Below are 47,912 nucleotides of genomic sequence, written 5' to 3' on the forward strand. Positions count from 1 at the left end.
GACAGCTGCATGAGCTGTGCCGCTACGCCATAGGTCTTGCTCGCCGCCTGCTCCGGCGTGAGCAGTTCACTAACAACGCCGGGACGGCTTTCATTGACGCAATCGAATTTGCGGTTGCAATAATGGCACTGAATATTGCATGCCGGGGCTACTGGAAGATGAATGCGCGCAAAATAGCGATGTGCCTCTTCGTTATAACAGGGATGTCGTCTGAGGGTTTCCAATGCTAAGGGGGTTTCCGAGAGATCAGCTAAAGAGTCCATTCATTCCCTCCTCTTCACGTTATATTCCCTTACACAAATCTCTGTTTTGTCTGGAATATAATTACATCTTAGAGACAGGGACAAATCCAGTCAATTCACTTCTCCATGAAATCTCTGACATTCACCCTCATTTCACATATGTGTCAAATTTCACGTCAGATAATATATCGCATCATTTACATGTGTACGGTTACATTTCATATTCTCAATGACACTGAAACGCAAAAAAAGAGAGTCCGTTAAGACGGCTCTCCTTCTAAAATAACAAATTCAAATTGGCTCGATCCTTACATGTTGGTAAAACGCCTGCCCTCCAAATACATTCACACCCACATGCCCCTCGCTAAACGTACCCTCTTCCAGGTCGATGACCTGCTCACCGTCTACATCAATGCGAATGCGCAGGCCCTCCGCCACGATTTTAATATGATGAAACATTTCCGGCAGAACGAATCTTGGAACCTTGGCAATCACCTGCTGATCCTCGAAACGGCCGTCTTTTTTATAGAACAGACGGATGGATTTCAGATTGGGGTCCAAATTCAGATAATAGCCACTCGATCCGTCAGCATTAGCGCGGAAAATCATGGATCCAGCACTTCCATTTCCATACAGCTTCATATCAGCCTCATACGTAAAATCTTCCGCCTGCTCAGCAGCCATATAATTCGCATCACTAATATAGCTTCCTCGTATCCCATCCGTTGTCACCATCCACCGCGATGCGGAAACATCCGGCTTCCAACCTGTAAGGTTGGTATGAAACACCCCACCGTGCACCTTAACCAAGGTACTGCCGCGGACCGTATCCTCCGAATCGGAGGCTGTAAAAACAGCTTCTCCCGGGGCAACCGCCTCCATTAGCGCACTCCCGCCCTCGGACGCAGTGATCCTTACAATCTCAGGATCGTTAGAGACCCAAATCAGCGAGTTTTCTTTTTCTCCAGACTCATCCTCCACACTCGCGTACAGACGCTTCGACTGCTCCCTCGCAAGCTCCACATAAGTGTGATCCATGATCATTCTGGCGGACGAAGCACCTGGTACTCTCCAGCTGTTCCGCAAGGCATAAACATGGAGGGAAACAACTTTGACCACACCACCCTGGGTGTAAAAGCTCATCCCTCTTCGCGCCGAATCGGGCAAAATAATTTCCGAAAAGACGACTTCTCCATCATTCCCAAACACCTCAACCGAGGATTCGTCCACAATTATGCGCATTTGGATTCGATTTCCGATAGGTGCAAGTGATGCTTTATGAAGCGTTGAAAACAGACTGGAGAAATCAGTAAGCCCTGAATCAGCACGATTTACAAACATTTGTTGTGCGTCTGTTGTATAGCCTACTGCCGTCCTTTGCTCACCGCCATCCCGCACGTAAAACCCGAATGTCGAAGCAGCCCCAACAGAAGGCAGTTCGAACTCCGCTTCAATCTCATAGGCACCTGCATTCAAACCTTCCAGTATATTCGGAGAAGATTCCGTGACACTTTGATTTTCTATCGAAAATAAACGGGAACGCATTAAAGCCAGCTCAGATATCGGATGCTGTATCAAACGCATGCCTTCACGGGTTGTTTTTAGCGATAACTCTCTCGGGATGCTAAACTGTCCCTTCCAGGGAGAAGTCGGAAAGCTGAACGGATAGTCCCAATTCGTCATCCATGCCAACATGATACGCCGCCCGTCGGGTACATTGGAGAAGGACATAGAGGCATAGAATTCCTTGCCCCAATCGGTTTTCAACACCTTCCCCGGTGAATGATCATTTTGAAATTTGCCATCAGGTGTCAGTTCACCGATAAAATATTCTGCATCCGAGCCTTGAGTGTTGGTGCTGGCTCCAGTGCTAATCATCAGCACCCATTTAGAAGTGTTACCCTCGTCTACCGGAAGCTGAAATAGATCCGGGCATTCCCATACTCCACCACGTATATAATCACCATAGCCAAAGTTATCCGTCCAGCGCCAATCTATTAGGTTGGTGGAGGTAAAAAAACGGATATGATCGCCTCCCGACACGACCATAATCCAGCGCTGATAGGCTTCATCCCACACTACTTTAGGATCACGGAAATCCCAATTGCCAGGATCGTTTTCACTTTGACCCGGGTTCTCTATTACAATTGGACGGTCTGTCGGATATCGCCATGTCCGTCCTCGGTCTATGCTGTAAGCAAAGCCGATTCTCTGGTTTCCCTTGGGCTGATCGGGATTAAAGGAAGTATAATAAGCAATCAGCCCTTTCCCGCCATAGTCGCCGAACAAGCCGGAAGTATTGGTTAGATCGGCTACAGCCGAGCCGGACCAGATATGACCAAGATCATTCCACTTCAATGCAAACGGAAGCCTTTTCCAATCCAGCAAATTCAGACTGACCGCATGTGCCCATTGACCACCATCCTGATGGAACAGGTGATACTCCCCCTCGAAATAAACCAATCCGTTCGGATCGCTGGCTGAACCTCTGGCAGGGGAATAATGATACTGCGGGCGATATTTTTCTGTGTAGTAAATCGAGACAGGGGTAAGGTAGAAATCCTGAAAATAAGCGATTCCCCCAGTCACTTTCAAGCCTGTAAATCCGTCGGTATTGCTGCTATCCATAATATCAATTGCCGCAGGCGTATAGCCATCTACAAACACCTGAATCCGCTCTCCATGAGCGATGATTTCCAAGTGGTGTTTGCCGCTGAACCCACCCGGATATGTCTGCGCCGACCTTGTCATCAACGTTCCGTCCGCCTTCTTCAGTTGTACGCGAACCAGATTGCCTTCGCCTTGCACAGAAGCAACATATCCATTCTCCCCATCCTGACTCCCTCTAAAAAATAGTCCTGCTTCCATTCCCGGTTCAGAAGGATTCAGCGTCACACTGCCTTCCAGCACCAGGTCAGCAGCTGCGGGGCCATATATTTGCAATGCACCCTCTGTACTTACACCCTCCGCCCTTAGCCCGCGCAGGTCGGGTTGCCATTTCCCACGGATCAGGAGCGGTTCGCTTACATTCGTATCCATATCACTGACTTGAATATTCTGAAATAATGCCGATCCATTCCAGACATTCAGCCCCAAATATCCTGATGTATAAGTCGTATCGACCACATCTATAATCGGATTATACCCCTCATCCCAGAACACTTTAAGATGGGAGCCCTCTACGCTCACCTTGAGATGATAAATATCTCCTTTTTTTAAATTGACTTGACGTTCCTCTTTCAGTTTTCCAATATCCCCGGCAGCATCCCGCAGCCGCAACAATCCGGCAGCCGGCACAATCTGGAGCATATAGGAAGACCACCCGTCCTCACTGGAACGGAATACTAGCGCAACAGCCGCCTGTGTGTCTGTGACCATCACATCCGCCTCAAAAGTAAAATTCTGAGACGTTGTTCCAGACATAGCCATCACATTTTCCTGCGGCTCCGCCCTCAGCAAAAGTCCCTGAATGTTATCTTCTATGTGCCCCTTCCCTTTAATCTTCCAGTCCGTCAGATTCGTTCGAGTGGTCGGGAACTCCCGCCTCACAGCCAACCCTCCAAAGCATAAAGCTCCAGCGAAAATAACGTCACCTGCTCTTCCGCTGTGAATATATCAAGACCCTTAGATTCTGCATCAGGAAATATTAAATCGGTAATCACCACCTGCCCGTGGTTAAAAAACACTTCAATGGACGAACGATCCACATACATATGAATGTACAATCGGTTTTCTGCCGTTTCCAGTGTGACAGCATGTCTCCCCGCAAAGTCCTCATGAAAATCTGAACAGCCTGACCGTGTCCGGTCTACATATACTTCCTGTGTTTTGGAAGCATAGCCGACGAGCGTCTCCTGTTCGTCTGATACCCGCACTTTGAAACCGAAGTCTCTATCGGTCGCAAATTCAGCCACAAGTTCATAGCAGTCCAACTGCAAGGCCGAAAATGCAGTCTGAATTTCAGCCAACGACGGCTCTTTCAGGGATAGCACAGGAGTCCTCAATCCTTCCAACTCCCGAACAGGACGCTGAATAATTGCAGCTTTGCCGTTTCTCGTTTCCAGCGCGAGTTCTCTCGGAATGGACATGGCCCCTCTCCAGCGTTCGGTCGGTGTTAGGTTGGCATATCTCCAGTTACTCATCCACCCAATAAACAGGCGCCGTCCGTCCTCCACCGGGATATTTGACCAGCACACACCTGCGTAGTTATCTCTGCCATGGTCGAGCCAGCGGACCTGTTCGCTATCCTTATCCGCCACAAATGTCGTCCCATCAAATTCACCTGTAAAATATTGTGTTCTAGACCCTTCTCGAATCTCTGGAGTATCGCCAATACTTACGAGCATGATCCACTTCACCCGTGTTGGCTCTCCATCAACATAAAGTGGAAATAAATCTGGGCATTCCCACACTGCGTCATGGCTACCTATACCATGCCCAAATTCACTAGCAAAGGCCCATTCCTTCAAATTAGGAGAATGATAGATTCGAACCGTCTGACCACAAGCCAGCACCATCACCCACTGCTCTGTAGGCTTATGCCAAAATACTTTGGGGTCCCGAAAATCAATGCAATGCTCATCCTCCAACACCGGGTTGCCTGTGTATTTAATCCAGCTCTTACCTGAATCGGTACTGTAGGCAAGACTCTGGGACTGCCGTATCTGATCCGTGTCTGGAAGCGAACCATGATGAGTGAAAATAGCAACCAAACCCGGTTTACCTCCAAAAAGTCCAGATGTATCCTGCTCATCCACCACGGCACTTCCCGAAAAAATCATCCCTTGCTCATCTGGCTCCAAAGCAATCGGTTGCTCCTCCCAGGTCACCAAATCAGTGCTGACAGCATGCCCCCAATGCATAGGTCCCCATGTTGTGCCAAATGGGTGATGCTGATAAAACAAATGATAACGTCCTTCAAAATAAACCATTCCGTTCGGATCATTCAGCCATCCGCTTTTCGGTGAAAAGTGATAGGATGGACGGTATTCATCTTGTCTAATCATGTTCATATACTCCAGCTCCCTCGAAAAAGAATTATTTACTTACGTTTCTGTCATAGCCAGCCTGTTTGATTTGCAACCATTCCTGTAGCCCCAGACTGTCCAGCTCCTGCAAATATTCCGGCCACTCCTCCTCGACCTTGCCATTCTGGTACCATTCCGTACGTTTTCGGAGAACATAGGCAAATAGATCAGTTTCAATGGTCGATAAGCGGTCCAGCTCGTCTATGGAGAAAAACACTTTGGGATAATTATGATCCGCCTGCATATGGGGAACCATCACCTTTTTGAGCAAACCCAGTCTCCATGTGGCATCTTCCGGCTGCGTAGTGTATTTTCCGTAGTATTCATCCAATACAGCTAACGGTCCACCAATGTTCGTCTTTTGTCTGATTTCCACCGGAGCTGATCCTTCCAGCGGTAGATGCTTCAGCATTCCCTTTGCGGTATCATACTCAAAAATATTTTTCTGCTTGGTATCCCCGTAAGTTCCCCAATTGTTCTGTATGGACTGGATCGGATCATAGAGTTGGTCAATCCATTTAGCGGTAGCTTCCAACTTCTTATTGGTACTGGTGATCACCATGCGCCCCCGATCGAAGCCAATGCCATTCGACCGTGTGACATTTACATGTCCATCTGGACCAGCCAGTGGCGGCATGAGGTCATATTTTTTATTCGTGCCTGTAATATTCGCTTTATCCCATGTAAAGTACAGGCCATAGCGGTGATCCTTCCCTTTGGCCAGATATGTGTTCCAATCCTGCTGGGAAGACTCTATGTCCACCAGCCCTTCCTTGTATAAATCATGAATATATTTGACTGCTTCCTTATATCCGTTATCTGCTGCTGTAAAAACAACTTTCCCATCATTTGTCACTACTGTATGATCCCAGTTCTCTCCAAGACCAAAGGAACCGTATAAAAAGGCCAAGTCCTCGCCGCCAGGTTTATCTATAAACGATAACGGAATTTCGTCCGCCTGCCCGTTACCGTTGGGATCTTTTGTTTTAAAAGCAATCAAGACCTGCTTCAGCTCTTCGGTCGTTTTTGGCATGGACAACCCCAGCTTCTTCAACCACTCCACATTAATCCACGGCAAATCATCCACGGACTGGATTGCTTCTTTTCCCGTCCCCAATTCTTCAATCCACGGAAAAGAATAAATATGTCCATCTGGCGCGGTCAACATGGCTTTATATTCCGGCGATTGCTCCAGCACTTTTTTAAAATTCGGCATATGCTGTTCAATCAAATCCTCTACCGGAATAATGACGCCGTCTTTGGCCAGCTTAAGCAGATCATAGTCCGAGTAGCCCGCGTCGAACACTGCATCCGGAAGATCCCCGCTAGCAATAGCCAAATTTCTTTTTTCAACAAACTGATCACTGGTAAAGTTCTTCCAACGTATATGGATGCCCGTTTTTTCTTCCAGCCGTTTGTTAATCAGCTTGTCGTTCGGGTCTGCCGGAGCGAGTGGTGAGCTTTGAGTTAAAAAGTTAAGCGTCACTTTTCCATCCACATCTGTTGATTCGTTCTCATTAGAGGAACTGCTGCTGCCGCAGCCGGAAAGAACCAAGATCGCCGCCAATGCGGCAAATGAGGCAGTTTTGAGCATCTTCATCTGGATGACCTCCATGGAATAAAGTAAAGAAGCATGTAGCGTATGATAAGTGCAGCCCTGTTATTTTAAGGAGCCGACCATAACACCCTTCTCAAAGTATTTTTGGAAAAAAGGATACATTACCAGCAACGGTAGGCTTGAAATGACAATAGATGAATATTTGATCATTTCCGAAAGTCGTTTTAGCTCTGCCATTGCTAATTGATCACTAATCATGCCTGGCATCGTCTGATTCTGGATCAGGATAGATCTCAGTACCAATTGAAGCGGATGCAGTTGTGGATTATCCAAATAGATCATGGCGTCGAAATACGAATTCCACTGACCGACAAAGGCATATAGCGCAATCACAAAAATAATCGGTTTGGACAGTGGCAGCACAATTCTGAAAAATATCGTCCAGTCTGAAGCCCCGTCCACGTTGGCAGCTTCTTTTAATTCATTTGGAACACCCTTAAAGAAGGTTCGCGCCAAAATCAGATCCCACACGTTGATCGCACCGGGAAGGAGAATGGCCCATACGGTATCCAGCATCCCTAAATTTTTGACCAGCAGGTAGGTTGGAATCAGCCCTCCACTGAAAAACATGGTGATGATAAACAATGTCATGAAGAAATTCCGTCCCACCAGGCTGTTCACCGATAAGGCGTAGCCGGCGCAAATCGAAACCGTCACGGAGATCAGGGCAAAGCATGAAGAATAGAACACCGAATTGGCAAATCCACGGAGCATCGCCGGGTTGGACAAAATTTTCCGATAGCCCTCCACACTCCAATCCGAAATACGAAAAGATAGCCCTTTGCTTAACAAAATGGTCGGGTCCATAAACGAGGCAATGACGATATATCCCAAGGGAACTACGATAATCAAAACAGCCAGAGTGAGCACAATGTAATTCACACTTAGGATGAAGCGATCCAGATTGGAATGTTTGACTTGCATAAAGAGGCTCCTTTCCTAATAAAGCCCATCTCCCTCATTGAGCTTCTTGACGATAAAGTTAACGGTCAGCAGCAACACTACGTTGATCACGGAATTGAATAGCCCGACAGCCGCAGAATAGGCGTAATTGCCAGACTGCAAGCCGACTTTATACACATAAGTAGGAATAATTTCAGAAGTAGGCAAATTCATGGATGTCTGCATGAGATACGCTTTCTCAAATCCAATCGACATAATCCCTCCTGCTGCGAGAATAAAAACAATCGCCATAATCGGTTTAATCGTCGGTAAATCAATATGCCAAATGCGCTGGAGCAAATTAGCCCCGTCCAGACTTGCTGCATTATGCAGCTCAGGGTCCACATTCGCGAGCGCCGCTACATAAATGATCGAAGACCACCCCGCCCCCTGCCAAATTCCAGACAGGATATAAATCCAGCGGAAATATTCAGGCTCTGTCATAAAGATCACAGGGTTGCCGGTCACCGACGCAATGATTTGATTCAGCGGCCCCGTCGGAGACAAGAAAATAAACAACATCCCCACAATAACAACGACAGAGATAAAATTAGGTGCGTACAATACAAGCTGGATATTCTTTTTCAATCCCGCTTTGCGGATTTGGTTCAGCATGACCGCCAATAGGATCGGTACAGGGAAACCCAGCAAAAGACCATAGAAGCTCAGCTTCAGCGTATTGAAGAAAATATCCGTAAAATTTGGTGAGTTCAAAAATTTAGCAAAGTATTTCAGCCCGACCCAGTCGCTTCCCCAGATCCCTTTGAGTGGGCTAAAATCCTTGAACGCAATAATCGCCCCATACATCGGGACATATTTGAAAAGAATCGTAAGAATTAGTGCAGGTGCCAGCAGTACATAAAGAAAGTAGTTCTTGTGAATATAGTTTAATTTGCTGCCAATGGACCTTTGCTCCCCCAGTTTGGCATTCCTTTGAGCTACCTTAGCCAAGTTTGCCATTTGCATTCCCCCCATCTGTAATCAACGTCTGTACACCAAATGTGAAAAGGCTTACATTTTTCATCTTCAATTTACCAAATCGAAATATCATCCGTCAACAACTTTTGTAAAATAATTTATTTACATTTGACCAAAAATAATTGTTGTTAATCTACATTTTTGTAACAATAAATGATAATGGCCATAGCTCATACTCCAACTTTAAAAGTTAATCGTTGACAATGACTCTTTTCTCTTCATCGATACATAATTACAAAAGTAAAAATAATTTGGTCATTTGTAATGTTAACATTGCTATTTTATGCGAACTATTATACATTTAGGATACATTTTAGGTCTGAACGGAGAGCCGTATGAGGAAATTGCACCTCTCAGGCAATCCATTTATTAGTGAAGGTGGAACCCGTCTATGAAGAAAGAAAAAGTCACCATTCAAGACATTGCTGACGCTTTGGGAATCTCCCGTAATACCGCGTCCAAAGCAATTAACGGTAGTGATAGCATCCCGGTTGATACTCGGAACAAGGTCATTAAAAAAGCGATAGAACTTAAATATAAGCAATTTGCCTATGTGGAAACGGAGAGCATCATCCCGAAAAATCAAGGTAACATTGCCCTGTTCACATGCAATCTGCCAAACAGCTCACATTTTGGCTCCTTACTCATCAGTGGTTTGGAGAAAAGAATAAGCGCAGAAGGGTATAATCTGTCGATTCATATTGTGCGTGAAAATGAAATCCATGCAGGAACACTTCCTAACAATTTCGAAGCCTCCAAGGCGGATGGAATTATTTGTATTGAAATGTTTGATCCACAATATAGTGAGCTTATTACGGATTTGGGACTGCCCACGATCTTTATTGATTGTTCTGTGGACATTTTTTACCCTGATTTGAAAGCGGATTTATTGTTGATGGAAAATGAACATAGCGTTTATTCTGTCACCAAAAGTCTGATTCATCAGGGACTTACGCGGATCGGGTTTGTCGGGGATTATAAGCATTGCAAAAGCTTCAACGAGCGGTGGATTGGATATAACAGAGCTTTAATCGAAGCAGGTCTAAATGTGGATTTATCTTGCTGTATCGTCGATCAGGACCGAAATTTTTTCTCCGAATCGGATTGGATGGATAAACAACTGGAAAGCATGAGTGTGTTACCGTCTGCGTTCGTGTGCGCCAATGATTTTATTGCCGTCAGTGTCATGAAAGCGCTCAAAAATAAAAACTTGAAAATTCCTGACGACATTGCCGTGTTTGGGTTTGATAACGCTCCTGAATCCCGGATTGTGGAACCTCATTTATCCACTGTGCATATCTACAACAACGAAATGGGCATTACGGCGGCTGAGATGCTACTGGCGCGGGTCAAAGATCCCTCCCGACCTTATCAGATCACACATATTAGAACAGAGCCGATATTTAGAGAATCCACTCCGACATTGCGATAGATGGTGAGAGTAATAGAAGTGTTCTGGCGATGCTCCGCGAACGGAACGTTGCTCCAATCGCTGTTGTATCCAGAGTTTATTTAACGGCTTACCGGCCGTCTGGCACTCGCTGCATGTTGCAGTTCCGCCTGGAAATCTAGTGCGCCGTCGCTCTCTTCAGGTGGCTGGTTGGCCAAGTAGTCGGTCACGCTGAAGATAGAAGAGACAGTCGTTTACATGACTGTCTCTTTATTATATAAACATACAAGCGATTTTACAGTGAGAAGTTCACTGAAGTCGAACATCCTTAATCAGATGAAGTGAGTTTTGCAAACGTTGCCGTCTGAACTTTCCAATTAGTAGGATCTTCGATAGCGGGGCAAAACGTCTAATTTTGCCGAAAATATTGAAAAATTGCTTACTGGAATAATAAAAGACTTCCACGGTTCGTTCCTACTTTCTCCGTCCATGTTCAGGTCCCGTATACATCACGCCTTGAACAGATCCCGTTAACCTTCTACAAGCTATCCGTCCTGAGGTACTCCGCCACTGCCCTTAGTGCCGCACCCACTGCAGCAACCAAAGATCACTTGCAGCTCCTATTTTAGCTCCCGCTGCAACTATTGTAACGCAAACATCAAAATCTGAATTAGGATGACTGGCATAATACTGTAAAGCTAAGGCTGATAAGATCACACTTTATCAAAGTACCAGTGATGCGATGAGCAGCTTTCTCCCAATAATAGGTAATCTCTACAACACAACGAACAATCAATATATTGAAGTACGACATAATTTAGTTCTTCTAATTGATCAGAGCTTAATACAGGTTGGAGAACATCGTTTTGGGTAGTAAAAACTCATTAATGCGCTTGCGACGTTCTGGTAATATGAAAGCATTGTTCCATTTTTTTATTCATCCAAATAAACTGTCTGGGAAATTGTTCGGATTTTCGGAGTAAAACGAGCCAAATGCGTCAAAGAGATCCAGACAGATTTTTGAGTAAATACGAACAATTAAATTCAGGATTAATATGGAAATAAATAATATATTTAATACTATATTACTATTTTTTGTCGAAACACTATCATAAGTGGAATCTTTTAGTATAATAAGGTGGTAGTTTTATACAAATATAGGGAGGAATAATCAGTGAAGAAAAAACATTTAATTGCATCAGCCTTATCTTTAGGTTTGCTAGGAGGAGCTATTGCCGTGCCCAGTGCGATCTTTGCGGATTCAGATGCTGTAACTGATTCTGCAAATACATCCACTACTGCAACCCAAGATGCTGGTACAGCAACTACTAACGACCATGTCATAACTCCTCAGAGCGTGGGAAATTCCTTTAACTTTACTGTAGGGGGAAGTGCAACCGCACCAGGCAGCTTCGAGGTTCCTAAGGGCTTTGGGTATGTTAAATTGCGCATTAGAAACTATGCAAATGCCCCAGTTGATTTTACTGTAGAACACAATGATTCTGGTAAGGCGTATGTTGACGGCCAGACAATCAGTAAAAACAGTGAAACTGTTTGGAGAAGTGCTGATGCTATGCGTTCCGGACGATATACAATTCAGTTCCGTGGTGGTTCAAACAAAGTTAATGTGGAAGTATGGGGCGTAGCCGGTTCACTACCTTCGGACGCAAAATAATAGCTGATCAAAACAAAGAGAGCTTCAGACCTTCGTCGTCGGTCTGGAGCTTCTTTGTTTTATTTTTTAGGTCATATCGTAGTTTGAATAAACCTTTTATCATATCAGATGATACAAAAAATTAGCATTTATGTAAGAAAAAATTGACCACTGGACAGAAAATGACTATATTTGTATTAGATTGTTATAATTTCTGGAACTCACATCTTGGTGTACATACTCCATATTACGAAAAAAACTATGGGAGGAAGTTGGATGGAAGAAGTTTTGGAAGGGAAAGACGCTACTTATTTATTAACGGATCATCATAGATTGGATAAATGTATTGAATTACTTCATTTGCGGTTCTCTCAACATGCCTGGGAAGATATATTGGCCATAGCCGATCATTTGCACGGCCTTGCTGAGAAAATGTATAACGAAACGCAAGAAGCAAGCTTGCAAAAATTACCTTATCTCTTTAAGGCAGAACGGCCTTTGGTATTACGGGTTCAGCTATCTGGCCAAGGGAACGGCTCTTCAAAAACTCGGTTTGTACGATCAGGCCAGAGAGTATATTTTGAAGTATTCGGAATTGGGCTGGTTTTCGGGGTTGGACAAAATCGGCTGGGAAGAAGTCGATCGATTCAAATTTTTTGCTAAAGCAAATCTGTATACGAATGATTTGCTGTCTGGAAAATTGAGCGTGCTACCTGAGTATGTTCAATTTTTAGAAGATAATCCGGAAGAGTTATTGCCCGGACTCGTCACGATCATGGAGACAGCTTCGCTTCATTCGGTTAATATAGATGATCTACTTGAAAAATTCTCAGAAAAAATCGAGGATTTTGGAAATCTCGAAGATGCTACAAATAGAACTCACTATTTTAGATTCTTGTATCATCGGGCTATTTACTATGCTAAACATCAAAGGTATCAAGATTCTGTACAGCTTATTTTACTGTTTTTAACATCTTATAATATGATTAATGATGCGGACTTTAAAAAGTTTGTTGTACTATTTGAGGTTTATCGGCAGTATGCTTCAAATAAGCAAACAGAGCAGTATCAAAATCTTTGTAAGGAGCTGTTGAAGCATGAAGAAGGCGTTAGTATCTGTGATGGTGATATTCGCTCTCGTTAGTATTGTCCCCCTAAGTGGCTTTACCAGCAGCAACACAGGATCTTTTACAACTTTTTCACCAGATAATCACGGTTGGAACTAAATGTGATTTTCTGCTGTAATGAGAACCATCAGTGTTGGGGAAGTCCTCCTGACATTGATGGTTCTTTTATATTTGGGGTCATATGCGACCGCTGACGCTTTTTCGCAATCGTTCCGTCCTCTCCGCTGCTTTCAGCAGATCTACTATTTTAGAGGTGGTCTAAAACCAGAAATGCCTACCATGGATAGAGTCGTCTATACTAACTTGTGGATACAAAAAGGCAAGCCTCTAAATAATCCAGAGGCTTGCCATTTTTCTAAATCCATTAACTAACTTATACGTGGAAATAGAACCTTAGTCTTCAGCTAGTTGTTTATAAACTCTCTGCTGGAACTACAGGAACTACTGACTCTCCCTCTATTTCCTTCGCATCTATTTCCGCCCCATCATCGACTTTCGTTTCATCGATTTTAGTTTCATCTACCTCTGCTGCCTTTGCCTCATCCACCTCATCACTGTTGTCTTCCTCCATCAAGGCTTTTGGTGTGTAGAGCTTGGGGATCGGCACATTCGCCCAATCCATGTCGGATGCAAAGTAGAAGCTTGTGTAGGACGGCTGGTTATACCCGGTATTTTGACGCGCCACATCTGTGCGATACTGAGGATCATGCATCAACGTGTACAATTTATGTGTCGTAGGTTCGGTGCTCAGATAGATACGAATCGCCGAGCTATCCGCTGTGCGGACGAGCATTTCCTCCCGCCAATCTCCGAAAATGTCGGCTACCAGCGATGGAGTTCCTTTGGTATAGTTGTTCGTTTTGGTTCCAGTGGCGGTCAACAATGTTCCTCGTTTCCAATCTTCAATGGTTGGGGTTACATCAATTGCGCCGTTTACGATTTGTGTGGTCATATCGGCTGCCCATTTGATACTCATATTGGTACCCGGCATCTTCGTATCCAGCTGTTTACCCGCTGCGGTCCATAGGCCTATGGCCCAAGTCTCCAGACCTCGCTGATCCGGGTCTATGTCACCGACCATGCCCCGACCTGTATCCTTGCCGGAATATGCGCCGTAAATGATTTCACCCGTTTTGGCATCCCGCAAAGAATAGCCATATGGAGCGTAGGTGCCACCTTCATGTACCATAAAGATTTCTTTGCCGGGGCGATCCGGGTCAATATCGGTCACATGCAGCGCGTCACCGTGTCCCAATCTGGCGGTTTGACCCGGAGTTGCACTTTCAGGAGGCATGACATCGAATGAGCTGTACAACAGGCTGCCATCATGGTCAATCGTGGCGGAACCGTATACGATTTCGTCCTTGCCGTCACCGTCCACATCCACCACGCTCAAAGAATGCGCTCCCTGTGTGGTCAAGGTGCCAAATTTCGGGTCCGTTCCATCACGCCCGTGCGGACTATCGTTAAATGGATTGGTCATCGGTGTCCAGCCACTGTCCACCATCCAATGTTTTTGGAGATGGCGACCATCCCATGTGTAGGTGGCCAAAGTGGAACGCGTATAATAGCCGCGTGCAAATACGGCGTACGGCTTGCGTCCGTCCAGGTAAGCCACACCTGCCAGGAAGCGGTCTACACGGTTGGCGGGTTCAATTCGGGCCATGGCGTAGTCTCCCCACATGAGGCCATCGTCATGACGCTCCGGCTCATAGCGAATCGTCTCCAGCTCGGTACCTGTTTTTCCTTTAAAAATGGTCAAATACTCCGGTCCATCCACAATGAAACCTTCATATTCTCTCAGCTTGTTTTTGTCGCTCCGCGCAGGAGCATACACATCCATAAAGTAATCCGTCAGGCTTTCCGCATTCTTTCGGGATAACGGGTAGCTGTACTTTGGAGCAATACCAAAGCATTCCTCCAGCGTAGCAGGCCATTTTCCCTTGACCACTTCTTCATGCTTCGTCCAGTTCATGAACATGTTCACCACATGCTCATAATAATCCGAGCGACTCAAACGGTAATCATCCTCATGTGTAATCCCTGCTTTGCGATCCTCACGTGGCAGAGTAATATACTTTTCTTTTTTCGGCTTGCCCTTTTTGTCAAAAGAAATCGTTTTGGTCCCTGGAGCCGTTTTGAACATCAGCTCGGCTTTACCATCGCCGTCAAAATCGTACACCATCATCTGTGTATAATGCGCACCTGATCGAATATTCACGCCTAGGTCGATCCGGTACAGCAGCTTGCCTTCGGCCGTATATGCATCGACATACGTATTTCCGGTATACCCCTTCTGAGATACATCTTTGGAGTTCGACGGGTCCCATTTTACAAAAAATTCATATTGTCCGTCTCCATCCACATCCCCTACACTCATATCGTTGGCCGAATAAGTATAGGATTCACCTGCGGGTGTTACGCCATCGGCAGGCTTTTGGAGAGGAAGTTCATAGTAACCCTGTTGCCATGGCTTCACTTTGGCGCTACGATCCTTTTCCCGCCCATTAACGACTGAAGCTACTCTGTATACTGATTTTCCATTTCCCTCCTTATCCACATAGTTGGTACTGTCGGTCACTGTCGCGATCTTCTTACCGTCACGGTATACGTTAAAGTCCGCTCCTGTCAGCCCCGTTGATCCATAACCGTTCACTTCTTGAGCCAATAATCGCCAGCTTAAAAATACCCCCTCCTGCGTCACCGCAGCTACCAGTCCGCGGTCAAGCTTTTCCAACTGAATGCTGCCGCTACGGTTCTGTTCAACTGCGATTGCTGATTCCGCCTGCAGCGTCGGTTCGGATAAGTCTTCCGCAGCCACTCCTCCAGTCGTTCCTGTCATCGCCAGCATCGCTGCCAACGCGGCGGTCAAGCTTCCCTTTCGCCATGCGCCTTTCCCTTGAGCCATCCAGGTCGTCCTCCTCAATTGTATTGTGATGACAAGCTAATACCCGAAATGATTGCGCTTACATAAATTAATTCCCTATTATTATAGTTTTGCCGTTCCCCCAAACGCGTTTAAATATCCGAGGATTTCTCTACACAAAACCGTGTTGTTTACTCATTCCAAATAAAACAGCCCCCACCAAGGCTGTATGAAAACGGCATGTCGAGGGCTGAAGATAGGGTCTACATATTCGCATAAACGCAAAAGGAAATAAAAACGGACAGTAGATTGTTCCCATTGTCCGTTTTCGTATTTTTCGCGCTAACTATTGATAAGGATTCGTCTTGATTACTGCAAGTTAGTGAGGAACCAATGAACTAAAATCGTCCCGGCTGGACTGATCTGCATGATAAAATACTACATCCCCGTCCTGTAAATGAAAGGTATGCCCGTACGGGTCTTTTATCTCTCTGCGGTAACCCTCCAGTTGCCACTGGTTCAATAGTGGACCATTTATATACTGTAAATGCGGATGCTCAGCGTCCCCCTGACGGAGTGATTCCAAATTAAAGCGGACGACGATAAAGCCCGTTTTCTTGAATATATCTGTATGCTCGTTTAGCTCCTGACGGCGGCTGACCTCGCGCAAATCTGTGCCTTTGGTGACTGCGTACACATCAGCAGGCAGGCTATATTCACCATACCAACGCTGAATCGACGCATTAGCGCGATCAACGTTGACCCCATCCGGCAGGTCTGTCTTCGGACCAATCAAGGTACGCACAGCCGCAGGCAGCACCAGCCAGTCGTAACGTCCAATCCAGGTCTTGCTGCGTGCAATACGGTGAGCATACAGAGAAACATAACGTTCCAGCGTCAACTGGCTTTGCTGTGCTTCACTCAGCTCATGCTTGTATTGGTAGGCTGACGTGTCCTGCATTTCCTCCATCAGCACGTTGCGCAGCCGTTCATTTAAAATAACATATCGCTTTTCCCGGTCCTCCGCCGATCCCAAACGGATAAATTTCCGGCTACCGGAATGTGTATACAGATCCACCTCTCCTCGCTGTCGTCCATCTTTGCTCACCCAATAGAACGATGGCGTGATGCGAATACCGTCCTTGGCGCTAAACATATTGCCTTTGGTTTTGAGGTCAAACTTGAAATGATAGCCTGTCTTGACCGCCACATTTGCATAACCTTCATATGGGTGACTGCCAGGGCGAACGGGTAAGGTAAATGGCTCCGGGTTCCCTCTAGGCAACCCGTCTATATTGCCAAGCCCCGTCCAATAGGACAGGCCGCTATGCGTCGGGCTTCCCTTTCGTTGCCGAAACACCTGCTCCCAATGGTAATCGGCAATATCCGTGATATGAAAATCATACATCCGTCCGATGACTTCTATATTTACCACGTCATTGGCAACATGATGGGCGATATCCGTGTTGGCATGGCGCTGTTCGGTGAACCCGTCCGGTGCATTTTCAGCAATGGTACGGAACTCAACTGTATAGTTGCCTTCATCCACCCACACGGGAAGATAAAAGTCTGTGTCGAGCTGCATCACCGGAATGTCGATCCAGGTACCTCGTGGATAAAATTGTGTCTTCCCTTTGTCGTAGACATCGAACGGAAATCGCACCTGCTTGGTTCGTACATATTTGGCATACTCCCGATCACCATAGCCGGGAATGTTCAAATGTGGGCCTGCTGTCGAGATCGTCACCCGGAAAGGGCGCTCCAAAATAAGCGCGGATCGTCCTTTCGTAGGTTGGGTTTTCTGGTTATGAGCAGCATCGTCCGATACACTAGACAGATTCACTACGGGAGTGTGGACAGTCACCGTATTAATGCCCTGTATCGGGAACGTTTTATCCGCACCTCCATTGATATTTCCTTTGAGAATAGCGTAAGTGATGTCACCGCTGCTGGGCGTATTGGACTTATTTATCTTATACTTATCAATCACATGATCCGGACTGTACAGCACATCCGGCCCAATCGCTCCGGAAGAGGGAATAACACCTGGTTTAGGGCCATTCACCTTAACGCGCTCCGGATTCATAATGATTTTATTTTCAAAGGTCAGAGTATCGTTCTCCACTTCGATTTCCTTAACAGCCCCCTCTGCCTTGGATTTCAGTGCACTACGGTCATCAGGTACACTCGGCTTGCTGCTCCCACCATTTTTACTACGACTACCGCCATCCACTGTCCCGGGTGCAGGGGGCGGATAAAAATTGCCCTGAGTCGCTGCAATATAGGAAGGGGGGGTATAGGATTGCGGACGCAAAGTGATTGTTTCATTAGGTAACGCATAATTTCGGAGCGTAGCCTCCTTAATGCCGTACACCTCCAAATTATCTATCGTCCAATATGAGTATGGACGGACGATTTGGTAAGTATAGGTTCGCTTCACGGTCTCACTCCGCCGAGATTTTTTCTTAGGCCGCCAGGTCAATCGATATTCCCGTTTTACGTTCACTGTATATGTACACTGGCCTGTCATGTTCACAAACTTATGTTGAAAAAGGTATCTCTTCGCTTGCACATGACCGTATAGGCTTTCAGATGTAGGAATACCTTTGGATACGTCAAATCGTTCCCGACCACGCTGGTCCGCTTTGATAACGGCAGATACTGTCGGGTCCAGTTCGGCAGTTTCCAAACGCAGACCTGGAACGGGGCGGGAGCAGACAACACCTTTCGTTGGCTGTTCATTATCTTGGCAATCTGAGGGTACTCCCTCTTGGCTTTCTCCAGGCTTAGGACAGCCCTGAGCTTCTTTGTAATACAAATAAGCGGTAAACTGCTCAAAAGAACCGTCATAGGTAAATCCAGGTACAATCCCCGGCAAAATATCTCCGCTTGGCGGTTTACCTGTCGTGCTTTTCTTGTAACCCACATACTCATATTTCGGGTTGGTTGGGGGGGTAAAATCATACAGTTGATCAGATTTTAATTCATCTTCTATTGGTGTAAATACGTTGTTAAGAGATTTTCCGTCAGTGGTAAAATGTTTGACGATTAGGTTGCTCTCCAGTTCGATTTTGAACAGGATGGGTTGGTAGATGCGGTACGCTTTGACCTCTTTGGCGCAGTTCGGGCAGCTCTCTTCCTTGATATTTTTAGGTCGAGTTATCGCATCCAGTTTTATATTTACAGTGATTGGAATAATGGTTGTATCAGTTCCAACCCCCTTTATATGATAGGGAAGAATGTCGTCTTCCTTCGTACCATCACTTACATAATCTACATACTCAGTGTAATCATCAAACCGAGATTTTGAAAAATACTTTTTATAATCAGGATTATTTTTGTTGACCTCCGCTGCTGGATTATACAACTTTGCTTCAACGCTCTTAATCTTACGACCGGGGAAATTAAATTTGTATGTGAACTTCGCCTCACCGTGCATCCCTTTTCCTGGCTCTTTACCACCGTCGGTTACCCATTTACCAGCGGTGTTCATCCACATATCGAAGTACATCATCCCAACAAAATACCGGGCATTCTTGTCTGGATAGTAGGACAGCGGTGTGATTTCTTCTGAATCGGCTGCCACCTTATCGGTGGGAAAAGAAAAAGGTGAGAGCTGCAACAAAAGCAGTACCCCCACCAGCAATACGGCCAGAATTCGTTTCGTGTTTTTCATGTACTTAATTACCCTTCCACGGGTTGACCATCATTGGAATATAGCCATCGCCTTGCAAGCGAAATCCAATGTACTGAATGTCTGCCAGCTTGAAAGACTTATAATCTTTAATTCCTTGGAAAAGCTCATCAGCAGACGAATAGATCGGGTAATAAATCATTTTTGTACCATCACCGTTGTCCTGCGTCAACTCATCCAATGGAGGACGTAGACGTGCATCCTTGTTCTTGGTCAGGTAAAAAATACTGGCCCCTGTACTCGAACTTGTTTTTACTCTCATCCGCAGGTAAGGAACACCTTTAGGAGTTGTGTAAGGTTCAATCGAATAAATATCCCGAAGCAGCTTGATCGGTAGATCAGATCGTTTAAAAATAACCACTTTCTCGTATGTCGTACCATCAACAACGTTCTTCATGAGGTTGGGAATTGTACTAATCGCCTTCTTATACGGTTCAATGCTTACCTGTTCTCCCTTAGTCTCCAGCGCGGCAATTTCCTTCTTTCCAATCCATACCCAACGACTGACCTTATCCCACTCCACCGTTTGCCCCAGACCCTCACTCACCAACCGCAGCGGCACAAAAGTACGGTTTTGCTTCAAAATAATCTTTGTCTCATACGTTTTGGTCTGCCCATCCACGGTAGCGGTGTCTTGGCCCACTGTCATGTTAACAGCATGTGCATCATTTTTAATCGACACAGCCAATTGACCGCCTGTTTTCTCCCAGCCTACCTTAGCCCCTAGCGCTTCGGATACAAAACGAATCGGAACCATCACATAATCGTTACTATCCTGAAAAGGTTTAGCATCTGGAAACTGTATTTTTTTCGCGTTTAACAAAACTTCAATGGGTTTGGTGCTGCTTGCCGCCTCCGTCGTTGGAATCGTACTTGTCGCTCCCCATAGCAACGTGACTGCGGTCAAACTCAACATCCATTTTTTCATACTCATCTCTCTATCCCCTTTGTCAGCTTAAACTTTAAACTATGTATATCATCTCTAATCTCATAAACTTATCGCATCCCCACTTTCGGAAAATACTGGATACAACTTATACATTATAGGGTTTTCCTGTTACAAAATCTATAAGAAAAACTTCTAATACAAAGCAATCCAAACAAACAAATAGACTCTTTTGAGCAATCCCTCCCCCTAAATCATAGAAATGTCTCTTAAAAAAGTTATATTTCTAAAAATCTCAACAAAAAAGGGCTGCCTCTCCCCTATGAAGGAAGAAACAGCCCGTGTGCTTCACGTGCAACAAAACTATAAATATATCAGCTCATACCACCACATGGATTATTCCAGCATCATCCAATATTTCTTACATCATAAATCATACCGGACGAAAAATCAAACGTTACTTTTTCTCACGAAACATTCCAAAGATCATTCATGAATACCTGAACTTCCAGCTTGATAGAGTTGCTCATACACGTCCTTGTTGACCATCCTCAGCCCAAACAATCTGCGGATACGCTGCCCCGGCTTGGCCTTAAAGGTCACTGTCGCTTGATCCTTACCCTCCAGATATGCAGCCGGAATAGCGGCATTCACGTTGTAAAATTTATCGGCCTCATCAAAACCTTCACTAAAATGCTCAAGCGGATGACCGTTAATCAAAATATCAAAACCGCAGTTTGGCATTTCCAGCGTAGCCGTGTAGGTAATAACCAACAGCATCGGAGCAACCGGATTTGTCTTCAAATCGAAAGAAAACCAACCGTCAATTCCCGCATTCCGATAAGGTCGGTTATTCACATATCCGGTGCGAGTCGAGGCATCTCCCTGGAAGTTATGGTCCCGCTCCGGCTGCATTTCTCCGGGTTGGGCAAAATCAATCGTACACTGCTCCAGAATCGCCAGCTTTTCACGTGCCGCTGTGTATTCCTGTTCCGCCTCCTGCCACGCTTCCTTCGTAAAAATATCCCAGTATACGGAATACGTACGGTCATGCATTTTATACAGAGGAGACAATTCCACATCCCGGGGATGCCCTGCATTCAAGGTACGGAACGTATTGGTCTTGCCCTGCACGGGCTGTATCCAGGCATCTAGCTCCTCCGTTAGAGGGATGAATACGGGTGTGTACAGAAACTCCTTGGCTTTAGGATCTTCTAAGGGTCCCAAATCGCCTGCCAGCACTAGCGGTCCATACATGACAGCCGCCCGATCCGGGTTATCCGGCATCTGCTCCAGTCTCAGCGACATCGGAATCGTCACCTCTACAGCATCCCCGTCAATCCACGTTCTGGCGATAGAGACAAAGCTGCCCGGTTCCGATACAACTGATTGTTCCTTGCCATTTACACGAATGGTAATTCCTTTTTCAGCCCAATATGGATAGCGGATGAGTAGCATAAATGGAGCTGGTTGATCGCATTGAATCTCCAGCGTCGTATGATCCGTATCTGGATAGGAAGTGTTTTGTTTTATTGTAACGCCTCTGTCCTTCCATTCCAGCGTGGAGGCAATGAACTGATTGACATACAACTTATCGTGATCGTGAAAATAAATACCGCTGCCGTAGCTCGCATGGTTTTCCATCCCTGTGCCGACACAGCACGTAAAATCATCAAATTTGCTTTCAAAATGCTTATGCCCACCCATCGCCAGCGACAGAAAATACGTTACGCCCCCATGAACCGGGTCCTGCGAAGCCAAAATATGATTGAATAGGCCTCGCTCATAAAAGTCTGCTTCCTTGGCGGAAACATTCCATTGAAACAGATGATTGGTCAGCTTAAGCATATTATAGGTGTTGCACGTCTCCGTCGTATGAGGCCCGATGCGATCGTTCAAGCCATCTGGCGCTCCAAAATATTCTCCAAAGCTATTCCCGCCAATGACATACGAATGATGATACACCACCCGCTCCCAAAAAAACTCCACCGTTGCCCGGCGTTTCGTATCATTCGTCAGCTCATATTCTTTGGCAAGCCCAATCAGCTTCGGAATCTGTGTGTTGGCGTGAATGCCCTGTAAACAATCCTCCTGTGAGCTAAGCGGGTCGAGCACTAGCTTGTGCCAGAAGCATTCAGCCAGCCGCAAGTAGCGCTCTTCCCCGGTATCCGCATACAAATCCGCCAATACCTCATTCATGCCTCCATATTCGCAAAACATCATCTGCTGCATCTGCTCATCGCTCATCGGCTGCAAAATTCCTTCGAGCCAGTCCGCCAGTTTGCGCTCTACACCTAATGCCTTGTCACAGCCTGTCAAGTGATACGCATCACGCAGACCAGCGAACAACTTGTGTAGTGTATACAAAGGAGCCCAGGCGCCGTTCAGGTCAAAGCCCTTCGAACGAATATTTCCAGCAGACACCTCTTCAAAAAGTTCCTTTCCCCCTGGAATACCGGATACATATCCGTCACCATGCGCCGCCTGGCAAACATCCAGTTCATCCGTAATGTAATGTGCAATTTCCTTAAAACGCTCATCGCCTGTTGAAGCATACATCATGGAGCAAGCGGACAAATAATGTCCCAGCGTATGACCGGAAATAGTCATCGCTTCCCAGCCTTCATATTGAGGCGCTTTGGGCGGAAGCCCGGCATATTCCCGAAAACGCGCCAGCAGACGATCAGGCTCAAGCTCCAACAGATAAGATCGGTTCAGCTCCATCGCCTGTTTGAAGGGACCTTCAGCCAATACCACCTCGTTCAGTGCGAACGGCCTTGCTTTCATATGAGCTTTTGCTTTAAGAGTCACTTTCCGTTCCTCCTTTAAGGCGAATTTAGGATAAAAAACATATCAAACACAACGAGCCGTTACGCGCCACTGCCAGAGGTTTGCCCCCACTGCTGGTACAGCTGCGTTCTCGCCTCTGTAATGCCGGGATGAAACTGAATCAGCGCATGCTTACGTGCAAAATGGACCTCACGGATCGCCTCCTGTACCCGCTGTTCCCCGCCTGCTCCGCCGAGTCCAGCGGCATGGAGCATGGAAGCGGCGGCTAATCGACCTTGGGCCATCGCGACCAACCCGCTTTCGATGCCGGTAATATTGCCGGCAACGTACAGCCCTTTGAGCGAGGTTTCCATTCGCTCACCATGCATTGGAACATGCCCGCCTAGCTCAGGGCTGTACACGAATTTGCATCCGGCTACCGCCGCCAGCTCAGCGAGCGGGTACAAGCCGCCACTCAGCGCCACGAAGTCGGCGGGTTCGACGCGCTCGCTGCCGGGAATAGGCGAGCCGTCCGGTTTGACGTGGACCAGGGTCACGGATTCGACCCGGTCCTGCCCGTTGACGGACAGCACCGCCGTCCGCAAACGGATCGGGATATCCCACAGACGGAAGCCTCTGTGGGGATAGCAGCACGCGATGAGTTGCTCCATCCGCATCGCAGCTGCCAGCCTGCCGCCTGCACGCATCCAAGCGGCAGGAGCTAGCCCCGACAGCTGAAGCAGCAGCTTCGCGGAGGCTGTCGGATCTGCCGCCGCACCAGCCAGCGGATTAGCGCACGGCAGTGTAATCGCCGCCACCTTCACTCCGGCGACAGACAGCTCGCGGGCAATCGCCATCGACAATACATTCATGCCTACGATGATGCCGCGTTCTCCCGGCTTGACGTAATGAACGTTGGTCATCACCTGCGCGGCCCCGATAGACATTACGCCCGGCAGCGTCCAGCCATCCAGCGGAACGGGAATTTCGGCAGCTCCAGTCGCCAGCAATACGTAATCCGCAGTGAACAAGCCACAGGAAGTGGAAATTTCCCACGTCGTCGTATATTCCATACCATGCACGGATACACCGCAGCGAATGTCCACCCCAAGCTCCCTGCAACGGATAATCAGCTCATCCGAAACGTGTTTTCCAACCCACCAGCCTTGACTGCCTTCCTCATGATATTGCCCGGGCATGCGTCCACCCGGCTCTGTAAACTCATCCAGTACCGTGACTGGCAATCCTTGCTCAGCAGCCGATACCGCTGCGGACAATCCGGCGGGACCCGCCCCAATGACGATAAGATGCGCCATTTCATTCATGTCACAATTCTCCCTGTGATTTCATTCGAAAGCTGCCGCCCGGTTTCCACCACCATACCTTCCTCCAGCTTGGTCAGGCAGGAACGGACGGTCCCCAACGGATGAACCGTCAGGCGGCATTCGTTACAATGCCCAATGGCGCAGTATACACCTCTGGCCGTACCGGATTCCTCATGCCTTCTCAGCAAACGGACGCCGCTAGCCAGCAGCGCTGCTGCCAATGGTTCTCCAGCCAATCCCTGCATGGGACGACCGTCAAAAAAGAAAGATACCTGCCGTTGATCCGGCTTTGGTCCCAAAATAGGATGATTTACAATACGCATGCGGCTCATAAGGAACCTCCTTCTGCCAGCTGCCCGAACGTTACGGGACGCACTGGTGGCCTTTGCGATAACAGCTCCGCCTCCCGGCGGGCAGCAGGAACCTGATTGTAAAACCATGACTCCACCAATTGTCGGCATACCCTACCCTGACAGGCCCCCATCGTCACCCGCGTAGCCATTTTAAGCTGGCGCACGGTGTCCATACCCATGCGGCAAGCCTGCTCCATCTGTGCGATACTCACTTCTTCACAGCGACATATGAGCAAATGACCTGATGGGCACCCGATCGTCTCACTTCGTCCCGTCACCCGCTTACTCATAGCTGATCGCGCAGGTTTTAATCGCTGAATAAAAATCCAGCGCCGCCTGGCCCTGTTCCCGGGTATGTGAGCTGGATTGCCTCAGACCGCCAAACGGAGCCTGGTATTCAACACCAGCCGTCTCCTGATTAACCCGAACCATACCGGCGTTCGCCTGATCCAGAAACCGATGAGCCAACCGCAAATCGCGGGTGAATAGAGAGGCGCTCAATCCATAAATAGAATCATTGCACAGTCGAATCGCATCCTCGAAGTCGTTCGCCTGCACGACCCCCAATACAGGTCCAAAAATCTCCTCCTGAATCAACGGATGGGACGAATTGAGTCCAGTCGCCACCAGTGGACGCACATAATACCCGTTCTCTGTCCCCGCGGTGGCTCCACCTTCGGCCAAAATCTCGGCTTCCCGGCGGGCCAGCGATATATAGGACATGACCTTCTCGTATTGACCTGCGGATGCCACAGGTCCAAGATACGCACCGGGGTCAAGCGCCGGAGCAATCTGTATTTGTTCCACCGCTTGGCGTAAGGCTTCCGTGAACGTCTCATAGACAGACTGTTCCACGATCACCCGACTAGTGGCCGTGCATTTTTGCCCGGCTGAACGGAAAGCTCCGCTGACGATCATCGCCACCGCCTGTGCTACATCCGCGTCTTTCAGCACAATGGCGGCATTTTTACCGCCCATCTCGGTCTGGTACTTCATGTTACGGCGTGCGCATCGCTCGGCAATGCCCAAACCTGTAGCGGTAGAACCCGTGAAGCTGACCGCATCCAGTACCGGATGCTCCAATAAGGCATCGCCAATACGGTTACCCTGCCCAATGACTAAGTTCAGTACGCCGGGTGGAAGCTGCACCGCCTCGAATAGCTCGGCGACCCGTACTGCAGTTAACGAAGCATGTTCGGCAGGCTTCCAGATGACCGTGTTTCCGCACAAGAGTGCAGGGGCGATTTTCCATAGCGGAATAGCTACCGGAAAATTCCACGGCGTAATGACAGCCGTTACACCCAGCGGAATGCGCTTCGTGTATTGGAGCACTCCCGGCTCATTCGAAGGAATGACTGTACCGATGGAACGTACGCCCTCTGCCGCATAGTACCGAAGCAGATGGACACCTCGCATGACCTCTCCGCGCATCTCGGTAATCGGCTTACCCATCTCACGGCTGGCCAGCTCAGCCAATTCAGGTAATGCTGCCTCTAGTAACCCGGCTGCTTTGAACAGATAAACTCCCCGCGCTGCAGGACTTAAAGCGGCCCAGCCCGCCTGAGCCAGCCGTGCCGCATCCCCGGCCTGTGTAATATCGCCCGTTTCTGAAAAATGGACGACTCCCACCTCCTCCTTCAAGGCCGAAGGATTGTGAACCACCATTTCCTCGCCGGAAGGGCTCAGCCACTCACCGCCGATCCAATTTCGGCTCTCCATCGTCTTCACCTCCATTCAGGATGATACTTCGCTTGGACGAATCGCCACCTCAAAAGCTTCGCGAATGCGGTCATAATCCGCCTGCGGCAGCGCAAGTCTGGGCGGACGTGTCGGACCGACCGGAAATCCAGCCAGCTCCATCATATATTTGATGGACTGCACCAATTGCGGGCTGGCATCATAGTGGAACAGTGGCAGCAGCCTGCGATACAACGCGGACGCTTCTGCCATATTTCCCGCCTGTGCAAGTCGGAACAGCTCTACCCCTTCCTTGGGCAGCGCATTAGGCACCCCCGAAATCCAGCCTGTCGCGCCGAATAATGCCCCCTCCATCGCCAGATTATCTACTCCGACCATGACCTCCAGCTCTGTCTGATCCAAAATAGCGTGAATACGCCGTACATCACCGGAAAATTCCTTGACTGCTACGATATTTTCAATTCGCGACAAGTCCGCAAGAATATCTGGAGTCAAGTCAACCTTGTAATCATGGGGGTTGTTATACGCAATGATCGGCAAACCTACCTCCGACAATGCTTCATAATGGGCCGTTACCTCGTGAGGCAGTGGATTGTAATTAATGGGCGGCAGTGCCATGACACCCGCAGCCCCAACATCCTTCGCATGCTGAATCCAATGCACCGCCTGTTTGGTGGACGGAGCCGCCGAGCCGACAACAACCGGGACACGCCCTGCCGCAGCGTCAATTACGGTATGCACAACCTGCGACCGTTCCTCCGGGGACAAAGCTGCATATTCTCCCAGCGATCCCGTAGGAACCAGTCCGCTAATGCCGCTTGCAATCAGATGCTCGCACAGCTCGGTCAGACGCTTATAGTCTACCTCCAGCTCTGCCGTGAACGGTGTCACTAAGGCCACATATACACCTTCAAAACGTGCCATATGCTTACCAACCCTTCCCATCTTTATTTTCATTTCAGTATTCGGGAATGATGCAAAATGCTCACATCAGCAAAAATCCTTCTCTAAGCGGGTCCTCGGGGTCCAACACAAATTGATGATGTCCCGTCACCCAAGCCGAACCTGTAATTTGTGGAATGACTGCCGGATAAGGACCGATCTGCGTCTCGCCCACGATTTCAGCCCGAAACATGGAACCTGTGATGCTTTCATGTACAAACGGCTCATTTAAGCCCAGTTTTCCCTTGGCGTGCAGCACCGCTACCTTGGCCGACGTTCCTGTGCCACAAGGGGAACGATCGATACCTCCCGGTGGGATGACGACGACATTGCGACAATCGGCCTGTGGAGCCATAGGCTCCCCGTAAAATTCAATATGCGTTAAACCTTGAATAACCGGATTTTCAGGATGTACTACCTCAACAACCGCATTCACTGCCTCCCGAATCTGCACCGCTGTTTGTACAATTTTTGCCCCATTGCTCTGCTCCAGTGCAAGACCGATGGAAGCCGCCTCTACAATGCCGTAAAAGTTGCCTCCATACGCAATATCCAGCGTGACTTGACCGATGCCCTCTACCTGAACCTCCACCTCACGGCGGTACACAAAAGAAGGGATGTTCGTGAACGTTACTTGTCGCACCTTGCCCACATCCACCTCCAGCCGCACTTGAACCGGGCCTGCCGGAGTGTCCAGCAATATCGATTTTTTATCCCCAGCAATCAGCCCGCCTTCCATCAGCGCTGTACATACTCCAATCGTATCGTGACCACACATCGGTAAATAGCCGCCAGTCTCTATAAAGACCACACCGATATCTGCATCTGGATGACAAGGTTCTGTTAAAATGCAGCCCGACATCACCTCATGCCCTCGCGGCTCGAACATCAGCAAACGGCGAAAATCATCATGATGTGCTGCCATATAAGTCATTTTTTCCAGCATCGTACGACCTACCAGCTTAGGCGCACCGTGAATGACCGTCCGCGTCGGATTGCCTCCCGTATGGGTATCAATAGTAGTAATTCTGCCCGGTGCACTCATCCGGTTACCTCCCCGTGAACCTCGTGACTGGTAAAAGTCTCCCCAAATCGGTCATATCGCAGCGGCTCCACCGGAATACAAGTGGATTCACTGCGTACCATTTCGGTCACCAGCTTACCCGTAACCGCCGCAAGACTAATGCCATCCCCCTCATGACCAGAAGCAATATACAGCCCCGGTACTTCGTCCACCGCTGATACAATTGGCAAATGATCAGGTGTCCATGGACGCAAGCCGGTATACGCCCGCATCAATGGTACATTGGCTAAAGCAGGGAAAAAACGAATGGCTCTGCGGGCGATTAAGCGAATCACCTGCTGATCGACACTTGTGTCCATACCGACAAACTGACGGCTGCTGCCAATCAGAATGTTTTGGGATGCGGTTGGCTCGAATACCAACGCGACACCGTATTTTTCATAAAGCTCATCCACACTCCGCTGACCGCCAAACTTGCTCATCAGATAGCCGAACTCCATTACCTTGCGGTTCCCAATGGAGGGCATTCGGGCAGACACCAGTATATGTCCTTTGCGCGGCATGATCGGAAGGTCCAAACCGAGTGAATGACCGATGCTGCGTGTCCACACACCTGCCGCCAATACCACTGCACCTGCATGGATAAGGCCATTGGGCGTCTCTACCCCGCGGACGTTTCCCCCTTTGTCCTGAAGGATGGACTGTATCGGCATGCGCGGTAATAACCTGGCCCCCATCCGACGCGCGGCCTCGGCCAGTGCATACGTCATCAACACCGGATTCACAGTGGAATCTGTCGCACACTCCAGTCCGCCCGGCAAATCTTTGGCCAAATGTGGCCATTCCTCTCGCAAATCCTGATGATCCAGCATGCGAAACGGAAGTCCTTCCTGCTGCTGACGGGTTACCCACTGCTCAGCCGCTTGCATCTCCTGATCATTTTCACAGACCAGAATACTGCCAGGCGCACGATACTCAAACTCATCCTCCAGTTCCCTAGCCAGCTCTGCCACCAGTTCCTGCGATACCAACGACATTCGACTGTCAAACCCTGGCTCTTTATCGATTGCCAATATATTGCCATCACAACGGGACGAAGTGCCTCCAGCAATCTCCCCTCGCTCAGCCAGCACGACCTTCAACCCAGATTTAGCCGCATAATAAGCGATAGCTGTACCGATGATTCCGCCACCTACAATGACCAGATCAGCGGCATCATGTTTCATTCGCTTTCCCTCCCTTCGACCGTTTTAATCTGTTTGAGAGGTATTCTTTACAGCTTAATCGTAAAGCTTTGTTTCACAGGCTTGCTCAGCTCATCATAATCCCGCAGCTGTACGGTGAACGTATACGTCTTGTTGCCTGCTCCGCTGTCTGCTGTTCCGCTAATCGTTCCTGTAAAACGGTCCAGTGTGAACCCTGCGGGCAGTTGACCGCCTGTCACCGTCCAATCGTAAAACGGAACCCCTCCCTTGGCCTCCAGCTTAGCCGTGTACGCTTTGCCTTTAACGGGTGCTGGCAATTCCTTCGTCATGATTTCTGGCGCGAGGAAAGGAGTCAGGTCCTTACGCAGCGGCCAGCCTGCTTTTTCTGCTACGAGTAGCGAAAGCTTCGTGTTCATCCAGCGCCGGGTCGGGAACAGATGGCGCCAGCCTCCATTTTGACCGCTCAATCTGTCGACTTCTGCAAGCTCTCCAGATAGATGATAGCTGTCATCCAATGCAGCCGGTCTGTGCTGATAAGCCATAATATCAGGGTCATTGCCCGCCGCTTCCTTCAGCGCTTTGACACCCGGGAATGTGTCGCTGAACACAACCGCATGACCGAATTCATGCATGATCAACCCATGCACATCCGTCACCTTGGACAGATCGGATTGATACCATTCTTCATCGTCCACCGATGTGAATGGAATTGCATCATCATAGAAATCCAGAATCAGACTATAGGAACGGTTTAAGTTCCCCGGTACAGTCACACCGTTACGTGTATGATAATTGCCGTTCGTGGCTGGAAAGCCCGTAGAATAGGGCCCGTTCAGCCCTCTCATAAACACCCACATGCCTTTGTAGGGCTTATCATTCGTCACCTGTATTTCATTTTGCCAATCGTCTCCTGGCAGATGGTTTACCTCCGCGTTGGCAGGAACCTCATCGAACGGCGCCAGATCAAAGAAATAGAACCAGTCCTTCACCGCCAGCTCTGCGGCTTTTTTGGTAGCTGCATCATTGAAATAAGGCCTGATCGTATCGAATCTGTAGTCAAAATGGAGGGGGACTGTGGGCTCTTCATTATCGTCCTGATCCAACACGCGAATCGGAATGGACTGAGTGGTCGTGTGACCATCATTTCCGGCAACAGACATAGACAGCGTATAATTCTCTATTTCACCGTTTCCTCCAATCCGGTCAGGATGGATGGCTAGCCGAAAATCTTTTTCCTCCTGTGCATTGGCAAAAGTCAACGTTTTGCTTGCACCTTGCGCCGACAATGTACTTGGCAAATCCATCATCAGCCGGGACGTGCCCTGCGCATTCAGCGTAACCGTCACCGGAAAAACAGCATCCGCTGGCGGCTTCACTTTTAGCTTTACATACGGGTTCGCCAGATACCCTTGCCAATCAACCAGATCTATACCATAATCGTTCACCGTCCGGCTAAAAATGTCGACGACTTTTACACCCGATTTTGCCTCGGCATAAGCCTGTTGACCCGGAATAGTGGGTGTCAAAGCCACAATGAGAGAAGTTGCCAGCATGGTCAGCCATATTTTGGTTTGTCTTTTATGCGTGTTCATTTGATCCCCTCCATCTCATTTTTGAATGACTTACAAACTAAACTATGATAGTTACCTATAAGGCCACTGGGTTTTATAATAAAAGCAGCTCTTTAGGCGAAGAGGTCAGTACCTTGACACCGTCATCTGTGATCAGCACATCGTCCTCAATCCGAACTCCGCCGAAGCCTGGAATATAAATGCCGGGTTCCACGGTAATGACATGACCCGGTACGAGCACCGACTTACTTTCGCGGGACAGCCGTACCTGCTCATGAATCTCGAGGCCAAAGCCGTGGCCCAGCCCGTGACCAAACTGCTCCCCATAGCCGTAAGAGGCAATGACATCCCGCCCCAGACTGTCTCCCTCCCGACCGCTTAAGCCGGGACGAAGTCCTGCAATCGTCTTCATATTTGCTTCCAGCACAATGGCATACAATTTCTCATGTCGTTCTGAGGGCTGGCCTACGAATACGGTACGCGTGATATCGGATAGATAACCACGCACATTTGCGCCAAAATCCATTGTGACAAACTCGTTCTGTCCAATTTCCTTGTCACTGGCCAGTCCGTGCGGCAGCGCCGAACGCTCACCTGAAGCGACAATGAACGCAAAACCGCCTGATTCCGCGCCTGCGAGCCGAAGCTGATATTCCAGTTCCGCCGCAATCCGACGCTCTGTAACTCCAGGCTGAATATAATTCAGCACCTCCGTGAAGGCAGCATCGGTAATACGCGCAGCTTCGCTAATGGTGCGAATCTCTTCTTCGTCCTTCACATCGCGCAGCCGTTCAATTACATCCTCCGTTTGCACGTACTCCAACGAGCCCAGCGCGGCTTGAAGCTGTCCCGACTGTTGAAGTGAGACATGCCGGCTCTCCAAACCCAGTCTGTGGACACCCAATTTACTTGTAAGATCGGCCACGGTGTGGAAGATTTGCGCCTCATGCCGAATAACTGAATATTCCACTGCCTGATCTGTTGCCTGCATCATATAGCGGAAATCCGTTACTAAAAAAGCCTCTTCCTGCGTAACAAGCACAATTCCAGCGGAGCCTGTAAATCCGGTCATATATCTTCGATTAGGTCCATGTGTAATAAGTAGTGCATCTATCCCAAGAGCCGGGAATTCCGAGCGTAACCGGGCCAGTCTGCCTGGGACACCCTGTAACGGTTTTGACTTTTGACTCTCTTCCTCTTTCACTCGTACGCCTCCTTATTCCACATTTCTTTTCAGGGCATATGCCTTAGAACACACTCTCCCACTTGCTTTTGAACACATGTATGCTCTTCTCGCTGCCGCTTTCCCGTAAGTCCTGCGTCCAATTCTCCGTCTCTTTTTCAAATACACAGACGCGTCCCAGCTTCCTTTTAGCCTTTTATCCCTGTCAATGTGATGCCTTCGATAAAATAACGCTGTCCGATAAAAAATATCAGGACGATCGGAGCCAAAATCGTGCTGGAGGCCGCCATCAGGTAAGGCCAGTTAGTATTGTTTAATCCCCGGAAAGTCGCCAGCCCCAGCGCTAGCGTAAAATGCTTTTCGTCACTTAAGTAAATAATCGGGCCCAAAAAATCGTTCCACACATCAATAAATGTAAATATTCCGATCACGATCAATGCAGGCGAAGATAAAGGAATAATGACGCGCCAGAGTACAGTCAGAGGGGTACCTCCGTCCATATAAGCCGCTTCGTCCAAATCGCGTGGGATCGTCAGCATGAATTGTCGCATCAAGAAGATGTTAAACGCCCCTCCACCGAACCATGCAGGAACAATCAACGGCAGAAATGTATTCAGCCCGCCCAGCTCACGCCACATCACGAAAGTGGGAATCAGTGTCACCGCGTAAGGCAGCATCATCGACCCGATCAGCAGTGAAAAAATCAGATTACGTCCAGGCCAGCGCAGGCGGGCAAAGGTAAACGCCGACACAATCGAGGTCAACATCACTCCTGCCAGCACACACACCTCAATCATGAACGTATTCATAAAATACCTGCCGAACGGTACCGAAGTCAGCGCCTCCGGGTAATTGCTCCATTGAAAAGGGGAGGGTATCCACTCTGGCGGGAACACGAAAATTTGCGATGTCCCCATCAGAGAGCTGCGAATGAGCCATGCAAATGGCAACAGCATTAAAACACTGCCTATAATTAAAACGATATACAGTACAACACGGCTGATTGAGAATGGTTTGGAACGGGTGGCGGTAGCAGGACTTCGGGAGCGTTCAGGCTGTGGAAGCGGATGTTGTGATGTTTCTGAAGGATTGACAGAAGAAGTGACCTGATTCATGAACGTTCCCCTCCTTCATAGTGGACCCACTTTTTGGATGTGGAGAAAATCAGAACCGTTAGGACCATAATGACGAAAAATAAAATCCAGGCCAGCGCTGAGGCGTAGCCGATTTTAGTCTCCGTAAAGGCCGTACGCCACAAGTAGAACACATAGAACAGGGTTGAATTGTTCGGCCCCCCGTTGGTCATAACATACGCCTGATTGAAGGCCTGAAAGGTGCTGATTAAAGACATGACCAGATTGAAGAAAATGGTTGGTGTCATCGAAGGAATGGTAATATGAAAAAATTTGTGCCACCTATTGCCGCCGTCTACCTCAGCTGCTTCATACAGATGGGTGGGAACCGACTGAAGTCCGGCCAAAAAGATAATGACCGTGTTCCCGATCCCCCAGGTGCTCATCATGATCAGCGAGGGTATTGCAGTGTTCTCGTCATAAATCCATTTGCTCCCCGGCAATCCAACGCTCTCCAGCAGCGAATTTAACAGACCAAAATCCGGGTTGAACATCCATAGCCACAGCATCGTGTTGGCAATACTCGGCACAATAGTAGGTAAATAATAAATCGTACGAAACACCGACAAGCCCTTCACCTTTTGATTTAATAACAGCGCAATGATAAAAGCTGCCGCCAAGCCGAGAGGTACGCTGCCCAGTGCATAATATGTGGTCACGAACATGGATTGGGAAAAGGTAGCATCCTCGGTCAAAATGGTTCGGTAATTATCCAATCCTATAAAGGTCATCTGTCCACCAATCGTCCAATCGGTTAAGCTGAATACGAACGAGGCCGCGATTGGTCCAATTGTAAAAATCATTAATCCGAGGATGGCAGGAAGCGCGAATAGCAGACCCCAGTTTCGCTCCATACGCATCATTCCTGATTTTGGTCGCTTCATGGGCTGTTCTCCTTTCGCAGCTGTCCCGCCGCATTATTCATCCGGGTATACCCCTTGAAGCAATGGCTGAATGATAGGTTCCAGTTCATCCAGCGCCTGCTGCGGCGTCTTCTTGTTCGTCCAGATCAGATCCAGCCCCGGGGTCAGCTTGGAACCGATATCAGGCCAGTTGCGAAGGGTCGAAGTTAACGGCTTAATCGCATAATCTCTGGCATACTCAATACCAGCCTTCTGAAATTCCGGTGGATGTGCGGCATTATTCGTCCATGACTGGATGGCCTGCTCATCGGTATAGTATTTTTCCTCGATAGGCATCCAAAGACCAGACTTGAACAAATCCACCTTTTCGGGATTGTTATGGTACAAATAAAATTCGAGCGCTTCCTTCGGGTGCTTGGTGCTCTGGAAAATGACCGTGGCTCCCGCAACGATCATCGTTTTGGGCTCTTTTAGCTTCGGCAGAACGCCGATACTCCATTGCAGCTGCTTGTTGTTCGAAAAATCGAGCAGAGACCAAGTCCCGTCCACCACCATCGCAACCTTCCGCGTCTGGAGCCGAATCGTATTGGACGGCATGTCCTGCTGCTGGATCAAATCAGGAGAAACATGCTCCTTGAACACCAAATCCTGCAACTTCTGAAAAACCTCCACCGATTCAGGACTGTTTAGGGTGTACTTCTTGCCTGTTTTGTCAGTCAAACCCCCGCCGTTGCTCGCCAAAAGCGGCCCCCAGGAGCTGCGGTCATTGCCGAAGGCAAAGCCGTATTGCACAATATTTTTCGGATCAAATCCACTGTCTCCCGGATGCTTGCCGTTCTGATCCTTGGTCAGCTTTTTGGCAATTTCCAGAAATTCATCCCATGTCCACGCTTTTTCAGGATCAGCCGGAGGGACGGGTACCCCTGCTTCTGTAAACAACTCCTTGTTGTAAAATAACTGCATCACTTCCAATGCGGTGTAATTGCCGATAGACTTGCCGGGTTCGCTGTAGAGATAGGAGGATTTGAGCTTGTTTTTTAATTCGGGATATTCGTCATAATAAGAGGATAAATCCAGGAGTCTGCCTTCACTTGCCCATTTCATCGTGAGGGAATCGCCCAGGTAGGCGATATCAGGAAGCTGATTGGCAGCCATTAACGTGTTAATTTTCGTCGTGTAGTCACCAGGGACATGCTCGCCCTTCACCCGGATGTTCGGGTGGGATGCATTAAAGCTTTGAATCATTTTTTCCATCGCCTGCTTCTCGTCATTACTTCCCCAGTACATAAACTTGAGTTCGACCGCATTGGGATTAGCCGGTTCGCCAGCGTTACCACTGCAAGCCGTCAGCCCTGTCAACACCGCCGTCATCACGAGAGCCATCCATGTCCGTAACCTTCGTTTCAGCAAATCAACCGGCCCCTTCCTGAACTGGTTTCTCCTTACAAGCCTATTATGCGCCGAGAGCCCAGAGCCGACCACCCAACGACTCCAGACTCTCTTTGTTTTGGTATGATTTTTTTAACAGCGCGTTTACAAATATGTTTTACGAAACTCTGTCGGGGTCAGTCCGGTATGCTTTTTAAAGGCAATGCTAAAATAGTTCGTATCTGTGAATCCCACAACCTCCGCTACCTCCGCCACCTTGCGATTCGGGTCCAGCAGCAGTTCTCGGGCTCGCTCAAAGCGAACACGCGTCTGGTAGTCTGCGAAGCTTTCACCTGTAACTTGCTTAAAACGGGCGCTCAAATATTTGGGGCTCATATTCATGTACTCTGCCAGACGGTTCAGCCCGCCATCCTCCTGAAGATGCTCCCGAATCCATTCCTTGGCCCGTTGGAATTTGCGGGGAATACCCTTCTCACGTGATTCTCGGACATGACGACCCACCCGAACAAAATAGCGCGATACATAATCAATCATCTCGGGCCCATGCCGTAATCGGGAAAGCTCCAACAACGGGTCCTGCTCCTGCATGGACGTTTGTCCTACAGATGCATCACTCTGAACGATCCGCATGACGAACAGCACGAGCTGAGTGACAATCATCTTCACCTGCTTGACGGGCAACCCTGCCAACTGTCCTGACCATTCCTGTAAAATTGCATGTACGGCAGCATCATTGCCGGCTCGAATTTCCGTAATCATCAGCAGTTCCTTCTCCAGTAATTGACTGCTGTTCGGCTCGGCCGCCTGAATGCTCTCATAGGGGATGATCTGGCTATAGCCCACCCACCCCCGATGCTCTGCCGCTTGTACAGCTTCCTCATACGCTTCGGGAAGTTGCTCCATCCGTTGTACGGGACGGCTAATCCCGATGGACACGCCCTGGCTCAATTGTTCCTGCACGGCTTGCCGAATCTGCTGTGCCGTCCGCTCCGCCGCCCTGCAAGATGCCGTCGCCAGCAGTACAACACGCCGATCGCGCGAAACCGCTGCACTGTGTGCCTTCGCCCCAGCTGCTGCCGCAGCCTCCCCAGCCAGCTCGGCGAATACACGGCTGCTTTTATGCATGGAACCGTGTGGCTTGCTAGTGGCGGCTGCCTCCTGGTGCGACGCCTCCTCCAGCTCGCAGCACAGCACGGTATAAGGCGGCCCGCTCGTCTCACTGAAAAATCCAGGTCCGTCCATCTCCCGAATGACCTCGGCTGCAGGACGCCGCTGCTGGAGCAGATCCAGCAATAGATGCTCCCTGTACAATGGCTCCAATGAACGATGGCGGTGAATGGCTTCCTCCTCGCTTCTCCGCCACTGCGCAATGCGATCCTCAGCCCGACTCAATGCTGCCTCAAAATCCTCGCTGTTCACCGGTTTGAGCAAATAATCGACCGCTTGGAGCGAGACTGCCTGACGAATATATGTCATAGATTCGTACCCTGTTAGAAATAATAACGGGGTCTGCTGATCCTTTTCCCGAATAGTTTTGGCTACATCCAGTCCACTCATATCGGGTAAATTAATATCCAGTAAAATCATGTCCGGTCGCCGCTCCGTATACAAACGCAATGCCGTTGTGCCGTCCTCCGCCACATCACTGACTTCCACGGACAGGTCACTTTCCGCCACCATCAGCTTCAGTCCTTCCCGAATATGATATTCGTCGTCCACAATCAGCAGCCGGTACATGCCATCCTCCCCTTTCTTATTCGGTTCGAATGGGTGCCAGTAAAGTAACCGAGGTGTACTGACCCGGCTCGCTTGTCACGGACAGTCCATATTGCGGACCATAATGCCGAAGACGTTCGTGCACATTGCGCAACCCAAAGCCAATAGCATTCCCCCGTTCCGCATCCAGCGACTTCCAGATATCGTTCAGACGCTCGGCTCCAATACCGCCCCCATCATCACTGACCGTCAAACGCAACATATCCCCTTCCCTTGTACCGGATAACATGATATAGCCACGGTCGGTGCGCCCTTTTAAACCGTGGTAAATAGCATTTTCGACGAGCGGCTGGAGGATTAGTTTGGGTACATAAAATCCGCGAATATCCTCCTCTACCTCGCAAATCCACTCGAACGAATTCCTAAACCTGAACTGCTGCACCTTCACATAGGCGCTTACATGCTCGACTTCCTGTCCCAAACTGATTTGCTCTCGGCCATAACTTAACGAAATGCGGAAACATTTACCGAAGGCACCGATTACTTCTGCCATATCCCGTTGCCCATTCGCCAATGCCATTCCCTTCAGTGACTCCAGCGTGTTGTACAAAAAATGTGGATTAATCTGCGCCTGAAGCGCGCGGAACTCAGCCTGCTTACGCGACAGCAACGCTTCGTAGACCTGACCGTACAGTTCATGATTTTTTTGCATCATATGAAGAAAACGCTCCCCGATCTGCCCTACCTCATCCTTAGGATTAAAAACAACGGAAGTAGGAGCTTCGAAAGCTTGGGCTGAGCCTGTAGCACTCACACTCCCATCGACCGCCATTAATCGGCTCAATTGAAGCAGGGGGCGACGAATCGTGTCACTCAGCCGATAAGACAGCATCCAGCCCAGCATCAGTGCAATCAAAAAAGTCCAGATGGTCCAGGCACCAATTTTCCGCGCATCCTCGAACAGCACAGACTGATCGACTTTTTGCAGCAGCGTCCATTGTCCTTCATTTAACGGGCCGTAGGAGATCATCGTCTGGCGGCCGTTCCATGTTCTCCAGTCCTTCGTAAGCACAGGCCTATCCACAGCCGATTTGGCAATCTGCCGCAATAGCGCTTGATCCGCAACACCCTGCTCCGGCAATCGGTATACAGGCTCGCCCTCCTGATCCAGCACCCACATCTGGGTATTGCCATCTGTATCATGAAAAGCAAGCCCCCGAAACAGACTAGCCTTGTCGATTTCCAGCAGCAAAAATCCGAGCGGTGCATAATCTCCAGTCGTTTTTCGAAGCAGCTTCCCCACATAGATGCGATCCTCCGCCATCCCGCGTCCTGATTCAAACGGCGAATGAGCCATCCACATCATGGGCCGCTCAGCGAGCAGGCGGCGATAGTACACACGTGCTTCCTCTAATGTAGGAAGGCCGCCAAAACGGACCGAAACATTTCCCTGATAGAGAGAATGCTTGAGCCCGCCATTGGCGGCATATATGAGAGAGGACGTGATATACGGCTTGGTCTGGGTTTGCGTACGGACGACCATACTGAGTGTTTCATCGTTCCGTAAATATTCATAATCATCTTCCGGCTTGGTCTCCAGCGTAGACTGCACATCAGGATTGCTGAGAATGGCATTGGTCAGATCATTCAAATCGGAGAGCGTCGCATTGACGTAATTTTCACTCATTTGTCGGGACTGCATAGCCAGCGCTTCCGACTTCTCACCAAGGGAATGGGCCGCGATCCGGTAAAAGGTAAAGGTCAGTACCACCATCGGAATGACGGTGAGTACCAGCGTCAGTACAATGAATTTCCCACGGATTGTAGGAATCCCGGCGAACTTTTGACGACCACGGCCTCCCATTCATCTGCCTCCCTTACACATAAGCTGGGAGCCACTTTCCGTGTGCCGCGATCAGGTCATCGCATAGAGAAACAATATCATCCATGGACAGCTCGGCTGATGTGTGCGGGTCCAGCATGGCAGCATGATAAATATGCTCTTTTTTCCCGGTGATCGCTGCTTCAATCGTTAATAGCTGGGTATTAATATTCGTCCGGTTCAGTGCAGCGCATTGGGGTGGCAAATCCCCGACAAAGGTTGGCGTAACCCCGTTACGATTCACCAGACAGGGTACCTCCACACAGGCTTCCTTCGGCAGATTGGTAATTAAGCCTTTGTTCATCACATTGCCGCCGATGGCAAAAGGCTTATTCGTTTCGATCGCCTCAAATATATAAGAGGCATACTCGTTTGACCGTTCATGACGCAGATCCTGATTGCCCAAAAGCTCCTCACGCATCGTTTCCCATCGTGCAATCTGGCTCACACAACGGCGAGGGTATTCATCCAAAGGAATATTGAAGCGCTCAATCAGCTCAGGGTATGCCCGTTTGATAAAATACGGATGATATTCCGCATTATGCTCGGACGATTCCGTAATGTAATAGCCGAATTTTAGCATCATTTCAAAGCGCACCATATCGTGATGCTTTTCCTGTTGCTTAGCGGCGGCTCGTTTTTTAATCTCAGGATACAAATCCTCGCCGTCTTTGCTCACTTCGAGCAGCCACGCCATATGATTGATGCCTGCGATTTTTGCCTTTACACCTTCCTGCTCCAGCCCGAGGCTTTTAAACAGCTCCGGTATACACGCCTGCACGCTATGACACAGCCCTACCGTACGGACACCGCCATAAACGTTCATCACATTCGTTAGTACTGCCATCGGATTCGTGTAGTTGAGAAACCATGCATCCGGGCACACCTCGCGCACATCTGCCGCAAAATCGAGCATCACCGGAATCGTACGTAAATTGCGGAAAATACCGCCAATGCCGACCGTATCGGCAATCGTTTGGCGCAGGCCGTATTTTTTGGGAATTTCAAAATCCGTAATTGTACATGGATCATAACCGCCTACCTGGATGGCGTTTACCACATAGTTCGCTCCACGCAGCGCTTCCTTGCGGTCAGTGTAGGAGCGAATCACACAGGTGCTCCCTGTTGTTTTTTTCAAATTGGATAAAATATTCTCTGAATCTTTCAGCCTTACGGGGTCAATATCGAACAACGCCAGTTCAAAGCCCTGCAAAGCAGGTGTCAACATACAATCGCCAAGCACATTTTTAGCAAATACCGTACTGCCTGCACCCAGAAATGTAATCTTGCTCATACTTTGTCCCCCATTCACCTTTTTGTTCGCGGTTTTGCACCTCAAATGCAAGGATACCCACCGCCACTCTCCCCTTTTCAGGAGGAAAGTGACGATGGGAAAGATTAGTCATGACTATGCGTTATTGCCGCCCTTTCAGGATGCCCCCGCTGATTTAGCGGGACTGACAGGCCTAGGCGGTAAGGCAGATGTTACCGGGGATGTCGTAGTTGGCGGGGTTACTGAATTCTCCGGGCTAACCGGGGTTACCGATGGAACCGCAGCCCCTGCCTCAATCACGGTTACCTTCGCAATTGCCTTTAACTCTGTCCCTTCTACTTTGCCCTTCAATTCAAACGAACCTGGAACAGCGTATTGTGCAGGGTCTATATCCTCCCATTCCACAGCCACCCATTTAGTAGAGCCTTCTCCATACGTAGCTTCCACTACGCTTGGCAGTTCCGGTTTTTCACCGACATGAGTCGTTACATTTACTTCTTTTAACGCGGTGATTTTCTCGGCTCCCGTTAGGCTTTGTGCTGTACCAGAGGCCAAACCTGCCACCTCGTTTGCATTTAAAGCACGGCTGTAGATACGGAATTCATCCACCAGACCATTGAAATATGGATCAGGATATTGAGATTTGCCGATAAAATTATTTTTGGTCTGACCCAGACTGGTTGGATTCAAGGTCAAGTTGGTATTGCGTCCCACTTCTTTCCCATCCACGTATAAAATACCTGTGGAACCTGAAAGCGTGACCGCAACATGCTTCCATACGCCTGTCGGCAGTACAGGGCCTTCAATCGTCTGTTCCTGTCCTTGTCCATTGCCTTGGTTGGTAATGGCAAACAGCATGTTATTTCCTGCTTTAGGCGTCAGGAACATATATTCATTCGTCCCGGAGCCGAAGTCAAAAATCCGCACATAATCGCTCAGGCTGTTCGCTTTGACCCAGCTGGATACGGTCAATTGCTGTGTCCGACTGACAATACCCGCCGGAAGCTGCACATAGCTGTCCTTGCCGTTCAGGCTGACAGCATTGCCTGTTTTACCCGCAGCCCATGCAGCCGTTCCCTTCACAGCAGCATCATTGCCACTGTCCGATGAATCCGCAACTACAGAACCGCTGGTTTCATCAAACTTGTAAACTGCAAGCTGTTCAAGTAACGGAGCCGCCGGTTCAGCTACCACCGTTACTTTAGCCTCCGCTGACAACTGAGAATCGCTGGCTGTCAGCTTGAACACATACGTTCCCGGCTCGGAAACGTCCACCTTCGTGCGCAATGATGTTTTGTTACTGAATGTGACCTTCGCGTCCTGTGGTCCTTCAACCAGACTCCACTCGCTCGTCACCTTACCTTGCGGAAGCCCATCATCTGTAGCCGTACCTTTCAGAATGATCTGATCCGGCAGCTTTACCTTCGAATCTTTGCCGGCATCCACGACAGGTGCTTTGTTCGGATCAGGTGTGGTTGATGTCAGCTCTACCGTGTAGGAGGATGCTGTACCCATCTCCAATTTAAGCTTGTTGGAAGGCGCATACGCATTAAACTTCCCTTGTGATTGACCGCCTACTTTAACCAAATACGTTCCTTTTTTCAAACCGTCAAATGTAACGTACGTGGAATGGGCTTGGCCCGGCGTTTGATTTTTCAGTTGGAGCCATACGTAATCCTTAGATGTTGCCAACTTGGCTTCTGTATATTGGTCCTTTTCCAGCTCGATATACAGCTTTTCCGTGATCAGATTGACCCGCTTGAACAGGCCATCCAGCGGCTTGATCGTATACACGTTGCCGCTTTTGCTCACCTCTGCACCGTAACCCGTCAATCCAAAAATAGGATCAATTGCGATATCAGCACTTAACGTTTTGAGCGCACCGAACAATCCGAGATCAGCCTCACCGCTCATGCCGCGCCAGCCGTTAAAAAGCGGAACATTTTTACCGCCGCCAGTGCCGTTCGTGCCGTTATTGCCTTTTTCCGCTTGGTACGTCCATGCGACCGCCCCGATGTTTTCAGGGTCCGAACTGATTTGCCCGGAGTTAATCGCTCCGACATTGGCAATTTTAGCTGCATAGGACAACCGTTGTTGTTCCTCACGGTGATTGTCCTCATGATGGCGAATCCAGTCATCCATCGCATATCCGGCAAGCGAAGTCGTGTACTGGAAGTTAAACCAATTCTCCCCGGTAATCGTCACCGGATCGGTGTAGTAGTACCATACGGGCATGTGACCGCGTGCCGCACGGGTTTTGGCATTGATTTTACCCATCATTTCCAGGGCTTTATTTTGCTCGCCCTCTGTATCTATATTCTGCTTGGCTAACGTATATACAGCCTCTTCCCCTGTATTGTCGTAGCTATATTCAGAACCGTAAGGATACTTTGTATTTTTAAAATTGTTATATTTACGATCCATTTTTTCCTTGAGATCATTCGCTTCATCATCATAGCCTTCATCATGAAGGGCCTGAATAATATCCGGTGTGGTCAGTTCGCCCATCAAACCTGTTTCCCAGTTGTATGCAACCGGCCCTTCATACAATGCTTTGAAAATGTTATAAGCCCGCAGCAAATAGGTTTCCTTCGGATGCTTGTAAGTGACAAGATCCGGGTATTCCTTAGCAATCTTGTACATGCTGAAATACGTGTTGTATACGTGCGGATACGCATACCCTCGATAGGTCGGTGTATCGTTAGGCTCTGGCATCAAGAAATCATGAATTAGATAATCCTCATGATGTCCGTTCATCAGATTCGTCCAAATTGCCGTCTCCAAATAATCGTCTACCGCCCGTACCTCTTTGGCAACGGGAGACAGTGTGTTTTTCTCAGCTAGGAACTGCCCGTGGGTCAGACCCCAATCATCCCCCCAGCCCCAATAGCCGTTGAAAATATTGCGTTTGGATTTGGTATGCATCATCCAATCGTCAAATACCTTGTCGCGCAGATCACCCGGTACATTCCATTGGGTTTTGTCGACCATAAATGTAGCATGCCGTTGCAGCGCCTGATCAATCGGCTCAATGGCATAGAATTGTAAAACCATTTTGCTGCCATTGCCGTATTCTACCGTTATGAAATTCGGGCCCAGCTTAGTAAATTTCAGTTCATAAATATGGTGTCCTCCAGCCTTGCTATCCGTCTGCGGAATAACGGTTCCATCGGGATAGGTTACTTTGCTGATCGCCTGCTTGGAGCGCAGATCCACCTTCGCCTTTTGATTTGTAGGCACGATCATGCCGGGTACGACTGTTGTATCCACCAAGTTTTCTTGGTACAACGTATCTTTTACATCATGCTCGTCCTTCACTGCCAGAAACTTGAAGCCATAGTTTTTGCTTTGACCGGGATTCAGGATCAGGCTTGTATTGGGCAAATAGCCCCGGTTAGTGGACTTGATGACATTGGAATGAATATAAAATACATTGAGTCCTTCCAGCCATTTACCTTCGTTGGCTGGATTCCAGGCCCATTTGCTGCCCGGGTGCTCCTCATCTCGCCAATGATCCTGATATTCAAAGCCTGCTCCTGTTGTGGAATCAGGAATCAGTAGCAGCGAAGAACCAATGCCGCTCGGACGCCCAGCTGTAATATAAGAGCTATTATTGCCGACAAAGGAATGTGTCACCACTCTAGTTTCGTAGATCGCATCACCGTTGGTCCACTGCTCATTGAAAGGCAGCGGCAAACCGAAATCACCAATCTCCAATTTTTTGCCACTTGTATTCTGTACCTGTATATTCCATAGCACCGAACCATTCGACTCCGCCGAATACGTTTCAATGACTTTAAAATTGCGTATGCCTTCTGCATTAGTAGAATTCTCGTACGTGACAGTGACACGGTTACCACTGGTCGTGATCTTACGTGCGTCTGCCGACTTGTTCGTCCATGCCTTCGCCCAGCTGCCTCCATCCAATCGGTACGTGAACATCAGCTCTCCTAGCCACTGATGATCTGCGGTATTCTGCTCAGGCGTAACCGTTGCGTTCATCACATATTCAGTCGGGAAAGCATCTCCTTTGATACGTATTGATGAAATTTCGCCATGCTCGCCTGTCTGAATCGTCAGCTTGTCATTGGATAGTTCATGGGCCTCTGCCGTATGCGTCCCAAACAACACAGACGCTGTGGTTAAAAACAAAAATGCCGCCAATATTCCCTTAAGTTTCATCAACACGGCCTCCTTTTGGATCTCGGGGTCCTGATTTGCTTGCCAATCACCTGAAGTCTCTTCATTTCGCCGCAACCTCCTTGGAAATGTAAGCGTTACAACTCTATTGTACAAATCCTTGTCCATTGGTAAAATCAACATTTCCAACCGATTTATATAGGATTTCAACCTAATAGGGGGAGGAGTTACGGCAGTGAGTAGCGAGCGCTAGGCGTACAGATTGTTCTTCTGATCGCCGTTATCCCCAGATTTCTTCATTGGAATAGGAATTAATGGAGAAAATCCAGGGATAACGATCGCTTTGTCATCCGGTGCATAATAAGGATGTGAAGTGGGTTTAGAAGTATGGAGTAGATGCCCTAAAGAAATCTACTCCTCTTTTTCGTTTGCTTCAATGTATTTATTGAGCTATCGTTTCCCGTTAGTTCAATGTTTTAATTCTATTTTAGTAAAAAAATTCAATTCAAGTAATTATATGCTATGTGCTGAGAGTGCTTCTCCATAGGCAGGAATACAAAAAGCACTTCTACTTTGATACGAAATCCATTCTTGGCTGGGCCGATACCTTGACGGAGACAATGCTGGAGCAGACAAGTAAATAAGTTTACTAAGGAAACCGCAGAATGCATGACAGAAATATCATACCTTGCGGCTTCTTTTATAAGATTCGCTTCTACTGCCAGTAGTAGAGTATAGTAGAAGTAGTTGAAAATATATTCCAGGAGGCTACAGCCATGTCACAGGAGATCTGGATTAACCTGCCGGTCAAAGATGTTGAGAGGTCAACTGCCTTTTTCAATGAGATTGGATTCCATGCGGTGAGCGTTGGTAACGAGAGAGCCAAACTTACTATAGGCCAAACAACGATTCTGCTGTTCCCGGATGCGGCGTTTGAGAAATTTACAGGTTCAAAAACCGCAGATACTTCCCATACCGCAGAAGTAATATTTTCCATTAGCACTGAAAGCAGAGAAGAAGTAGATGCCTTTACTCAAAAAGTAGAGCTTGCCGGAGGAAACATCTTTGGCAAGCCGAGTGAAATTGACGGCTGGATGTACGGCGCAGGATTTGCCGACCTGGACGGTCACCGCTGGAACCTGCTGTACATGGATGAGAGCAAAATGCCGAAACGCTAATATGAAAACGCCGATCACCTGCTTAAGGTCACCGGCGTTTTTCCCCCTATAATCTCCTATCTGTAATTCAAATCAAAATCGTTGCTTAGAAGGAAAAATTCGTGGGTTAGCCGATACCAGAGTTAGGTTGCAGGGTGCAGGATGTGGGGCAATTTCTGATGAGATTTTCTGTCTGCATGCTGATATTTCCATCAAGAACTGAACTGCGAGCTGAAACTTAAGTATATGGAGGAGATCAGAAAATAAGAATTCTGGAAGTGCCTGTGTATGTTAATAACGCAACGGAACGAAGGAGATTGCCTAGAGGGGTTTCTACTAGTGGTCATGTCGATAGGGATAGTTCAAAAGTAAAAAAGAAGAGATGGCGTAAAAATAAGCAATCTCTCCTTTTTTTTATAAAGCGGGTGCTCTACCAAGCTGAGCTACATCCCGAAATAGATGCCGGTGAGAGGACTCGAACCTCCACGGTTTCCCTCACGATTTTGAGTCGCGCGCGTCTGCCAATTCCGCCACACCGGCTTATAAAGTTAATGGCGTCCCCTGAGAGATTCGAACTCCCGACCTTTTGATTCGTAGTCAAACGCTCTATCCAGCTGAGCTAAGGGGACTAATAAATGGAGCGGACGACGGGAATCGAACCCGCGACCCTCGCCTTGGCAAGGCGATGCTCTACCGCTGAGCCACGTCCGCAAAAACAAGATGCGCGTGGAGGGACTTGAACCCCCACGTCAATGACGCTAGATCCTAAGTCTAGTGCGTCTGCCAATTCCGCCACACGCGCATGTAATACAATGGTGAGCCATGAAGGACTCGAACCTTCGACACCCTGATTAAAAGTCAGGTGCTCTACCAACTGAGCTAATGGCTCGTAAAACTGGTGGAGGATGATGGATTCGAACCACCGAACCCGTAAGGGAGCAGATTTACAGTCTGATGCGTTTGGCCACTTCGCTAATCCTCCAAAATGGTGCCGGCGAGAGGACTTGAACCCCCAACCTACTGATTACAAGTCAGTTGCTCTACCAGTTGAGCTACACCGGCATATTAAGTTAAATGGCGGAACCGACGGGATTCGAACCCGCGATCTCCTGCGTGACAGGCAGGCATGTTGGGCCTCTACACCACGGTTCCAGAGGCAACTCTCTTAGTTGAAAGTAATTGCGGAGGCAGGATTTGAACCTGCGACCTTCGGGTTATGAGCCCGACGAGCTACCGAACTGCTCCACCCCGCGACAGTAATAAATATTTACTTTTAAAATGGTGGAGGCTGAGGGGATCGAACCCCCGACCCTCTGCTTGTAAGGCAGATGCTCTCCCAGCTGAGCTAAGCCTCCATACTACTTATGACCCGTAGGGGATTCGAACCCCTGTTACCTCCGTGAAAGGGAGGTGTCTTAACCCCTTGACCAACGGGCCATATATCTATTATTAAGAGCTGGCGGAGAGAGAGGGATTCGAACCCTCGAGACGCTTTTGGCGCCTACACGATTTCCAATCGTGCTCCTTCGGCCAACTCGGACACCTCTCCATATGGCTCCCCGAACAGGACTTGAACCTGTGACAACTCGATTAACAGTCGAGTGCTCTACCAACTGAGCTATCAGGGAATATTGGTGGAGCCAAGGGGGATCGAACCCCTGACCTCCTGCGTGCAAGGCAGGCGCTCTCCCAGCTGAGCTATAGCCCCATCTAAAAAATTAATTTTGTATGTATAATCAATAGCCTGATAGGCGAAAAAAAATCCCCATTATGGGGTTGCTTGGCGACGTCCTACTCTCCCAGGACCCTGCGGTCCAAGTACCATCGGCGCTGGAGGGCTTAACGGTCGTGTTCGGGATGGGTAC

The 47,912-nt window shown here is 48.5% G+C and carries 31 protein-coding genes, 14 tRNA genes and 1 rRNA gene (1 of these 46 only partly in view); 5 read left to right on the top strand and 41 right to left on the bottom strand.

Features of this window, described 5'->3' with window-relative positions; genetic code table 11:
• From nifB to AC5ELV_RS17015, 6 genes are all read right to left on the bottom strand, one after another.
• On the bottom strand, positions 1-263 hold the start of the coding sequence (nifB, locus tag AC5ELV_RS16990) for a nitrogenase cofactor biosynthesis protein NifB (RefSeq protein ID WP_493431105.1). 1,237 nt of this gene lie to the left of the window's left edge; 263 of the gene's 1,500 nt are visible here — the first part of the coding sequence; it begins with the start codon at positions 261-263; its stop codon lies off the left edge, out of view.
• 270 nt (positions 264-533) lie between these two features.
• Positions 534-3,791, bottom strand: a complete 3,258-nt coding sequence (locus tag AC5ELV_RS16995; RefSeq protein ID WP_493431106.1) for a glycoside hydrolase family 32 protein — start codon at positions 3,789-3,791, stop codon at positions 534-536.
• Positions 3,788-5,254, bottom strand: a complete 1,467-nt coding sequence (locus AC5ELV_RS17000; protein WP_493431107.1) for a glycoside hydrolase family 32 protein — start codon at positions 5,252-5,254, stop codon at positions 3,788-3,790. The genes AC5ELV_RS16995 and AC5ELV_RS17000 overlap by 4 nt, the downstream gene beginning before the upstream one ends.
• Positions 5,255-5,279: 25 nt before the next feature.
• Positions 5,280-6,869, bottom strand: coding sequence for an ABC transporter substrate-binding protein (locus tag AC5ELV_RS17005; protein WP_493431108.1), 1,590 nt, complete (start codon positions 6,867-6,869; stop codon positions 5,280-5,282).
• Between the two features lie 60 nt (positions 6,870-6,929).
• On the bottom strand, positions 6,930-7,811 hold the full coding sequence (locus AC5ELV_RS17010) for a carbohydrate ABC transporter permease (RefSeq protein ID WP_493431109.1): 882 nt from the start codon (positions 7,809-7,811) through the stop codon (positions 6,930-6,932).
• A gap of 15 nt (positions 7,812-7,826) precedes the next feature.
• Complete coding sequence (locus AC5ELV_RS17015; protein ID WP_493431110.1) at positions 7,827-8,789, bottom strand: ABC transporter permease; 963 nt, start codon at positions 8,787-8,789, stop codon at positions 7,827-7,829.
• A 409-nt stretch (positions 8,790-9,198) separates the two neighbouring features.
• Between AC5ELV_RS17015 and AC5ELV_RS17020 the strand changes: the two genes are divergently transcribed.
• The 4 genes from AC5ELV_RS17020 to AC5ELV_RS17035 all read left to right on the top strand — a co-directional run bounded on the left by AC5ELV_RS17020 (position 9,199) and on the right by AC5ELV_RS17035 (position 12,995).
• Complete coding sequence (locus tag AC5ELV_RS17020; RefSeq protein ID WP_493431111.1) at positions 9,199-10,239, top strand: substrate-binding domain-containing protein; 1,041 nt, start codon at positions 9,199-9,201, stop codon at positions 10,237-10,239.
• A 1,132-nt stretch (positions 10,240-11,371) separates the two neighbouring features.
• Positions 11,372-11,872, top strand: coding sequence for a hypothetical protein (locus AC5ELV_RS17025; protein ID WP_493431112.1), 501 nt, complete (start codon positions 11,372-11,374; stop codon positions 11,870-11,872).
• A gap of 255 nt (positions 11,873-12,127) precedes the next feature.
• Positions 12,128-12,514, top strand: a complete 387-nt coding sequence (locus tag AC5ELV_RS17030) for a hypothetical protein (RefSeq protein WP_493431113.1) — start codon at positions 12,128-12,130, stop codon at positions 12,512-12,514.
• A complete protein-coding gene (locus tag AC5ELV_RS17035; RefSeq protein WP_493431114.1) occupies positions 12,465-12,995 on the top strand; it encodes a hypothetical protein in 531 nt (176 codons plus the stop codon). Before AC5ELV_RS17030 ends, AC5ELV_RS17035 begins: the two co-directional genes overlap by 50 nt.
• Before the next feature lie 395 nt (positions 12,996-13,390).
• Here the strand turns inward: AC5ELV_RS17035 and AC5ELV_RS17040 are convergent, their stop codons facing one another.
• From AC5ELV_RS17040 to AC5ELV_RS17135, 20 genes are all read right to left on the bottom strand, one after another.
• A complete protein-coding gene (locus tag AC5ELV_RS17040) occupies positions 13,391-15,886 on the bottom strand; it encodes a rhamnogalacturonan lyase (RefSeq protein WP_493431115.1) in 2,496 nt (831 codons plus the stop codon).
• Between the two features lie 337 nt (positions 15,887-16,223).
• Positions 16,224-19,520 carry a DUF5704 domain-containing protein gene (locus AC5ELV_RS17045; protein ID WP_493431116.1) on the bottom strand — a complete coding sequence of 1,099 codons (3,297 nt, stop codon included), beginning with the start codon at positions 19,518-19,520 and terminating at the stop codon, positions 16,224-16,226.
• A gap of 4 nt (positions 19,521-19,524) precedes the next feature.
• Positions 19,525-20,472 carry a copper amine oxidase N-terminal domain-containing protein gene (locus AC5ELV_RS17050; protein ID WP_493431117.1) on the bottom strand — a complete coding sequence of 316 codons (948 nt, stop codon included), beginning with the start codon at positions 20,470-20,472 and terminating at the stop codon, positions 19,525-19,527.
• 438 nt (positions 20,473-20,910) lie between these two features.
• Positions 20,911-23,211, bottom strand: a complete 2,301-nt coding sequence (locus AC5ELV_RS17055; protein WP_493431142.1) for a glycoside hydrolase family 127 protein — start codon at positions 23,209-23,211, stop codon at positions 20,911-20,913.
• An 83-nt stretch (positions 23,212-23,294) separates the two neighbouring features.
• Positions 23,295-24,518: an NAD(P)/FAD-dependent oxidoreductase gene (locus AC5ELV_RS17060; protein ID WP_493431118.1), complete on the bottom strand. Its 1,224-nt coding sequence runs from the start codon at positions 24,516-24,518 to the stop codon at positions 23,295-23,297.
• On the bottom strand, positions 24,515-24,850 hold the full coding sequence (locus AC5ELV_RS17065; RefSeq protein WP_493431119.1) for a (2Fe-2S)-binding protein: 336 nt from the start codon (positions 24,848-24,850) through the stop codon (positions 24,515-24,517). Before AC5ELV_RS17065 ends, AC5ELV_RS17060 begins: the two co-directional genes overlap by 4 nt.
• Positions 24,847-25,161 (bottom strand): (2Fe-2S)-binding protein, encoded by a 315-nt coding sequence (locus AC5ELV_RS17070; protein ID WP_493431120.1) that lies wholly within the window; start codon positions 25,159-25,161, stop codon positions 24,847-24,849. Before AC5ELV_RS17070 ends, AC5ELV_RS17065 begins: the two co-directional genes overlap by 4 nt.
• The gene (locus AC5ELV_RS17075) at positions 25,154-26,590 is read right to left on the bottom strand and encodes an aldehyde dehydrogenase family protein (RefSeq protein ID WP_493431121.1); all 1,437 of its coding nucleotides are present in this window, start codon (positions 26,588-26,590) and stop codon (positions 25,154-25,156) included. Before AC5ELV_RS17075 ends, AC5ELV_RS17070 begins: the two co-directional genes overlap by 8 nt.
• Before the next feature lie 15 nt (positions 26,591-26,605).
• Complete coding sequence (locus AC5ELV_RS17080) at positions 26,606-27,493, bottom strand: dihydrodipicolinate synthase family protein (RefSeq protein ID WP_493431122.1); 888 nt, start codon at positions 27,491-27,493, stop codon at positions 26,606-26,608.
• Between the two features lie 61 nt (positions 27,494-27,554).
• Entirely contained in the window at positions 27,555-28,556 is a 1,002-nt protein-coding gene (locus AC5ELV_RS17085; protein ID WP_493431123.1) for a proline racemase family protein, read from the bottom strand.
• The gene (locus AC5ELV_RS17090) at positions 28,553-29,761 is read right to left on the bottom strand and encodes an NAD(P)/FAD-dependent oxidoreductase (protein ID WP_493431124.1); all 1,209 of its coding nucleotides are present in this window, start codon (positions 29,759-29,761) and stop codon (positions 28,553-28,555) included. Before AC5ELV_RS17090 ends, AC5ELV_RS17085 begins: the two co-directional genes overlap by 4 nt.
• A gap of 47 nt (positions 29,762-29,808) precedes the next feature.
• Positions 29,809-31,332 carry an Ig domain-containing protein gene (locus AC5ELV_RS17095; RefSeq protein ID WP_493431125.1) on the bottom strand — a complete coding sequence of 508 codons (1,524 nt, stop codon included), beginning with the start codon at positions 31,330-31,332 and terminating at the stop codon, positions 29,809-29,811.
• Between the two features lie 73 nt (positions 31,333-31,405).
• Positions 31,406-32,515, bottom strand: coding sequence for a M24 family metallopeptidase (locus tag AC5ELV_RS17100; RefSeq protein ID WP_493431126.1), 1,110 nt, complete (start codon positions 32,513-32,515; stop codon positions 31,406-31,408).
• 167 nt (positions 32,516-32,682) lie between these two features.
• Positions 32,683-33,609: a carbohydrate ABC transporter permease gene (locus AC5ELV_RS17105; protein WP_493431127.1), complete on the bottom strand. Its 927-nt coding sequence runs from the start codon at positions 33,607-33,609 to the stop codon at positions 32,683-32,685.
• The gene (locus tag AC5ELV_RS17110; protein ID WP_061832109.1) at positions 33,606-34,511 is read right to left on the bottom strand and encodes a carbohydrate ABC transporter permease; all 906 of its coding nucleotides are present in this window, start codon (positions 34,509-34,511) and stop codon (positions 33,606-33,608) included. The genes AC5ELV_RS17105 and AC5ELV_RS17110 overlap by 4 nt, the downstream gene beginning before the upstream one ends.
• Positions 34,512-34,544: 33 nt before the next feature.
• A complete protein-coding gene (locus tag AC5ELV_RS17115; RefSeq protein ID WP_493431128.1) occupies positions 34,545-35,900 on the bottom strand; it encodes an ABC transporter substrate-binding protein in 1,356 nt (451 codons plus the stop codon).
• 123 nt (positions 35,901-36,023) lie between these two features.
• Positions 36,024-37,616, bottom strand: coding sequence for a response regulator (locus tag AC5ELV_RS17120; protein WP_493431129.1), 1,593 nt, complete (start codon positions 37,614-37,616; stop codon positions 36,024-36,026).
• Between the two features lie 16 nt (positions 37,617-37,632).
• Positions 37,633-39,459: a cache domain-containing sensor histidine kinase gene (locus tag AC5ELV_RS17125; protein WP_493431130.1), complete on the bottom strand. Its 1,827-nt coding sequence runs from the start codon at positions 39,457-39,459 to the stop codon at positions 37,633-37,635.
• A 13-nt stretch (positions 39,460-39,472) separates the two neighbouring features.
• A complete protein-coding gene (locus AC5ELV_RS17130; protein WP_493431131.1) occupies positions 39,473-40,771 on the bottom strand; it encodes an alpha-glucosidase/alpha-galactosidase in 1,299 nt (432 codons plus the stop codon).
• 135 nt (positions 40,772-40,906) lie between these two features.
• The gene (locus tag AC5ELV_RS17135) at positions 40,907-44,932 is read right to left on the bottom strand and encodes a DUF5695 domain-containing protein (protein ID WP_493431132.1); all 4,026 of its coding nucleotides are present in this window, start codon (positions 44,930-44,932) and stop codon (positions 40,907-40,909) included.
• A 734-nt stretch (positions 44,933-45,666) separates the two neighbouring features.
• Here AC5ELV_RS17135 and AC5ELV_RS17140 point away from each other — a divergent pair.
• Positions 45,667-46,068 carry a VOC family protein gene (locus tag AC5ELV_RS17140; protein ID WP_493431133.1) on the top strand — a complete coding sequence of 134 codons (402 nt, stop codon included), beginning with the start codon at positions 45,667-45,669 and terminating at the stop codon, positions 46,066-46,068.
• A 439-nt stretch (positions 46,069-46,507) separates the two neighbouring features.
• On the opposite strand, the gene AC5ELV_RS17145 is transcribed toward AC5ELV_RS17140, so the two are convergent.
• From AC5ELV_RS17145 to rrf, 15 genes are all read right to left on the bottom strand, one after another.
• Positions 46,508-46,587 (bottom strand) — tRNA-Leu (locus AC5ELV_RS17145).
• A gap of 12 nt (positions 46,588-46,599) precedes the next feature.
• Positions 46,600-46,676, bottom strand: a tRNA-Arg gene (locus AC5ELV_RS17150).
• Positions 46,677-46,683: 7 nt separating this feature from the next.
• Positions 46,684-46,758, bottom strand: a tRNA-Gly gene (locus tag AC5ELV_RS17155).
• A 10-nt stretch (positions 46,759-46,768) separates the two neighbouring features.
• Positions 46,769-46,849: transfer RNA gene (locus tag AC5ELV_RS17160), tRNA-Leu, on the bottom strand.
• A gap of 11 nt (positions 46,850-46,860) precedes the next feature.
• Positions 46,861-46,936: transfer RNA gene (locus tag AC5ELV_RS17165), tRNA-Lys, on the bottom strand.
• A gap of 7 nt (positions 46,937-46,943) precedes the next feature.
• Positions 46,944-47,029 (bottom strand) — tRNA-Tyr (locus AC5ELV_RS17170).
• Positions 47,030-47,033: 4 nt separating this feature from the next.
• A tRNA-Thr gene (locus AC5ELV_RS17175) sits at positions 47,034-47,109 on the bottom strand.
• A 13-nt stretch (positions 47,110-47,122) separates the two neighbouring features.
• Positions 47,123-47,199 (bottom strand) — tRNA-Asp (locus AC5ELV_RS17180).
• A 27-nt stretch (positions 47,200-47,226) separates the two neighbouring features.
• Positions 47,227-47,300: transfer RNA gene (locus tag AC5ELV_RS17185), tRNA-Met, on the bottom strand.
• Positions 47,301-47,326: 26 nt separating this feature from the next.
• Positions 47,327-47,402 (bottom strand) — tRNA-Val (locus AC5ELV_RS17190).
• A 10-nt stretch (positions 47,403-47,412) separates the two neighbouring features.
• Positions 47,413-47,484: transfer RNA gene (locus AC5ELV_RS17195), tRNA-Glu, on the bottom strand.
• A 20-nt stretch (positions 47,485-47,504) separates the two neighbouring features.
• Positions 47,505-47,596: transfer RNA gene (locus tag AC5ELV_RS17200), tRNA-Ser, on the bottom strand.
• Positions 47,597-47,599: 3 nt separating this feature from the next.
• Positions 47,600-47,675, bottom strand: a tRNA-Asn gene (locus AC5ELV_RS17205).
• Positions 47,676-47,679: 4 nt separating this feature from the next.
• Positions 47,680-47,755 (bottom strand) — tRNA-Ala (locus AC5ELV_RS17210).
• A gap of 70 nt (positions 47,756-47,825) precedes the next feature.
• Positions 47,826-47,912 (bottom strand): 5S ribosomal RNA (rrf, locus tag AC5ELV_RS17215); the annotation flags it as partial.

It is taken from the genome of Paenibacillus sp. NMA1017 (assembly GCF_058895805.1).

Bases quoted from the DNA above. Each gene is read 5' to 3' on its own strand.
- AC5ELV_RS17000 (WP_493431107.1), bottom strand. From the start codon at position 5,254: ATGAACATGATTAGACAAGATGAATACCGTCCATCCTATCACTTTTCA.
- AC5ELV_RS17005 (WP_493431108.1), bottom strand. From the start codon at position 6,869: ATGAAGATGCTCAAAACTGCCTCATTTGCCGCATTGGCGGCGATCTTG.
- AC5ELV_RS17010 (WP_493431109.1), bottom strand. From the start codon at position 7,811: ATGCAAGTCAAACATTCCAATCTGGATCGCTTCATCCTAAGTGTGAAT.
- AC5ELV_RS17015 (WP_493431110.1), bottom strand. From the start codon at position 8,789: ATGGCAAACTTGGCTAAGGTAGCTCAAAGGAATGCCAAACTGGGGGAG.
- AC5ELV_RS17020 (WP_493431111.1), top strand. From the start codon at position 9,199: ATGAAGAAAGAAAAAGTCACCATTCAAGACATTGCTGACGCTTTGGGA.
- AC5ELV_RS17030 (WP_493431113.1), top strand. From the start codon at position 12,128: ATGGAAGAAGTTTTGGAAGGGAAAGACGCTACTTATTTATTAACGGAT.
- AC5ELV_RS17040 (WP_493431115.1), bottom strand. From the start codon at position 15,886: ATGGCTCAAGGGAAAGGCGCATGGCGAAAGGGAAGCTTGACCGCCGCG.
- AC5ELV_RS17045 (WP_493431116.1), bottom strand. From the start codon at position 19,520: ATGAAAAACACGAAACGAATTCTGGCCGTATTGCTGGTGGGGGTACTG.
- AC5ELV_RS17050 (WP_493431117.1), bottom strand. From the start codon at position 20,472: ATGAGTATGAAAAAATGGATGTTGAGTTTGACCGCAGTCACGTTGCTA.
- AC5ELV_RS17055 (WP_493431142.1), bottom strand. From the start codon at position 23,211: ATGAAAGCAAGGCCGTTCGCACTGAACGAGGTGGTATTGGCTGAAGGT.
- AC5ELV_RS17060 (WP_493431118.1), bottom strand. From the start codon at position 24,518: ATGAATGAAATGGCGCATCTTATCGTCATTGGGGCGGGTCCCGCCGGA.
- AC5ELV_RS17065 (WP_493431119.1), bottom strand. From the start codon at position 24,850: ATGAGCCGCATGCGTATTGTAAATCATCCTATTTTGGGACCAAAGCCG.
- AC5ELV_RS17070 (WP_493431120.1), bottom strand. From the start codon at position 25,161: ATGAGTAAGCGGGTGACGGGACGAAGTGAGACGATCGGGTGCCCATCA.
- AC5ELV_RS17075 (WP_493431121.1), bottom strand. From the start codon at position 26,590: ATGGAGAGCCGAAATTGGATCGGCGGTGAGTGGCTGAGCCCTTCCGGC.
- AC5ELV_RS17080 (WP_493431122.1), bottom strand. From the start codon at position 27,493: ATGGCACGTTTTGAAGGTGTATATGTGGCCTTAGTGACACCGTTCACG.
- AC5ELV_RS17085 (WP_493431123.1), bottom strand. From the start codon at position 28,556: ATGAGTGCACCGGGCAGAATTACTACTATTGATACCCATACGGGAGGC.
- AC5ELV_RS17090 (WP_493431124.1), bottom strand. From the start codon at position 29,761: ATGAAACATGATGCCGCTGATCTGGTCATTGTAGGTGGCGGAATCATC.
- AC5ELV_RS17095 (WP_493431125.1), bottom strand. From the start codon at position 31,332: ATGAACACGCATAAAAGACAAACCAAAATATGGCTGACCATGCTGGCA.
- AC5ELV_RS17105 (WP_493431127.1), bottom strand. From the start codon at position 33,609: ATGAATCAGGTCACTTCTTCTGTCAATCCTTCAGAAACATCACAACAT.
- AC5ELV_RS17110 (WP_061832109.1), bottom strand. From the start codon at position 34,511: ATGAAGCGACCAAAATCAGGAATGATGCGTATGGAGCGAAACTGGGGT.
- AC5ELV_RS17120 (WP_493431129.1), bottom strand. From the start codon at position 37,616: ATGTACCGGCTGCTGATTGTGGACGACGAATATCATATTCGGGAAGGA.
- AC5ELV_RS17125 (WP_493431130.1), bottom strand. From the start codon at position 39,459: ATGGGAGGCCGTGGTCGTCAAAAGTTCGCCGGGATTCCTACAATCCGT.
- AC5ELV_RS17130 (WP_493431131.1), bottom strand. From the start codon at position 40,771: ATGAGCAAGATTACATTTCTGGGTGCAGGCAGTACGGTATTTGCTAAA.
- AC5ELV_RS17135 (WP_493431132.1), bottom strand. From the start codon at position 44,932: ATGAAACTTAAGGGAATATTGGCGGCATTTTTGTTTTTAACCACAGCG.
- AC5ELV_RS17140 (WP_493431133.1), top strand. From the start codon at position 45,667: ATGTCACAGGAGATCTGGATTAACCTGCCGGTCAAAGATGTTGAGAGG.